This window comes from Microbacterium sp. Z12_35 (genome assembly GCF_058310475.1).
Genome location: NZ_JBZEGJ010000002.1, coordinates 512,753 through 567,509, shown reverse-complemented (window position 1 = coordinate 567,509; position 54,757 = coordinate 512,753). Strand labels below are relative to the sequence as shown.

At 69.0% G+C, this 54,757-nt stretch carries 58 protein-coding genes (2 of these 58 cut by a window edge); 15 read left to right on the top strand and 43 right to left on the bottom strand.

The genetic code is table 11. The annotated features are described in order from the left end of the window. From AC4FS1_RS15585 to AC4FS1_RS15455, 27 genes are all read right to left on the bottom strand, one after another. On the bottom strand, positions 1-796 hold the 5' portion of the coding sequence (locus tag AC4FS1_RS15585) for an NAD(P)-dependent oxidoreductase (RefSeq protein ID WP_491156617.1). Its footprint begins 143 nt before the window's first position; only the first 796 of its 939 coding nucleotides appear in the window; the start codon lies at positions 794-796; its stop codon lies beyond the left edge, outside the window. A 93-nt stretch (positions 797-889) separates the two neighbouring features. Further along, positions 890-1,351 (bottom strand): RidA family protein, encoded by a 462-nt coding sequence (locus tag AC4FS1_RS15580; RefSeq protein ID WP_491156616.1) that lies wholly within the window; start codon positions 1,349-1,351, stop codon positions 890-892. Further along, a complete protein-coding gene (locus tag AC4FS1_RS15575; RefSeq protein WP_491156615.1) occupies positions 1,348-2,958 on the bottom strand; it encodes an amidohydrolase in 1,611 nt (536 codons plus the stop codon). The genes AC4FS1_RS15580 and AC4FS1_RS15575 overlap by 4 nt, the downstream gene beginning before the upstream one ends. Before the next feature lie 10 nt (positions 2,959-2,968). Next, entirely contained in the window at positions 2,969-3,682 is a 714-nt protein-coding gene (locus AC4FS1_RS15570; protein ID WP_491156614.1) for an ABC transporter ATP-binding protein, read from the bottom strand. After that, positions 3,679-4,482, bottom strand: coding sequence for an ABC transporter ATP-binding protein (locus AC4FS1_RS15565; protein ID WP_491156613.1), 804 nt, complete (start codon positions 4,480-4,482; stop codon positions 3,679-3,681). The genes AC4FS1_RS15570 and AC4FS1_RS15565 overlap by 4 nt, the downstream gene beginning before the upstream one ends. Continuing rightward, complete coding sequence (locus AC4FS1_RS15560; protein WP_491156612.1) at positions 4,482-5,783, bottom strand: ABC transporter substrate-binding protein; 1,302 nt, start codon at positions 5,781-5,783, stop codon at positions 4,482-4,484. The genes AC4FS1_RS15565 and AC4FS1_RS15560 overlap by 1 nt, the downstream gene beginning before the upstream one ends. A gap of 17 nt (positions 5,784-5,800) precedes the next feature. After that, entirely contained in the window at positions 5,801-6,865 is a 1,065-nt protein-coding gene (locus AC4FS1_RS15555; RefSeq protein WP_491156611.1) for a branched-chain amino acid ABC transporter permease, read from the bottom strand. Beyond that, positions 6,865-7,731, bottom strand: a complete 867-nt coding sequence (locus tag AC4FS1_RS15550; RefSeq protein WP_491156610.1) for a branched-chain amino acid ABC transporter permease — start codon at positions 7,729-7,731, stop codon at positions 6,865-6,867. Before AC4FS1_RS15550 ends, AC4FS1_RS15555 begins: the two co-directional genes overlap by 1 nt. Positions 7,732-7,878: 147 nt before the next feature. Beyond that, entirely contained in the window at positions 7,879-9,030 is a 1,152-nt protein-coding gene (locus AC4FS1_RS15545; RefSeq protein ID WP_491156609.1) for an MFS transporter, read from the bottom strand. 34 nt (positions 9,031-9,064) lie between these two features. Then, positions 9,065-9,772, bottom strand: a complete 708-nt coding sequence (locus AC4FS1_RS15540; protein ID WP_491156608.1) for an SDR family NAD(P)-dependent oxidoreductase — start codon at positions 9,770-9,772, stop codon at positions 9,065-9,067. Further along, positions 9,769-10,665, bottom strand: a complete 897-nt coding sequence (locus AC4FS1_RS15535) for a cupin domain-containing protein (RefSeq protein ID WP_491156607.1) — start codon at positions 10,663-10,665, stop codon at positions 9,769-9,771. Before AC4FS1_RS15535 ends, AC4FS1_RS15540 begins: the two co-directional genes overlap by 4 nt. A 162-nt stretch (positions 10,666-10,827) precedes the next feature. Continuing rightward, positions 10,828-11,322 (bottom strand): metallophosphoesterase family protein, encoded by a 495-nt coding sequence (locus AC4FS1_RS15530; RefSeq protein ID WP_491156606.1) that lies wholly within the window; start codon positions 11,320-11,322, stop codon positions 10,828-10,830. Positions 11,323-11,342: 20 nt separating this feature from the next. After that, entirely contained in the window at positions 11,343-11,903 is a 561-nt protein-coding gene (locus AC4FS1_RS15525; RefSeq protein WP_491156605.1) for a gluconokinase, read from the bottom strand. Positions 11,904-11,969: 66 nt separating this feature from the next. Then, positions 11,970-13,454 (bottom strand): MFS transporter, encoded by a 1,485-nt coding sequence (locus tag AC4FS1_RS15520; RefSeq protein ID WP_491156604.1) that lies wholly within the window; start codon positions 13,452-13,454, stop codon positions 11,970-11,972. Between the two features lie 195 nt (positions 13,455-13,649). Further along, positions 13,650-14,099, bottom strand: coding sequence for a MarR family winged helix-turn-helix transcriptional regulator (locus AC4FS1_RS15515; RefSeq protein WP_491156603.1), 450 nt, complete (start codon positions 14,097-14,099; stop codon positions 13,650-13,652). Between the two features lie 468 nt (positions 14,100-14,567). Beyond that, positions 14,568-15,338: an enoyl-CoA hydratase/isomerase family protein gene (locus AC4FS1_RS15510; RefSeq protein WP_491156602.1), complete on the bottom strand. Its 771-nt coding sequence runs from the start codon at positions 15,336-15,338 to the stop codon at positions 14,568-14,570. A gap of 7 nt (positions 15,339-15,345) precedes the next feature. Further along, positions 15,346-16,518 carry a 1,2-phenylacetyl-CoA epoxidase subunit PaaE gene (paaE, locus tag AC4FS1_RS15505; protein WP_491156601.1) on the bottom strand — a complete coding sequence of 391 codons (1,173 nt, stop codon included), beginning with the start codon at positions 16,516-16,518 and terminating at the stop codon, positions 15,346-15,348. Further along, entirely contained in the window at positions 16,518-17,045 is a 528-nt protein-coding gene (gene paaD, locus AC4FS1_RS15500; RefSeq protein WP_491156600.1) for a 1,2-phenylacetyl-CoA epoxidase subunit PaaD, read from the bottom strand. Before paaD ends, paaE begins: the two co-directional genes overlap by 1 nt. Then, a complete protein-coding gene (gene paaC, locus AC4FS1_RS15495; RefSeq protein ID WP_491156599.1) occupies positions 17,039-17,875 on the bottom strand; it encodes a 1,2-phenylacetyl-CoA epoxidase subunit PaaC in 837 nt (278 codons plus the stop codon). The genes paaD and paaC overlap by 7 nt, the downstream gene beginning before the upstream one ends. Continuing rightward, positions 17,872-18,177, bottom strand: a complete 306-nt coding sequence (gene paaB, locus AC4FS1_RS15490) for a 1,2-phenylacetyl-CoA epoxidase subunit PaaB (RefSeq protein ID WP_491156781.1) — start codon at positions 18,175-18,177, stop codon at positions 17,872-17,874. Before paaB ends, paaC begins: the two co-directional genes overlap by 4 nt. Continuing rightward, positions 18,177-19,187 carry a 1,2-phenylacetyl-CoA epoxidase subunit PaaA gene (gene paaA, locus AC4FS1_RS15485; RefSeq protein WP_491156598.1) on the bottom strand — a complete coding sequence of 337 codons (1,011 nt, stop codon included), beginning with the start codon at positions 19,185-19,187 and terminating at the stop codon, positions 18,177-18,179. Before paaA ends, paaB begins: the two co-directional genes overlap by 1 nt. Positions 19,188-19,257: 70 nt before the next feature. Next, positions 19,258-20,574 carry a phenylacetate--CoA ligase PaaK gene (gene paaK / locus AC4FS1_RS15480; protein WP_491156597.1) on the bottom strand — a complete coding sequence of 439 codons (1,317 nt, stop codon included), beginning with the start codon at positions 20,572-20,574 and terminating at the stop codon, positions 19,258-19,260. Between the two features lie 26 nt (positions 20,575-20,600). Next, complete coding sequence (paaI, locus tag AC4FS1_RS15475) at positions 20,601-21,002, bottom strand: hydroxyphenylacetyl-CoA thioesterase PaaI (RefSeq protein WP_491156596.1); 402 nt, start codon at positions 21,000-21,002, stop codon at positions 20,601-20,603. Next, positions 20,999-23,104 carry a phenylacetic acid degradation bifunctional protein PaaZ gene (paaZ, locus tag AC4FS1_RS15470; RefSeq protein WP_491156595.1) on the bottom strand — a complete coding sequence of 702 codons (2,106 nt, stop codon included), beginning with the start codon at positions 23,102-23,104 and terminating at the stop codon, positions 20,999-21,001. Before paaZ ends, paaI begins: the two co-directional genes overlap by 4 nt. After that, positions 23,101-23,913, bottom strand: coding sequence for a 3-hydroxyacyl-CoA dehydrogenase family protein (locus AC4FS1_RS15465; protein ID WP_491156780.1), 813 nt, complete (start codon positions 23,911-23,913; stop codon positions 23,101-23,103). The genes paaZ and AC4FS1_RS15465 overlap by 4 nt, the downstream gene beginning before the upstream one ends. Before the next feature lie 44 nt (positions 23,914-23,957). Then, positions 23,958-24,695, bottom strand: coding sequence for an enoyl-CoA hydratase/isomerase family protein (locus AC4FS1_RS15460; RefSeq protein ID WP_491156594.1), 738 nt, complete (start codon positions 24,693-24,695; stop codon positions 23,958-23,960). Next, a complete protein-coding gene (locus tag AC4FS1_RS15455; RefSeq protein ID WP_491156593.1) occupies positions 24,688-25,878 on the bottom strand; it encodes a thiolase family protein in 1,191 nt (396 codons plus the stop codon). Before AC4FS1_RS15455 ends, AC4FS1_RS15460 begins: the two co-directional genes overlap by 8 nt. A 119-nt stretch (positions 25,879-25,997) precedes the next feature. On the opposite strand from AC4FS1_RS15455, the gene AC4FS1_RS15450 reads away from it, so the two are divergent. Beyond that, positions 25,998-26,396: a PaaI family thioesterase gene (locus AC4FS1_RS15450; RefSeq protein WP_491156592.1), complete on the top strand. Its 399-nt coding sequence runs from the start codon at positions 25,998-26,000 to the stop codon at positions 26,394-26,396. Between the two features lie 222 nt (positions 26,397-26,618). Continuing rightward, positions 26,619-27,938, top strand: a complete 1,320-nt coding sequence (locus tag AC4FS1_RS15445; RefSeq protein ID WP_491156591.1) for an MFS transporter — start codon at positions 26,619-26,621, stop codon at positions 27,936-27,938. A gap of 53 nt (positions 27,939-27,991) precedes the next feature. On the opposite strand, the gene AC4FS1_RS15440 is transcribed toward AC4FS1_RS15445, so the two are convergent. Both AC4FS1_RS15440 and AC4FS1_RS15435 read right to left on the bottom strand, forming a co-directional pair. Next, a complete protein-coding gene (locus AC4FS1_RS15440) occupies positions 27,992-28,636 on the bottom strand; it encodes a TetR/AcrR family transcriptional regulator (protein WP_491156590.1) in 645 nt (214 codons plus the stop codon). A gap of 61 nt (positions 28,637-28,697) precedes the next feature. Then, positions 28,698-29,147, bottom strand: coding sequence for a hypothetical protein (locus AC4FS1_RS15435; protein WP_491156589.1), 450 nt, complete (start codon positions 29,145-29,147; stop codon positions 28,698-28,700). Positions 29,148-29,278: 131 nt separating this feature from the next. Here AC4FS1_RS15435 and AC4FS1_RS15430 point away from each other — a divergent pair, with 131 nt between their 5' ends. From AC4FS1_RS15430 to AC4FS1_RS15405, 6 genes are all read left to right on the top strand, one after another. Continuing rightward, positions 29,279-30,058 (top strand): glycosyltransferase family A protein, encoded by a 780-nt coding sequence (locus tag AC4FS1_RS15430; RefSeq protein WP_491156588.1) that lies wholly within the window; start codon positions 29,279-29,281, stop codon positions 30,056-30,058. Then, positions 30,055-30,252, top strand: coding sequence for a hypothetical protein (locus AC4FS1_RS15425; RefSeq protein ID WP_491156587.1), 198 nt, complete (start codon positions 30,055-30,057; stop codon positions 30,250-30,252). The genes AC4FS1_RS15430 and AC4FS1_RS15425 overlap by 4 nt, the downstream gene beginning before the upstream one ends. A gap of 11 nt (positions 30,253-30,263) precedes the next feature. Further along, positions 30,264-30,899, top strand: a complete 636-nt coding sequence (locus tag AC4FS1_RS15420) for a DedA family protein (RefSeq protein ID WP_491156586.1) — start codon at positions 30,264-30,266, stop codon at positions 30,897-30,899. Next, positions 30,892-31,653, top strand: a complete 762-nt coding sequence (locus tag AC4FS1_RS15415; protein WP_491156585.1) for a LuxR C-terminal-related transcriptional regulator — start codon at positions 30,892-30,894, stop codon at positions 31,651-31,653. The genes AC4FS1_RS15420 and AC4FS1_RS15415 overlap by 8 nt, the downstream gene beginning before the upstream one ends. 110 nt (positions 31,654-31,763) lie before the next feature. Beyond that, complete coding sequence (locus AC4FS1_RS15410; protein ID WP_491156584.1) at positions 31,764-32,648, top strand: glycosyltransferase family 2 protein; 885 nt, start codon at positions 31,764-31,766, stop codon at positions 32,646-32,648. 44 nt (positions 32,649-32,692) lie between these two features. Then, positions 32,693-33,805: an AI-2E family transporter gene (locus AC4FS1_RS15405; RefSeq protein WP_491156583.1), complete on the top strand. Its 1,113-nt coding sequence runs from the start codon at positions 32,693-32,695 to the stop codon at positions 33,803-33,805. Between the two features lie 35 nt (positions 33,806-33,840). On the opposite strand, the gene AC4FS1_RS15400 is transcribed toward AC4FS1_RS15405, so the two are convergent. The 4 genes from AC4FS1_RS15400 to AC4FS1_RS15385 are packed head-to-tail and all read right to left on the bottom strand — an operon-like array spanning position 33,841 to position 38,005. After that, positions 33,841-34,839, bottom strand: coding sequence for an alpha/beta hydrolase (locus AC4FS1_RS15400; RefSeq protein ID WP_491156582.1), 999 nt, complete (start codon positions 34,837-34,839; stop codon positions 33,841-33,843). Between the two features lie 2 nt (positions 34,840-34,841). Then, entirely contained in the window at positions 34,842-35,666 is an 825-nt protein-coding gene (locus AC4FS1_RS15395) for a carbohydrate ABC transporter permease (RefSeq protein ID WP_491156581.1), read from the bottom strand. Further along, positions 35,663-36,634, bottom strand: coding sequence for a carbohydrate ABC transporter permease (locus tag AC4FS1_RS15390; RefSeq protein ID WP_491156580.1), 972 nt, complete (start codon positions 36,632-36,634; stop codon positions 35,663-35,665). Before AC4FS1_RS15390 ends, AC4FS1_RS15395 begins: the two co-directional genes overlap by 4 nt. A gap of 3 nt (positions 36,635-36,637) precedes the next feature. Beyond that, complete coding sequence (locus AC4FS1_RS15385) at positions 36,638-38,005, bottom strand: ABC transporter substrate-binding protein (protein ID WP_491156578.1); 1,368 nt, start codon at positions 38,003-38,005, stop codon at positions 36,638-36,640. A 158-nt stretch (positions 38,006-38,163) separates the two neighbouring features. On the opposite strand from AC4FS1_RS15385, the gene AC4FS1_RS15380 reads away from it, so the two are divergent. Then, positions 38,164-39,204 (top strand): LacI family DNA-binding transcriptional regulator, encoded by a 1,041-nt coding sequence (locus tag AC4FS1_RS15380; RefSeq protein ID WP_491156576.1) that lies wholly within the window; start codon positions 38,164-38,166, stop codon positions 39,202-39,204. Between the two features lie 69 nt (positions 39,205-39,273). Here AC4FS1_RS15380 and AC4FS1_RS15375 read toward each other — a convergent pair whose 3' ends face one another. The 5 genes from AC4FS1_RS15375 to AC4FS1_RS15355 all read right to left on the bottom strand — a co-directional run bounded on the left by AC4FS1_RS15375 (position 39,274) and on the right by AC4FS1_RS15355 (position 42,867). Further along, positions 39,274-39,852: a DUF3618 domain-containing protein gene (locus tag AC4FS1_RS15375; RefSeq protein WP_491156575.1), complete on the bottom strand. Its 579-nt coding sequence runs from the start codon at positions 39,850-39,852 to the stop codon at positions 39,274-39,276. After that, complete coding sequence (locus AC4FS1_RS15370) at positions 39,849-40,262, bottom strand: phage holin family protein (protein ID WP_491156573.1); 414 nt, start codon at positions 40,260-40,262, stop codon at positions 39,849-39,851. The genes AC4FS1_RS15375 and AC4FS1_RS15370 overlap by 4 nt, the downstream gene beginning before the upstream one ends. Further along, positions 40,240-40,977 (bottom strand): hypothetical protein, encoded by a 738-nt coding sequence (locus AC4FS1_RS15365; protein ID WP_491156572.1) that lies wholly within the window; start codon positions 40,975-40,977, stop codon positions 40,240-40,242. Before AC4FS1_RS15365 ends, AC4FS1_RS15370 begins: the two co-directional genes overlap by 23 nt. 155 nt (positions 40,978-41,132) lie before the next feature. Then, positions 41,133-41,918: an MBL fold metallo-hydrolase gene (locus AC4FS1_RS15360; protein ID WP_491156569.1), complete on the bottom strand. Its 786-nt coding sequence runs from the start codon at positions 41,916-41,918 to the stop codon at positions 41,133-41,135. Between the two features lie 31 nt (positions 41,919-41,949). Next, complete coding sequence (locus tag AC4FS1_RS15355; protein WP_491156568.1) at positions 41,950-42,867, bottom strand: alpha/beta fold hydrolase; 918 nt, start codon at positions 42,865-42,867, stop codon at positions 41,950-41,952. A 199-nt stretch (positions 42,868-43,066) separates the two neighbouring features. Between AC4FS1_RS15355 and AC4FS1_RS15350 the strand changes: the two genes are divergently transcribed. The 4 genes from AC4FS1_RS15350 to AC4FS1_RS15335 all read left to right on the top strand — a co-directional run bounded on the left by AC4FS1_RS15350 (position 43,067) and on the right by AC4FS1_RS15335 (position 47,147). Beyond that, entirely contained in the window at positions 43,067-44,083 is a 1,017-nt protein-coding gene (locus AC4FS1_RS15350; protein WP_491156567.1) for a redoxin domain-containing protein, read from the top strand. Positions 44,084-44,185: 102 nt separating this feature from the next. Then, the gene (locus AC4FS1_RS15345) at positions 44,186-44,821 is read left to right on the top strand and encodes an MEDS domain-containing protein (RefSeq protein WP_491156566.1); all 636 of its coding nucleotides are present in this window, start codon (positions 44,186-44,188) and stop codon (positions 44,819-44,821) included. A 15-nt stretch (positions 44,822-44,836) separates the two neighbouring features. Further along, positions 44,837-45,790, top strand: coding sequence for a helix-turn-helix transcriptional regulator (locus AC4FS1_RS15340; RefSeq protein ID WP_491156564.1), 954 nt, complete (start codon positions 44,837-44,839; stop codon positions 45,788-45,790). A gap of 136 nt (positions 45,791-45,926) precedes the next feature. Beyond that, on the top strand, positions 45,927-47,147 hold the full coding sequence (locus AC4FS1_RS15335; RefSeq protein WP_491156561.1) for an epoxide hydrolase family protein: 1,221 nt from the start codon (positions 45,927-45,929) through the stop codon (positions 47,145-47,147). A 12-nt stretch (positions 47,148-47,159) separates the two neighbouring features. Here AC4FS1_RS15335 and AC4FS1_RS15330 read toward each other — a convergent pair whose 3' ends face one another. Continuing rightward, a complete protein-coding gene (locus AC4FS1_RS15330) occupies positions 47,160-47,894 on the bottom strand; it encodes a helix-turn-helix domain-containing protein (RefSeq protein WP_491156560.1) in 735 nt (244 codons plus the stop codon). Positions 47,895-48,125: 231 nt separating this feature from the next. Between AC4FS1_RS15330 and AC4FS1_RS15325 the strand changes: the two genes are divergently transcribed. After that, positions 48,126-49,181 (top strand): ketopantoate reductase family protein, encoded by a 1,056-nt coding sequence (locus AC4FS1_RS15325; RefSeq protein ID WP_491156558.1) that lies wholly within the window; start codon positions 48,126-48,128, stop codon positions 49,179-49,181. Between the two features lie 210 nt (positions 49,182-49,391). Here the strand turns inward: AC4FS1_RS15325 and AC4FS1_RS15320 are convergent, their stop codons facing one another. Beyond that, entirely contained in the window at positions 49,392-49,976 is a 585-nt protein-coding gene (locus tag AC4FS1_RS15320; RefSeq protein WP_491156557.1) for a TetR/AcrR family transcriptional regulator, read from the bottom strand. 41 nt (positions 49,977-50,017) lie between these two features. On the opposite strand from AC4FS1_RS15320, the gene zapE reads away from it, so the two are divergent. Then, positions 50,018-51,058, top strand: coding sequence for a cell division protein ZapE (zapE, locus tag AC4FS1_RS15315; protein ID WP_491156555.1), 1,041 nt, complete (start codon positions 50,018-50,020; stop codon positions 51,056-51,058). On the opposite strand, the gene AC4FS1_RS15310 is transcribed toward zapE, so the two are convergent. From AC4FS1_RS15310 to AC4FS1_RS15300, 3 genes are all read right to left on the bottom strand, one after another. Then, a complete protein-coding gene (locus AC4FS1_RS15310; protein ID WP_491156553.1) occupies positions 51,055-52,092 on the bottom strand; it encodes a ketopantoate reductase family protein in 1,038 nt (345 codons plus the stop codon). The two genes, zapE and AC4FS1_RS15310, sit on opposite strands and share 4 nt — an antisense overlap. Continuing rightward, positions 52,085-54,622 (bottom strand): ATP-binding cassette domain-containing protein, encoded by a 2,538-nt coding sequence (locus tag AC4FS1_RS15305; RefSeq protein ID WP_491156551.1) that lies wholly within the window; start codon positions 54,620-54,622, stop codon positions 52,085-52,087. The genes AC4FS1_RS15310 and AC4FS1_RS15305 overlap by 8 nt, the downstream gene beginning before the upstream one ends. A 95-nt stretch (positions 54,623-54,717) precedes the next feature. Continuing rightward, positions 54,718-54,757, bottom strand: partial view of a substrate-binding domain-containing protein gene (locus AC4FS1_RS15300; protein ID WP_491156549.1) — the 3' portion only. Its footprint extends 1,061 nt past the window's final position; only the last 40 of its 1,101 coding nucleotides appear in the window; its start codon lies beyond the right edge, outside the window; it ends in the stop codon at positions 54,718-54,720.

The following is a 54,757-nucleotide window of genomic DNA, read 5'->3' as shown; positions in this document are numbered from 1 at the left end:
GCGTGACGGCCGTCACCGGCATGACGACGCCCAGCTCCCGCGCCGCTGCGAGTCCGAGGTCGAGGTCCTTGAGGAGCAGCACCGGCGTGAACGTGGGCGCGAAGTCGAGGTTGACCAGTGCCGGCGACTTGTACCGGCTGTAGGGCGAGCCCATGACCGAGTCGTTGAGGAACTCGAGGAAGTCGGCCCGCTTCACCCCTGCCTTCTCGGCGAGCAGCGTGATCTCGATCATGTTCTGGATGACGACACCGAGGAAGACGTTGTGCGCGATCTTCACGATGCGGGCAGCCTCCCCCTCGCCGACGTACGTCACCCCGCGACCCCACGTCTCCAGCAGCGGCCGGACGAGGTCGAAGACCTCCCGAGGCCCGGATGCGGCGACGGTGAGCTTGCCCGCGGCGATCACCTTCGGGTTGCCCGACACGGGCGTCGCGAGGAAGCCGACCCCGCGTTCCTCGGCGGCCGCACGGATGTGCGCGCTCATCTCCATGGAGACCGTGGAGGAGTCGCCGATCGCTTTCGGGGCCCGCTCGGGATCGGTCAGGAGACCCCCGTCGCCGAGCATGACCTGTTCGAGGTCCTTGGACGCGGAGACCATCACGAACACCACATCCCGTCCGGCGAGCTCCACCGGGCGGTCGACGATCGTCGCCCCGAGTTCGGCGAGCGGTTCCGCCTTCGCGCGGGTGCGGTTGTACACGGCGACGTCGTAGCCCGCCGTCAGCAGCCGGGTCGCCAACTGCGTGCCCATCCGGCCCGCGCCGATCCACCCCACTGTGGGCTTGCTGTCCGTCATGTCGTCTCCTTCTGAATGTTCCGGCGCTGCCGGAGGCGGGGGATGCCGGCGAACGCCGGCACCGGGGGAATCAAGCTGTGGGTCGGGCGCGCGTCACGCGGGGGCGGCGGCGACGACGTGGAACTCGAAACGCAGTCGCGGGTCTGTCGCCAGCCGGGTCACCTGCACGGTAGAGCTCGTCGGGATGTGGCCGCCGAACCACGCCGCCTGATGCGCGTTCACGACGTCCTGGTCGGAGTCCACGTCGGTGAAGAACCGGATCATGTTGACGACGTCCTGGCGCTGGCATCCCGCCGCCTGGAGGGCGAGGTCGAGATGGTCGAAGGCGTTGCGCACCTGGCCCGCAGCATCCATCGGCATCGCATCGAACACGGCGGGCACGTGCGGGTGGTCGTGGTACACGGGCGCACCCGTCACGCCGCTGATGAAGACGAGCCGCGCGTTGGACACGGTGCGGATGGCGGGCACGAAGGGGCTGACGATCTGATCGTCGTACCCCTCATGGTGGATGATCTCGGCGTTGCCGACGCGTCGGGGTTCGGGGACCGCGGTCATGGCGATTCGTCTCCTTCCGGCCGCTCTGCGTTGAGCGTTCCGGCATCGTGGGTGATGCGACCGGCCAGGACGGTCAGGTCGCTGCGGATATCAGGGAGGGCGTCCTCCGCGCACGTGAACGGGTCGAGAGAGGGGACGCAGACATCTCCGTCGAAGCCCGGGAGGAGCCTGCCGCGGTGGCCCTGCTCTCCGGTGAACCACGCGGCGTCGCGCGTGTAGGCGGCGAGCGCCTCGGCCCGCGAGAGCCGGTGACGCTCGTCGCGCACACCGCGTCCGCTGAGGGTGCCCCCGGTCACGAGCCACCAGATCGACGCCCACGGCGAATACCAGTTGGCACGGGTTGCGTCCGTGCCCGCACCGACGAGGATGCCGAGTTCGCGGAGGTCTCCGAGCGGAGGCGCCGAGGCGGTGGCCTCCTCGCCCCAGGCGTCGACGTAGTCGCCGCCCTTCAGCAGGAGCCGGTTCTGCACGAGCACGCCCGCCCCGAGCCGCGCCAGGCGCTCCAGGTTTCCCCGCGACGCCTCGTCGGCGTGCACGATGGAGAACCCGGCGCCGGCCACTCCCCCGCTCTCCCGTTCGACCTCTTCCCAGGCGTCGAGGATGCGTCCGAGGGTCGCATCGAGCACGGCGTGCACGCTCATCCGCCACCCCCGCTGCACGCACAGGCGCACGATGTCGACGAGCTCGCGGTACGGCGCTTCGGCGATCTCGAGCGCCTCGAAGCCTTCCATGTCGTGGCAGCCGAGGTGCGGGATCTCACCCACACCGCTGACCCGCAGCATCCCGTCACCGCTACCGGGCTGCACGAGGGTCGTGAGGCGGTCGATGTTCTCGACCTCCCCGCCACGCGTCCACGCGGAGATGTACAAGCGGGCGCGCACGTCGAGGTCGCCCCGTCGCCACACGGCGTACAGCGGGTCGTAGTCCCGGGGGGTCACCATGAGCCCGCCGCCATCCACCACCCCGGTCAGCCCGTACGCGGCGAAAGCGGCGAACATCTGCCGCACGCCGTCTTCGGGGTCGCCGACGTCGGCGAGAGCCAGCGCGGTGGGTCCGCCGAACTCCCGGATGCCGTGCAGTTCACCGGTGCCGTCGGGGAGGCCGGCGGCACGCAACCCGGCGGTGTTCAGGATGCCCCGGTCGTAGAGCTCCTGCAGGTACACCGGGTTGTCGGGGGCGGCGTCGTCCAGTTCCGCGCGGGTCGGCGCGCGCCCTTCGGCGAGCTGGCTGGAATGCCAGCCCCCGATGGCGCTGACCCACGCGCCCGGACCGCGCCGGGCCGCCTCGTCGCGCACGCGCTGGAGCGCCTCGCCGACCGAGCGGACGTCCTCCCAGTGCATCGTGCCGGCCCACGAGACGCCGCCGCGAACGGCATGGATGTGCGAATCGTTCAGGCCGGGAAGCGCGCGGCGCCCCCCGAGGTCGATGACGCGTGAAGCGAGTTCGGCGTAGGGAGCCAGCTCGGCGTCGGACCCGACCGCCACGACGCGGCCGCCGGCGATCGCGATCGCCTCGACCTCGGCCGGTCCGGAACCGGGGTCGGCGAAGGTGGCGATGCGCCCGCCGCGGAGGACGAGGTCGACGAGAGGGAGAGCAAGAGCGGGCACGGCAGAGCCTTCAGATGCTCAGGTGACGTTCGAGCAGCTCGTCGTCCGCCCGAAGCTCCGCGGGAAGGCCCGACCAGGCGATGGTGCCGGAGTCGTCGATGACGATCACCTGCTCGGCGATGTCGAGGGCGAGGTCGACGTTCTGCTCGGCGATCAGGATGGACAGTCCGGAGGCGCGCAGGCCCGCGAGGCGGTCCTGGATGACATCGAGGATGCTGGGGGCGAGGCCTTCGCTCGGTTCGTCCATGATCAGCAGCGACGGGTTGGTCATCAGCGCTCGGCCGATGGCGAGCATCTGCTGCTCGCCGCCGGACAGCGACCGGGCCATCGACCCCGACCTCTCCGCCAGCCGCGGGAAGAACTCGAAAACGCGCTCGACACTCCAGGGCTCGAGCTTCGTCTGCCGGCGACGCGGCACGACTTTGAGGTTCTCCAGCGTGGTGAGCGACCCGAACACGCGCCGCCCCTGCGGCACCAGGGCGATGCCCGCGCGGGAGATGAGATGGCTCGGCCGCTTGGTGATGTCCACGCCGTCGTACACGATCGTGCCGCTGGTCACGGCGGGAGGCCGGAGGCCGCAGATCGCGCGCACGAGGGTGGTCTTGCCCATGCCGTTGCGACCGAGGAGCGCGACGCTCTGCCCGTCGCCCACGGTGAATTCCACGCCGTTGAGAACCTGCGCGGTGGCGTATCCGGCGCGCAGACCCGAGACCGAAAGAGTCACTTCTTGTCACGCCTTCCCAGGTAGATCTCCTTGACGACGGGATGCTCGCGGACTTCCTCCGGCGTCCCGGTCACGATGTGACGGCCGTTCTCCATGCACATGACACGGTCGGTGAGACCCAGGGCGAGCGTCATGTCGTGCTCGATGAGGAGGATCGGCAGGGTGCGCGGAAGCTCTTCGATGAGGCGGCGGAGCGTCGTGCGTTCGACCGCCGAGAGGCCCGCAGCCGGTTCATCCAGCAGCAGCAGGCGCGGCTCGGTGACCAGCGCCATGGCGATCTCCAGCTGACGCTGCTCCCCGTGCGAGAGGTCGGCCACGGTGTCGTCGCGGCGGCCGTAGAGCCCGACCGAGTCCAGCATCTCCATGGAGGCGCGGCTCACCTCGTCGCTGATGCCCTGCGTACGCCAGAAGACGCGCGCCTTGGCGGAGCCGCCGCGCGCGGCCACCCGCACGTTGTCGAGCACGCTCATCTCGCGGAAGAGGTTCGACACCTGGAAGGTGCGCCCCACACCGAGACGCGCCCGCCGGGCGGTGCTCAGGCGGGTGACGTCGCGCCCGAACAGCTCGATGGTGCCCGCCGAGGGCGGGACGTCGCCCGCGATCATCTTGAACAGGGTCGTCTTGCCCGCGCCGTTGGGTCCGATGACCCCCATGCGCTCGCCCGGGGCGAGGGTCAGGGAGATGTCGTCGACGGCCTGAACGCCGCCGTATCGCTTTCCCAGCCCGCTCACCACGAGCGCGGGGGCGGGGGCCCCGGACCCGCGCGGGTCCGGGGCCTTCGCCATGGTCGTATCGGTCACTACTCGAGTCCCTGGAAGGTCTGCGAGTAGGTCGGCAGCGCCAGCGCCTCTTCCGGCGTGCGGCCGAGCCACTGGTCGACGTCTTCGACCTCTGCGATCGGCACGTTGTACAGCAGCCCGTCGTCGAGCTTCTCGACCTCGCGGATGTACACCGGACCGATCGTGTTGTTGTACTCGTCCCACGACACGCGGCCGAAGATGCTGTCTTCGAACGTGTACTCCGTGATTGCCGCGACGAGGTCCTCACCCGTGACGTAGCCCTGCTCCTCGAGAACCGAGGCCACCAGCGACGCCGTGACGTAGCCGCCGGCAGCGTAGGCACCCGGAACGTTGCCGCCCGAGAACTCCTTGTAGACGTCGACGAACTCCTTCACGACGTCGCTGTCCCGGCCCTCGGCCCAGTAGCTGACCGACCGGAGACCGATGATCTGGTCGCCCATGGCGCGGAGGGTGCCCTGGTCGGCGGCGCAGCAGTTCATCAGCAGCTTGTCCATCGGCAACCCCAGCCCCAGGTAGGCGTTGAGGAAGTTCGGACCGGGCGCGCCACCGGCGGTGGCGACGTAGACGACGTCGGCGTCGGCCGCCTGGATCTGCGAGGCGTACGTCGAGAAGTCGGTGGTGGAGTTCGGGAACCAGATCTGCTCCACGATCTCTCCGCCGTTGGCCACGAAGCCCTGCGCGAACCCGGCGCACGACTCCCATCCGAACGCGTAGTCGGCGCACAGCGTGACGGCCGTCTTCGCGTCGCCCTCGGTGGCCGCCCACTCGCCCCCGGCGTGGTTCGCCTGGGAACCGCCCATCGACCCGGTGCGGACGGTCAGGTCGTTGGCGTTGCGCTGCGTGAGGTCGTCGGATGCGGCGACCGGGTGGAGGTTGGGGATGCCCACGCCGGCGGCGTACTCCGCCACGGCCAGGGCCGTGTTCGCGATGAGGGGGCCGACGAGAACGTCGACCTGGTCCTGGTCGACGAGCTTGCTCGCCTTCGTCAGGGAGGTCTCCGGGTTTCCGGCATCGTCCTCGACGATCGTCTCGACGGTGACGCCGTTGACCTCGGTGCCGTTCGTCTCCCAGTACAGGTTCCAGCCGTCCACCATCTCCTGACCGGCGACGGCGAAGTTGCCCGTCGTCGGGGAGATGAAGCCGACCTTGAGCGTCCCGGTCGCCGATGCCTCGGAGGGGTCTTCGTTCGGTTCCGCCGCTCCCGGGGGAGCACACGCGGCCAGCGCCAGCGCGGCGACGACACTCAGGCTCGCGACCACCGCCCCGCGGCGGCCGCGCTTCGACATCATCGTTGAGGTCATTGCAGGTCCTTCCTTCTTCACTCGTTGGTTGTTGCGGGTTCGGGCACGGTGTGCCCCGGGGGCGCTCCCCGATCACCGGACTCGGGTGTGGACCGCCGCTGCCTCCATCGGTTGATGAGCTTGCGGACGCTTCCGGCGATGCCTGCTCTCGCGAAGAGGATCACGAGGATGAAGATGAGGCCCAGGAGCGTGGGCCAGCGGTCGACGTAGCTGGACAGCACGTTCTCGACCAGGACGACGATCGCTGCGCCGATCAGGGGTCCGAGAAGCGTTCCGATGCCTCCGAGGATGACCATGACGATCAGGTGCACCGAACGGTCGACGCCGGCGGAGGACGGACTCACGAAGTGGGTGTGCCAGACCGAGAGAAGCCCCGCGAGGCCGGCGACCGTGCCGGAGATCATGAATGCGCCGAGCTTGTAGGACGCCACGCTGTAGCCGAGGCTGCGCATGCGGCTCTCGCTGTCGCGGACCCCGCGCAGACTCGCGCCGAACGGCGAGTTCCCCACGACCCACAGGGCGGCGGTCAGGACGACGAAGATCGCGAGCACCACGTAGTAGAACATCCAGTAGGAGCCCATCCACTCCGGTCGCTGGATCCCGGAGATTCCGTTCTCGCCGCCGGTGACCGTGGACAACCGGAAGGCCAGACCGTAGATGAGCATGCCGACGGCGAGGGTCACCATCAGGAAGTAGATGCCGTTCGTGCGCATGGACAGCAGGCCGTAGATCAGCGACACCACCACGGTGATCCCGAGGGCCAAGACCACCTGCATCCCCGGGTCCATACCCTGCCGCGAAGCCCACCCGGCACCGTAGGCCGACGCGGCGGCGATGCCGGCGTGTCCGAGGGAGACCATGCCCCCTTGGCCGGCGAGGAAGTTGACGCTGGAGGCGAGGGTGGCCGCGATCAGGATGGTCGAGGTCAGCGAGACGGCGAAGCTGGAGGCGCCGAGGTACGGCAGCGCGATGCCGATGAGCAGGACGACCCCGAGCAGGATCAGGTTGATCGTGAAGGCGCGCCTGTTGCGGGGCGCGCCGGCGGTGCGAATGGTGCGGGTCTCGACGATGCGGTTGCTCATCACGCCGCCTTTCCGAAGAGGCCCGTGGGGCGAAGCACGAGCACGAGCGCCATGGGAAGGAAGATCGTGAAGTAGGCGAGCTCGGGGATCCAGGCCTTGGCGAACGCGTCGATGAGTCCGATGAGCACGCTCCCGACGGCGGCACCGGGAATGCTTCCCAACCCGCCGATGATGATCACGACGAGGGCGTACAGCAGCACCTCGTTCTGCACGCCGGGGAGGATGCTCTGCACTCCGGCGCCGATCGTTCCGCCGATGGCGGCCAGGGCCGCTCCGACGACGAACATGCCGGTGAAGACCCACCGGATGTTGACCCCCATGGCGGTGATGATCTCGCGGTCGTCGACCCCCGCGCGGACGATCGCCCCCACCCGCGTCTTGTACTGCACCAGCGCGAGGGCGATGCCGATGACCAGCGCGACAGCGATCACGAAGATCCGGTACCAGGGGTACACGAGCTCCCCGATCATGAGGGCGCCCGGGATCTTCACCGTGTTGGGGAGGTTCTGCGGGTCACCGCCGAAGATCGCCAGGCACACGTCGGCGATGACGAAGGACACGCCGATGGTCAGCAGCACCTCCGGCATCTCCTGCCCACGGACGAAGCGCAGCAGGACCACTTCGACCAGGAAGGCCGTGATCGCGACGGTGAGGATGGCGACGAGCACGGCCAGCAGCAGATTGCCGGTGAGGGTGGCGATCACCACGCCGATGTAGCCGCCGAGCACGTAGAACGCGCCGTGCGCCATGTTCACGATGCGCATGAGGCCGAACACCAGCGTGAGGCCGCTGGCCAGGAGGAACAGGAGAGCTCCGAAGCTCAGCCCGTTCAGCGCTTGCTGCGCAAGGAAGACAGGTTCGAACACCGATGTATCAGACCTTCCACGTCGTCGGGGATGTCAGGCGGGTCTTGGTGGCCTAAGTGAAGCAGCGGAAACCCTCATCTGTCAACTCCCACTGCACGATTGTTCAGGGCAGTGTTCACTCTCGCGGAGAGTCCACCGGAGCGCGTGTCAATCCTCACGAACTCGATATCGCCGACGTGCCACCGCACTTGCCGTCCCGAACAGGGCCGCGCCTCCGATTCCGGCCGCGAACAGCCCGCCGAAGGCGTGCGCGTCGATGGCGAGGGCGCCGAGCGCCGCGCCGAGGGCGCCCCCCAGCATGAGGCTGATGGAGAACAGGGTCATCCCCAGCGCGCGGGAGTCCGACGCCGCATCCGTCATCCACGTCTGCAGCGTCGTGTGCGCGAGCGCCCACGCCACGCCCATGAGCGCGGCGCCGGCCAGGACGTTCCACGCCGACACCTGCGCCGTCAGCACGACGAAGGCTGCGGTGGCGCTGACCCCGCCCGCCACGAGGAAGACCCACGCCTTCACGCGCTGCACGATGAGCTTCATGAGCTGACTCACCAGCACCACGGTGACGCCGAAGGCCGCCGTGACGAGCCCCGCCACGAAGACGTCCTCCCCCGATTGCTGCAGCGCGACCGGGAGGATGTTGAAGATCCCGATGAGGAGCGTTCCTTCCAGCGCCACGAGGGCGCACACCGACAGCGCCCAGGGGTTTCGTGCGAGGCGGGACACCTGCGCCAGGATGCGCTCCGTCCCGCGTCCGGGCGCTTCGGGGAGCAGGGCGAGGAACGGCACCAGCACGGCCGTGATCAGCGCGAAGCCGGCGAAGATCCAGCGCCACGTCGTGAGCGACCCGATCGCGCCTGCCGCCACCGTCCCGACGGCCAGCCCGAGCGCCGTCGCGGAGGCGAGGTTGGACATGGCCGATGGCCGGCGCGCGAGCGGCAGCATGTCGCCGACGTAGGTGAGCACGGCCGCGAAGGTGGCGGCGAAGGCACCGCCCGAGGCCGTCCGCGCGAGGAGGAACGTCCCGATATCGGGCGCCAGGGCGCTGGCGAGATTGGCCAGGGCCGCCAGCGACGTCGAGAGCACGAGCACCCGTACGCGCCCCCACCGCGTCGACAGCGGTCCCCAGATCAACTGGAAACCCGCATACGCCAGTGCGTGGGACGTGATGGCGCCCGCGGCCACGGCCACACTGACCCCGAGATCGCCCGCGATCCCCGGAACGAGAGGGAGGATCAGCGAGCGATCGAGGGTCGACCAGAAGATGATGAGCGGAAGGAGGACTCCCGCCGGAGGACGACGCACGCCGGTTCTCCGTCGTCTCGTGCGCGGGTCGGTGTCAGCTGATGCGCCAGCCGCGGTCGACGTAGAGGCTGTGGGCGCTCATACCGCGGTTGAAGAGCAGGAACTTCGTGGCATCGACGACATCGGACATCGTGGCCAGCTCTCCGCCGGGGGTGCGGCTCTCGTACGCCGACAGCACCCCCTCGGGCTTACCTGCCCAGAACGGGCTGTCGCCGATGATGCCGGGGTGAAGCGAATTCACCCGCACGGGCGCGAGTTCGTGGGCGAGGGTATTCATCAGGCCGTCCACGCCGCCGTTGATGCTCGACACGGTCGTCGACCCCGGGTACGGGGCATCCTTCGCCCGGCCGCCGAAGAGCACGATGCCGGTGTCGACGGAAGGCGCCAGCCGGTCCAGCAGCGTGTGAACCGTCTCTGCGTACCCGACCAGCTTCAGCGTCACCAGGCGCACCGCGCGCGCGATGTCGTAGTCGCGGATGGTGTTCGCATCGCGCTCGATGGCCACCATCGCCAGGCCGTCCAGCGGGCCGACGCCGCGGAGCTGCTCGGCGATGCCCTCCGGCTCCGAGACATCCAGGGCGAGGCCCGACGCTCCCGGACCGATGCCGGCGGCGACCTCGTCGGCCGTCTCCTGGCTGCGGCTGGTGAGGATCACCGAATCGCCCCCGGCCACGAGATCTTTCGCCAGCTCCAGCCCGATACCGGACGATCCACCGGCCACCAGAATCGTGCGTCCAGTCATATGTTCTCTCCCTCGAGTCGTTCTTGCAGGTACTCCCAGTCCCGCGCGAAGCGGTAGGCATGTCGCGGCGGCATCTGCGGGGACTGGGACTCCAGCCACCGCACCTCGGCGCCGGTCGCGGCGAACGAGTGCACGCATCCCACGCCCGCCCAGGCGATGTCGCCGGGCGCCAGCACGAACTCTTCACCGTCGAAGGTCGCGGCCACTTCACCCTCGAGGATGAGGTAGGCCTCCTCCAGCGGGTGGTCGTGGGCGCCGGCCTTACCGTCGGGCTCGTACTGCACCATGAAGAGCGTCCCCAGGGTGGCGCCCAGGTCGGAGTCGACCATCATCTTCAGGGTGATGCCGCTGTACACCAGCAGGGCCGTGCGCATGCTGGCGGAAACCGCCAAGAGCTCCTGCGACTGGCGTCCCGCATCCATGTGCTCGGCGCGGATATTGCCGAAGGAGCGGGTGCGGGGGTCGCGCGTGTCGACGTCGACGGGGGCGGAGACGGGGAGCTCCGGTACGCGGTAGGTGTCGTCGCCGCGCCGGGCCCGGGCGGGTGGAGTGAGGAGGTCGGCCCATGCGGCGGCGGCGTCGCCTGAACTGCGCCACGCATGCGGCACACCGATGGGCAGCACGCCGTAGTCGCCGGCGACCAGCCGGACCGTCGCTTCCGGCGTGGCCAGGATGACCTCGCCCTCCAGCACGTGGAAACTCTCCTCGAACGAGTGGACGTGGGTGGCCGTCCGCCCGCCCGGGGCCAGCCGGGTGATCCCGAAGTCGGTGTGCGCGGCGCCGTCGTCCTCACCGACTGCCCGCCATCGGGTGACGCCGACGGCGCCGGGGGCGAGCGCACCAGGGTGCCGGTACTCCGCATCCTGCGCGCGCCGAACGACGAACCTCGACATGCGGGGCCTCCTCGACATGGTTCTCGCCGGCGCGTCCTCGCGCGGCGCTGTCATCCCCGGCAAACCATTGTCCGCCGGAGTGTTAAGTCTGACTAAACCCCATGTAAACGGTCACGCCCCATCGTTGTCAAGCGGGGCGTTCGCGGAACACGGTCCGTGACGCTACAGCGGGACGAGATTCACTTCCCGCAGCACGCCGTCATCGACGACCGCGGTCATGAGGGTATGGCGCGGCTGGCGCCGCCGGTCGGTCGGCGAGCCCGGGTTCAGCAGGCGGAGCCCGCGCGGGGTGGTGGTGTTCCATGGGATGTGACTGTGCCCGAAGACGAGCACATCGACGTCGGGGTACGCCACCTCCATGCGTGCCTCGCGGCCCTTCGCCGGGCCGGTCTCGTGCACCACGGCGAGAGAGACGCCCTCGACGGTCCGACGGGCGACCTCCGGGAGCCGCTCCCGCAGGTCGGCGCCGTCGTTGTTTCCCCAGACCCCGAGGACCTCGCCGTGTGTCTGGAGGTCGTCCAGGACGGACGCTGTCACCCAGTCCCCCGCGTGGATGATGAGATCCGCGTCATCCGCCGCACGCCGCACCGCGTCGGGAAGGGCGCGCGCCCGCCCGGGGATGTGGGTGTCGGAGATGAGCAGCAGACGTGTCGCCATGCCGAAACGCTACCCGCGCGTCAGCCCCCGACCCGCTTCGGGAGCTGGTTCAGTGCACGCACGGCCCGGGCGGCGACCTCGTCCACCGGCGGTGTCACGTCCACCACGACGCCGCGCTCGTCCGCGGCGAGCGGCTCGAGGATCGCGAGCTGCGACGCCAGCAGGGTGACCGGCATGAAGTGCCCCGTTCGCGCCGCCGCGCGGGCGGCGAGGAGTTCGGCGGGCGCGGTGAGGTGAACGAAGACTGCCTCCGGAGCGTGCCGGCGGAGGCGATCGCGGTAGGCGCGACGAAGGGCGGAGCACGCGACGATGATGCCGCCTGCTGCGGCGCCCTCCGCGAGGACCTTCCCGACCGCATCCAGCCACGGCGCCCGGTCCTGATCGGTCAGCGGCTCGCCGGCGCTCATCTTCTGCACATTGGCGGGCGTGTGCAGGGTGTCGGCGTCCGTCCACGGCGTGCCCAGCTGCTCCGACAGCGCGGCCGCGACGCTCGACTTCCCCGCGGCCGACACCCCCATGACCACGATCGCGGGGCCGGGATCCTCCGCGCCCGTGCGGACGGCGGGCGGTGGGGAGGTCACTGGTCCTTCCTAACACGAGAGTCCACAGGGAGGGCGGTCGGGCGGCGGTGCGCGCGCGGCGATCGACTACGTCCGCGCGCCCTGCCCGTTCCCCGGCGTAACCCCGTCCTTCGCACCCTCGACGAGCGACAGCGGATCGGCGATGTCCTCCAGCGACTTGCCCGCGGCGCTGACTCCGAAGATGCCCGAGACGACACCGCCGATGATCATGATGGCCGAACCGAGCACGTACCCCCAGAACAGCGGGACCCGGTCGGTGCCGTCGCCGATGAGCGCGCCGTAGAGCGCCGGGGCGATCGCCCCGACGAGCTGCCCGACGGAGAACACGTACGAGATGACCTGGCTGCGCAACTCGAGCGGGAAGATCTCGCTCACGGTCAGGTAGGCGGCAGACGCGCCGGCCGAGGCGAAGAAGAACGACGCGCACCAGAAGGCGGTGTGGGTGGCGGCGGTGAGCACCCCCGCGTTGAAGAAGAAGGCACTGGCGAGCAGGATGAGCCCCGCGAGCACGTACGTGCCGAACAGCATCCGGCGGCGTCCCCACGTGTCGAAGAAGTGGCCGAGGATGAGCGCGCCCGCGAGGTTTCCGACGGCGAAGATGATGAAGTACTGACCCGCTGACGCCGGCGGAGTGTCGTAGAAGTTCTCCAGCACCAGCGCGTAGGTGAAGAAGATCGCGTTGTAGAGGAACGACTGTGTAACCATCATGGTCACGCCCACGAGCGTGCGGCGCGGGTACTTCCGGAACAGCACCTTCGCGATGACCAGGAACGGCACCTGGCCGTACTCCTTCACGGTGATCGCCTTGGACTCGTCGACCGGCTCGACCGTCTTGCCCTCCTTGCGGATGCGCTCCTCGATGGCGTCGACATTGCGCTCCGCCTCATCCTCGCGACCATGGGTCATCTGCCACCGCGGGCTCTCCGGGATGTGACGGCGGAGCCAGATGATGAGGATGCCGAGCACGGGGCCGACGAAGAAGCTGAGGCGCCAGCCGATGTCTTGCGGAAGAAGATCGGTGTTGAGGAAGAAGATGTTCGCCACCGCGCCCAGCGCCGCACCACCCCAGTAGGTTCCGTTGATGGCGATGTCGACGCGGCCGCGGTACTTGGAGGGGATGATCTCGTCGATGGCGGAATTGATCGCGGCGTACTCCCCGCCGATTCCGGCACCGGCCACGAAGCGCCAGATGTAGAAGAACCACGGGGCGAACGCGAGGCCCGCGATGGCGCTCCCGGCGAGATAGACGACGAGAGACAGGATGAACAGCCGCTTGCGGCCGAGCCGATCGGCGAGGCGCCCGAACACGAGAGCCCCGGTGACCTGCCCGAGGAGGTAGAAGGTGCCGGCCAGGCCGACCTCGAACGGGCCCATCCCGAGCGTTTCGGCGTACCCGTTCGCCGCGACGATCTGCACCTCGAGGCCGTCCAGGATCCACGAGAACCCGAGGCCGACGACGATCATCCAATGGAATCTCGCCCAGGGCAGGCGATCCATCCGTGCGGGAACGAGCGACGTGACTTCCTTGACCTGCACCCCGGACGACGACATCCGCGCAACCCTTCCTCCGGGAGCATCCGTCGCTCCCGCGACGCTTTTCTACTCTCGCGCGCGCGTCGTCCGCGCCGGATTGACCCCAGGCGCGCGGAGCGGTAAATGCCCGGTTCCTCACCCCGTCGACTCGCCAGAAAACGTGCGGTTTCGCGCGCAAATCGATCGATTCTTGGCGACTCGACGGGGGGCGCGTCAGGACTGGGCGCGCAGCGACCTGTTCAGCGCTTGCAGGGCGCCGAGAGCGCCGTCGAGGGTCTCCTGCTGCTCCGGGGTGAGGCGGTCGAAGGCCGACCCGAGGCCCTCCGCCCAGGCGTCGGTGATCGCGGCGTGTTCCGCGACACCGTCGTCGGTGGCCAAGATGCGCACGATCCGACGGTCGGCCGCATCCGGTTCCTTGGCGACGAACCCGCGCTGCTGCAGGAGCCGCACGGCCGTGCTCACGTTCGGCTGTTGCAGCCCCAGTGCGGCGGCGAGTTCGCCGATCGTCGAGCCGGGCGCGTCGATGACCTGCTTGAGGAGCGCGATCTCGCTCGTGGGCACCGGGCCCACTCCTGCCCGTGCCGGCGCGCGGCGGTGGATGGTCCAGGCCAGCTCCCGCAGCGTGACCTTCAGTTGCGCGCGCGACGAGGGCGTCTCCGGCATGCATCGACAGTAGCCGCTCGGGCCATCGGAACCCCAGCGAGCCGCGCTGCGCGCCCGCCCCGGGCCGTTCGGGAGGAGATGGCGCTTCGGGAGGACCGAATCCGCACCATCCGCCCTCCGCAGTGCACATCTCCTCCCGAACAGCCCGCTACTCCTGCGGGAGCCACCCACCGGCCGGGCCGTTCGGGAGGAGATGGCGCTTCGGGAGGACCGAATCCGCCTCATCCGCCCTCCGCAGTGCACATCTCCTCCCGAAACGCTCGCTACTCCCGCGGGAGCCACCCACCGGCCGGGCCGTTCGGGAGGAGATGGCGCTTCGGGAGGACCGAATCCGCACCATCCGCCCTCCGCAGTGCACTTCTCCTCCCGAACGGCTCGCCGCGGCTCGGGGCGAGCGCCACCCCGCCACCCCGCCGTACCTCCACCCCGCCACCCCCGACTCCCCCGCGCCGCGGGAGACGCGACGGCTCAGGCGCCGCGGAACTCCGGGCGGCGCTTCTCACTGAACGCGGCGAAGCCCTCGCGGTAGTCGGCGGTGTCGCGCAGCGCGGCCTGGGCGGAGTTCTCCGCGGCGACCGCATCCCACAGCCCCATCCGCTCGTCGCGGAGCCCGGCGATGATCCGCTTGCTGGCCACGAAGGCGGCCGTGGGCCCGGATGCGGCGGCCTGCGCCGCGGAGACCGTGACGTCGAGCAGCTCCTCACCCGGAAGGCTGCGGGAGAACAGACCGAGCCGCACCGCCTCCTCGCCGGAGAGGAGGCGCCCGGAGTAAATGAGATCGAACGTGCGATGAGCCCCGAGCCGTTCGTAGAACAGCGCGTGACCTCCGGAGTCGAGGGTCGCCCCCAGCGCAGCGAACGGCGAACCGACCTTCGCCGTGTCGGCGATGTAGACGACATCGGTGGCGATGAGCAGTCCGAGCCCGACCCCCAGGCACGCCCCGGATGCCGCGGCGAACGTCGGCGCGGGGAAGGCGGCGATCCGCGTGAGCAACGGCGTCAGGAGACCCTCGAGGTACCCGCTGACGTCGTCGGTGGCCGGATCGACCCCGGAGATGTCGCGTCCTGCGCAGAAGGCGCGGCCCTCTCCCCGCAGGACCAGCGCACGGACCCCGGCGGCCTCGGCGTCGGCGTACGCGGCATCGAGGTCTCGCAGCGCCTGCTCATCGAGGGCGTTGAGCTTGCTCGGATTGTTCAGCACCACATGAGCGACGCCGTCGTCGATACGCGATTCGATCATGTCCGCCTCAGTTGTCGTAGTCGACCGCGACCCGGTCGGAAGTGGGGTGCGACTGGCAGGTCAGCACGTAGCCCCGCTCGATCTCATCCGGCTCCAGCGCGTAGTTCTCCGTCATCGTGACCGATCCGGTGAGCACCCGCGCGCGGCACGTTCCGCACACTCCGCCCGCGCACGCGAACGGTACGTCGGGTCGCACGCGCAGCGCCGCATCGAGGATCGACTCCCGCGCGCTGACCGGCGAATCCACGCTCGCGGACTGCCCGTCGAGGGTGAATTCGATCGTGTGCACCGGCTCGTCCTCGCGCACGACCACAGGCCGGCGAGGCCCGGCCGGAGCGTCGTCCTCGCCGGTCGTGAACAACTCGAAACGGATGTGCGAGCGGTCGACCCCGATGTCGTCCAGGGTGTCGCGGCACAACTGCACGAGCTCGAACGGTCCGCACAGGAACCACTCGTCGACGGTCGCCGGTGGCACGAGGCCGCCCAGGATGCGGCGGAGCTTCTCCTCGTCGAGACGACCCGACAGCACAGGAGCCGCGCGCTGCTCGCGGGAGAGCACGTGGTGCAGCGCGAGGCGCGTGGGGTAGCGGTCTTTCAGATCGGCGAGTTCCTCGAGGAACATGACATCCAGCGTGGAACGGTTCGTGTAGACCAGCGTGAAGCGCGACGTGTCCGAGCGGGCGAGCACGGTCGCGGCCAGGGCCATCAGCGGGGTGATCCCGGAGCCCGCGGCGATCGCAGCGACGTGAGACCCGGCGAAATCGGCCAGTGTCGTGGTGAAGGTGCCCTGCGGGCTCATGACATCGATCTCGTCGCCGGCCGTGAGCTCGGTCTGCGCCCACGCCGAGAACCAGCCGCCGCTGTTGCGTTTGATCGCGACGCTGACCGAACCCGCCGTGGGCGGGCGGCACAGCGAATAGGAGCGGCGCACCTCCTGCCCGTCGAGGTGCGCGCGCAGGGCGACGTACTGTCCCGGTAGGTACTGGTACTCGGCGACGAGGTTCTCCGGCACGGTGAAGGTGACCTCGATGGAGTCCGCCGTGAGCGGGCGCACCTCCGCCACCTGCAACGGATGGAAACGGGCACGTCGGCGTCCGGATGCGGCCGGCCCGCCCACCGCGCTGGCCAGCAGTGCGTCGGCGAGCGACTCGGCGCGCGTCTGCGTGGTCGCGTCGCTCATCAGTGCACCTTGAAGAAATCGAACGGTTCGAGGCACGCGCGGCACTCGTACAGCGCCTTGCACGAGGTCGAACCGAAGCGTGTGACCTCACGGGTGTTCAGCGACCCGCACCGCGGGCACTTCACCCCGAGCTGGATGCGCACGGGTCCGGCGGCCCCGGCGCGGCCGCTCGGCGGTGCGATCCCATACTCGGTCAGCTTTCGCTTCCCCTCGTCGCTCATCCAGTCGGTGGTCCACGCCGGGGCGAGCACGAGCTTCACGTCGACCTGGGCGTACCCTTCCGCGGAGAAGGCGAGCGTGAGGTCGTCGCGGATCGTGTCCATGGCGGGGCATCCCGAGTAGGTGGGCGTGATGGTCACCACGACCCGCTCCCCCTCTTCACGGACGTCGCGGAGGATGCCGAGGTCTTCGATGGTCAGCACCGGCACCTCGGGGTCGAGAACCCGGGCGGCGATGTCCCATGCGCGACTCTTCCCCGGTTGCTGAACTCGTCCGTCCGGTTGCTGAGCTTGTCGAAGCATCACCATGTCGCCCCCGGATGCTGACGAGCGAGCACCTGCATCTCGGCGAGCAGAAAGCCCAGGGTGGAGAAGTGCCCGCCGCTGCGTCCCCGCGCCATCGCCGGGGAGACCTCGGGGACCTCGAGCTCGGCTTCGGTGAACACCGCATCGATCACGCGGTCGAAGGCGGGACGGAGGCGCGACGGGCGCACGGCGACGCCCTCCAGGCGGTCGATGAGGTCTTCGTCGCGGAAGAGCTCATCGACGTAGGGCCAGATGTCGGTGAGCGCCGTCATCATCCGCCGACGGGACTCGTCCGTGCCGCCGGCCAGGCGCAGCGTCCACTGCACGGCGTGATCCCGGTGGTAGTCGACCTCTTTCACGGCCTTGCCCGCGACGGCGGCCAGCGTCGCATCCGTGGAGGAGGACAGCGCGCCGTAGAGCTCGAACATGTAGGTGGATGCCACCAGCTGGCGCGCGATCGTCCGGGCGAAATCGCCGTTGGGCTGCTCGACCAGCCAGGAACTGCGGAACTCCGACTCGTTCCGCCAGTAGGCCAGATCGTCTTCGGTGCGACCGTCGACGGTGCCGGCGTACCGCAGGAGCGAACGCGCGTGCCCGAGGAGATCGAGGGCGATGTTCGCCAACGCGACGTCCTCCTCCAACTCGGGGGCGCGGGCGACCCATCCGCTGAGCTGCTGGGACAGCACCAGCGCGTCGTCGCCGAGCCACAGGGCGTACTCGGCGACGTCCGCCGAACCGGCGCGGCCGCCTTCGCCGGCGAGCTCTGCGCTCAGCTCGATGTCGTCGACGGTGACGTCACCGTGCACGGGGAAGTCGAGGTCGTGTCCGGTCATAGGTGCGGCACCCCCTCGGATGCGGTGTAGTACGACGCGTGCCGATAGTTCTTGCCCGCGGGGCTTTCGAAGAACGCGCCCTTCGCGTCGGGGTCGCTCGTCGTGATCGCCTCGGCCGGCACGACCCAGATCGACACGCCCTCGTTGCGGCGCGTGTAGAGGTCGCGCGCGTTGCGTACGGCAAGGTCCGCGTCGGGAGCGTGCAGCGAACCGGCGTGGACGTGGCTGAGGCCACGCTTGGCGCGGATGAAGACCTCCCACAGGGGCCACTGCTCGGCCGGGGATGCTCCGGGAGCGGTCATCATGCGGCCCCACGCTTCGTCTCGCTGCGCTCGCTCAGCGACCGGTCGAAGCGCTCCGCCTGTTTGCGGGCGTACTCGGCAGCAGCCTCACGCACCCATGCGCCGTCCTCATGCGCGTCACGACGGTGCTGCAGACGCACCGCGTTCATCGGCCCGCGCCCGGCGAGGATCTCGTGGAACTCGGTCCAGTCGATCTCGCTCGTGTGCCAGCGTGCGTTCTCCTCGTCCCACCGCAGCTCGGGGTCGGGGAGCGTGACGCCCAGGACCTCGGCCTGGGGTACCAGCATCCCGATGAAGCGCTGGCGGAGGTCGTCGTTGGAGAAGCGCTTGATCTTCCACGCCATTGACCGGGCGGAGTTCGGGGACTCGTCATCGGGCGGGCCGAACATCATGAGACTCGGCCAGTACCAGCGGTTCACCGCATCCTGGGCCATGTCCCGCTGCGCATCGGTGCCCTGCATGAGGGTGAGGAGGATCTCGAAACCCTGCCGCTGGTGGAAGGACTCCTCCTTGCAGATGCGCACCATCGCCCGCCCGTACGGTCCGTAGGAGGCCCGGCACAGCGGCACCTGGTTGCAGATCGCGGCACCGTCGACGAGCCAGCCGATCGCTCCCATGTCTGCCCACGTGGGGGTGGGGTAGTTGAAGATCGACGAGTACTTGGCCCTGCCCTCGATGAGTTGCCGCGTCATCTCGTCGCGCGTGGCGCCGAGGGTCTGGGCCGCGGAGTAGAGGTACAGGCCGTGGCCCGCCTCATCCTGCACCTTCGCCAGGAGGATCGCCTTGCGCTTCAGGCTCGGCGCGCGGGTGATCCAGTTGCCCTCCGGCTGCATCCCGATGATCTCGGAGTGCGCGTGCTGGGAGATCTGCCGGATGAGGGTCTTGCGATAGGCCTCCGGCATCCAGTCACGCGGTTCGATCCGAGAGTCGGCGGCGATGATCTCGTCGAACGCCGCCTGCGCTTCGGCCTCTTCGTCGGGCAGGACGGCGGCGTCAGTTGCTGTGGTCATCGTCGACTCCTTTACAGAACGATCGTTCAGTTAGTCTAGCCGCCGGCCGCGGCCCGGGCAACCGGCCGCGTCAGCGGTGATCGTAGACGCGCTTGTACTTGCCCTCGCTGCGTGGCAGGGTGCCGGGTTCTTCCACCTGCACGTCCACGGAGGTGCCGATGTGGACCTTGATGCGCTGCTGGAGCACGGCTGCTGCGGCCTCGCATGTCGCGCGATCGAGGTCGGGATGCCGCTCGATCCGCACGGTCATGCAGTCCATGCGTCCCTGCCTGCTGAGCTCGAGGATGAAGTGCGGCGTGAGCGTCTCGATGCCCATGACGAGTTCTTCGATCTGCGTCGGGAAGAGGTTCACCCCGCGCAAGATGATCATGTCGTCGTTGCGTCCGGTGATCTTCTCGATCCGCCGCATCGCGGGGTATGCGGTGCCGGGGAGGAGACGGGTGAGGTCGCGCGTGCGGTAGCGGATGACCGGGAAGGCCTCCTTGGTGAGCGACGTGAAGACGAGTTCACCCAGCCCGCCGTCGGGCACGGGTTCGCCGGTCTCGCCGTCGATCGTCTCGGGGAGGAAGTGGTCTTCCCACACGTGCGGCCCGTCCTTGGTCAGCACGCTCTCACTCGCGACGCCCGGGCCCATCACCTCACTGAGCCCGTAGATGTCGACGGCATCGATGTGCAGGCGCCGCTCGATCTCCGCCCGCATCTCGTTCGTCCACGGCTCGGCGCCCAGCACCGCGACCCGCAGCGACGTCGTGGTCGGATCGATCCCGGCCTCCTGCATCGCGTCGGCGATCGTCAGCAGGTAGCTGGGCGTGCACAGGATGGCGTCGGGCTCGAAGTCGCGGATCAACTGCACCTGGCGCGCGGTCTGGCCCCCCGACATCGGGATGACGGTGGCGCCGAGCTTCTCGATGCCGCCGTGTGCGCCGAGCCCGCCGGTGAACAGCCCATACCCGTAGGCGTTGTGCACCTTCATCCCCGCCGTGATGCCCGCCGCCCGGAGCGACCGGGCGATCAGCTCCGCCCAGCGGTCGAGGTCGCCGGCGGTGTAGCCCACGACGGTGGGGCGGCCCGTCGTGCCCGAGGAGGCGTGGATGCGGCGCACCTCGGCCATGGGCACGGCGAACATGCCGAACGGGTAGGTCTCGCGGAGGTCGGCCTTCGTCGTGAACGGCAGCAGGCGGATGTCGGCGAGGGAGCGGATGTCGTCGGGGGTGACGCCCGCCTCGGCGAACTTCCGACGGTACAGCGGCACGTTCTCGTAGGCGTGGCGAACGGTCCACTGCAGGCGCTCCAGCTGCAGCGCTTCCAGCTCGGGACGTGTCAGCGCGTCGACGGCTTTTTCTCGGACCGGCGCGGCGGTTCGGGTGGCGGTTGTCATCTTCGACATGGGGGGCTCCCTGGGAAGGATGGGGATCAGGCGGGGCGATTGGTGGTGAGCGAGCGGCCGCGGAACGCCGCTACCGGTTCTCCGGTCTCATCGGTGACCGATACGTCGTAGATGCCCGTGCGGCCGCTCACGACGCGCCGCACGGCGGTGGCCGTGAGCGTCTGGCCGACGACCGTGGACTTCAAGAAGGTGATGTCGGCGCCCGCGGCCACGGTGACCCGCTCGTCTTCGTTGCAGGCGATCGCGAAGGCCGTGTCGGCGAGCGCGAAGACCAACCCACCGTGCGTGATGGCGAAGCCGTTGAGCATGTCGTCGCGGACCAGCATCGACACCACGGCGTAACCGGGTTCGTCGCGATGAACGACCAACCCGAGCGCTGCCGAAGCACGGTCGTTCTGCATCATGGGGCGCTGCGTGGTGTCGGTCATGCCACCGTCACCGCCTCCGGCGCAGCGCCGACCGCCGCCGCGCGATCGTCCTTGGCGACGAGGGTCAGGACGTCGTACGACGCGACGAGCTCGTCGCGCTGGTTCCGGATGACCGCGTCCCAGCGCACCTCGCCGTACTCATCGGTTTCGCGCGGGGTGATCTGCTTGGCGGTGAGGATGACGCGGATCTCGTCTCCCGGTGAGACCGGAGTCACGAACCGGAGGTTCTCCAGCCCGTAGTTCGCCAGCACGGGGCCCGGTTCCGGGTCGACGAACAGGCCGGCCGCCCATGACACGAGCAGGTACCCGTGCGCCACGCGGCCCGGAAAGAACGGGTTTGCCGCGGCAGACACCTCGTCCATGTGCGCGTAGAAGGTGTCGCCGGTGAACTGCGCGAAGGTCTCGATGTCATCCAGCGTCACGACCCGGGATGCGGAGGCGATCTGGTCTCCGATGCGCAGCTCGGCCAGGGATTTGCGGAAGGGGTGCCGACCCCCGGAGACCGCCGCCGCGCCCTCGTGCCAGACGCCGGTGAGCGCGGTGAGGATCTCCGGCGAGCCCTGCACGGCAGTGCGCTGCATGTGGTGCAGCACCGCACGGATGCCGCCGAGCTCCTCGCCACCGCCCGCGCGGCCGGGGCCGCCGTGGACGAGGTGCGGAACCGGTGACCCGTGCCCGGTCGAGGTGCGCACGTTCTCGCGGCTGAGGAACAGCACGCGGCCGTTGTACGCGCCGATCCGGGTGAGCAGTTCCAGGGCGACGTCGTCATCGGAGGTCGCCACGCTCGTCACGAGCGAGCCGCCACCGAGGGCGACGAGGTCGGCCGCCTCGGCCACCGTGCGGTAGGCCAGCACCGAGGCGACGGGCCCGAACGCCTCGATGTCGTGCGCAGCGGGGGTCGTCGCATCCGCGAAGCCCAGCACCATCGGGGAGAGGAACGCACCGTCTTCGGCTGCGCCGACGCTCCCGTCGGCGCGCACGACCTGCGGCGCCTGGGTGGACCCGAGGAGGAGCTCGCCACCCGCGTTCCGCAGGAGCTCCACCTGCCGCAGCACCTCGTCGCGCTGCGCGCGGGAGACGACGGGGCCCATCGTCACGTTCTCGGCGTGCGGGTCGCCGATCACGACGCGCTCCTCGATCTTCGCCTGGAGCGCCGCCACCACGTCGGTCACCGCATCCGCCGGCACGATGGCGCGGCGGATGGCGGTGCACTTCTGCCCGGCCTTCGTGGTCAGTTCGACGAGGAGCTGCTTGACGTACGCGTCGAACTCCGCAGTTCCGACCGTCGCGTCCGGCCCGAGCACCGAGGCGTTGATCGAGTCGGTCTCCCGGGTGAACCGCACGCGGCCCGACTGGATGCTCTCGTGCCCGCGGAGGCGATCCGCCGTCGAGGCGCTGCCGGTGAAACCGACGAGATCGCCGAGGGAAAGGGAGTCCAAGAGGTCGGGCACACTGCCGCTGATCAGCTGCAGCGACCCGTCGGGCAACAAGCCCGAATCGACGAGGATGCGCACCCACGCCTCGGCGACGTACGCCGTCGGCGTCGCGGGCTTGATGAAGGACGGCACGCCCGCGAGGAAGGCGGGGGCGAACTTCTCCAGCGCACCCCACGTGGGGAAGTTGAAGGCGTTGATCTGCACGGCCACGCCGGGCAGTCGCGTGTACACGTGCCGCCCGAGGAAGGAGCCGTCCTTCGACAGGGACTCCACCGGTCCGTCGAGGTACACCTTCGCGTTGGGAAGCTCGCGGCGAGCCTTCGACGAGTAGGTGAAGAGCACGCCGATGCCACCGTCGATGTCGCTGAGCGAGTCGCGCACGGTGGAGCCGCTGCGCTTGGAGAGCTCGTACAGCTCCTGCTTGCGCTCGGTGAGCGCCAGGGCGAACTGCTTCAGCAGCATCGCGCGCTGGTGGAACGTGAGAGCACCGAGGCTGCGCTGCCCCACGCTGCGCGCGTAGTCCAGCGCACCGCCGAGGTCGGCCCCGGCCGTACTCACCCGCGCGACCTCCTCCCCCGTCGACGCGTCGTGAACGGCCGTCGCACGGCGGGGATCTTCCGGCGTCCACCACGCATCGCGCAGGTAGCTGGGCAGGATGTCGGTCATTCCTCACTCCATTCGTAGAAACCACGGCCGGACTTCCGGCCCAGATGTCCGTCGGCGACCATGTCGCGCAGCAACTGCGGCGGCGCGAACCGGTCGCCGAGCGTGCCGGCGAGCTCTTCGGCGATCCCCAGGCGCACGTCGAGGCCCACGAGGTCGGTCGTCCGCAAGGGGCCGACGGGATGCCGGTAGCCCAGCTCCATCGCGGCGTCGATGTCTTCGGCCGAGGCGACGCCCTGCTCCAGCATCCGGATCGCCTCCAACGCGATCGCGACGCCGAGGCGGCTCGATGCGAAGCCCGGCGAATCCCGCACGACCACGGCGCGTTTCCCGAGGGCGTCGACCCACGCCCGCGCAGCGGCGCCGACCGCCGGATCGGTGGCGGATCCGAGGACGACCTCCACCAGCGTCGAGGCGGGCACCGGGTTGAAGAAGTGCAGGCCGAGGAACCGGGCAGGGCGGTCGAGGGACGCGGCGAGGTCGTCGATGGAGATCGACGACGTGTTGGACGCCAGCACCGCTTCGCCGGGCAGGACGCTTTCGGCCCGGCGCAGCGCGTCGAGCTTGAGTCCGCGGTCCTCGGGGACCGCTTCGACCACGAGGCCGGCCTCGGCGAAGACGGCGATGTCGGTCCCGGTCGAGACCGCTGCCTCCAATTCGGGGAGTGCCCGCGTCGTGGCTTCGCGCTTCACCGAACGGGCGAGGGTTTCGCGGATGCGCTGCGACGCCGCATCCGCCGCCTCCTCGTCCCGCTCCACGACGCACACCCGTGAGCCGGCGAGCGCGAACGCGTGCGCGATCCCCGCGCCCATGCGGCCGCCGCCGAGCACGCCGACGCGTGCGGGGATCGACTCCCTCACTTCTTCCTCCGTTCGAGGAACGCCGTCATGCGCTCGTGCTTTTCGGGCCGCTCGAAGAGTTCCGCCTGCAGGTCGAGCTCGATGGCGGGATGCGCCTCGGGGGGCGCCGCGAGCGCCCGCTTCGTGTACCGGGTGGCGAGGGCATCCCTGGCGGCGATGCGATTGGCCACCGCGTGCGCAGCATCCAACAGGGACGCGACCGGATGGACCGCGTTGAGCAGTCCCCACGCGAGGGCCTCGCCGGCGTCGAGGATGCGTCCGGTCAGGAGCAGCTCGGCGGCGCGCGCCTCCCCCACGATCTGCGGCAGCCGCCAGGTCGCGCCGGCGGCGGCGATGATGCCGAGTCCGGTCTCGGGATTGCCGATCTTCACCGACGGCGTCCCCAGACGGATGTCGGCGGCGTAGGCGAGCTCGGCGCCGCCGCCGAGGGCGTACCCGTCGATCGCGGCGATCACCGGCATCGGCAGCTCGCGGATGCGGCGGAACGCGGTCGTATTGATGCCCGCGCGGGCGTCGGCGGCGCGGCGCTCGCGCAGCTGGAGGATGTCGGCGCCGGAGGCGAACACTCCGTCGGCGCCGGCGAGGATGAGCACCCGTGGCGCGACCTCGAGCTCGGCGCACAGCACGTGCAGCTCGTCGATCATGCCCTGATCGATGGCGTTGCGGACCTCGGGGCGGTTGAGCGTGGCGACGACGCGATCATCCCGACGGTCGATGCGGAGGGATTCAGCCATCGACGCGCTCCACGATCATCGCGGCACCCTGGCCGACCCCGACGCACATCGTCGCGAGCCCGCGGCGTCCCCCCTCGCGTTCGAGGCGACCAAGCAGGGTCACGACCAGCCGGCAGCCGCTGGAGCCGAGCGGGTGGCCGAGCGCGATGGCGCCGCCGTCGGCGTTGACGAGCTCGGCATCGAGCCCGAGGCGGCGGATGGACGCGAGCGATTGCGACGCGAAGGCTTCGTTGAGCTCCACCGCGTCGAGGTCGGAGATGCGGAGACCCGCCTTCGCGAGCGCCTTCTCGGTGGCGGGAACGGGGCCGAGACCCATGATCTCCGGTGCGAGGGCCGCGGATGCCGCGGACACGATGCGCGCACGTGGGGTCAGTCCGTACCGCTCCACGGCGTCGGCACTCGCCACCACGATCGCCGACGCGCCGTCGTTGAGCGAGCTGGCGTTGCCCGCGGTGACCACGGTGCCCCCGTCGACAACGGGACGAAGAGCCGCGAGCACCTCGAGGGAGGTGTCGCGTCGGGGTCCCTCGTCGGTGTCGACGGACCCGCGACGGGTGGGAACTGGCACGATCTCGGGAGCGAAACGCCCGGCATCGATCGCAACGATCGCACGTTCGTGGCTGCGCAGGGCGAAGGCGTCGGCATCCTCCCGGCTGATCCCGTCGAGGCGGGCGACCTCCTCGGCCGTCTCCGGCATGGAGTACGTCGCCTTGTCGCGCGCCAGGAGCGCCGGGTTCGGGAAGCGCCAGCCGATCGACGTGTCGTACGCCTCCCCCGGCTTCCCCCACGCGCGGTCGGGTTTCGCCTGCACCCACGGGGCGCGGGTCATCGACTCCACGCCCCCGGCGACGATCACGTCGGCGTCGCCGGCACGGATCGCCTGGGCGGCCAGGGCGATCGCCGACATCCCCGATGCGCACAGGCGATTGACTGTGAGCCCCGGGATGGAGTCGGGGAGCCCTGCGAGGAGCACCGCCATGCGGGCGACGTTGCGGTTGTCTTCCCCGGCCTGGTTCGCGGCGCCGAAGTACACCTCGTCGATGCTGTCGCCCGGCACGCCCGTGCGAGCCACCACCTCTTTCACGACGAGCGCGGCGAGGTCGTCGGGCCGCACCGACGCGAGAACGCCGCCGTAACGGCCGACGGGGGTGCGCACACCGCCGACGAGGTAGGCCTCGGACATCGTCATCCTCTCGTGCATCAGTGCAGGGCTCGCGTTCGTCTTTGCAGACCGATCGTTCAGTAATAGTGTCAGAGGAGGCTCGCATCGGCAAGACGGCCGAGGCGCCAGGAAGGACGTCGATGAGCGACGCAGTGTGGCAGATCACCCCCGGCGACCTGGACGTCAAGCTCGGCATCGAGGTGCTCGAGCAGTCCCCCGACCGGGTGGTCGCGACGATGCCGGTGGCCGGCAACACCCAGTCGCTCGGACGGCTGCACGGCGGGGCGAGCGCGGCCCTGGCCGAGGCGATCGGCTCGTGGGCGGCGATGATCCACGCGAGCACGCTCGGCCGCGTGTGCGTCGGCGTCGACCTCAACATCACCCACCACCGCGGCGCCCGCGCCGGCACGATCACCGGCACCGCGACGGCACTGCACCGCGGCCGGCGCATGGCGACCTACGACATCCGCATCGAAGACGACCGCGGCGCCCTCCTCGCGACCGCGCGCATCACCAACCTCCTCGTCGACCCCGACTGACCCCCCTCCCCCTCCCTCCTCCCCCTCCCTCCTCCCCCTCCCTCGAGTGCACGGGTTCGTGCCGACCGCACGGGATGATCGCGCAGTAAGGGCGTGCGCTCGACAAGAAGCCGTGCACTCGTTGTAGCGCCGGGGCACTCCACTGTGGTTTCCTTTACTCAACGATCGGTCAGGAAACCCGAGACCGATCACCTCGCCCCCGAACGGACAATGGAGTTCACCATGGCGTCATCGACCCAGGAGCGCATGCCTCACGCTGCGGTCACCCGCGAAGAACGCAAGGTTCTCGCCGGGACCCTCGTCGGCACCTCCATCGAGTGGTACGACTTCTTCATCTACGCCCAGGCCGCCGGCCTGGTGCTCGCCCCGCTGTTCCTCGCCCCGCTCGCCGCATCCAACCCGGGCCTGGCGCAGGTGCTCTCGTTTGCCACGATCGGCATCTCCTTCCTCTTCCGGCCGCTGGGCGCGGTCGTCGCCGGTTACCTCGGCGACCGGCTCGGCCGCAAGAAGATGCTCGTGCTGACCCTCATCCTCATGGGTGCTTCGACGTCGCTCATCGGCGTGCTCCCCACGTACGCCGTGGCCGGATTCGCCGCGCCGATGCTCCTCATCCTGCTGCGCATCCTGCAGGGCTTCTCCGCCGGCGGGGAGTGGGGCGGTGCCGCGCTGATGTCGGTCGAGCACGCACCGGCCGGCCGCCGTGGCTACTTCGGCGCCTTCCCGCAGATCGGCGTTCCCATCGGCATGATCCTCGCGACGGCAACGTTGTGGATCCTGACCTCGACGATGTCGACCGAAGCATTCCTCGAGTGGGGCTGGCGCATCCCGTTCCTGTTCTCGATCGTGCTGATCCTCATCGGTTACGTCATCCGCCGCGCGGTCGAGGAGAGCCCCGTCTTCGAAGACCTCGTGCGTCGGCGCAAGGAGTCGTCAGCGCCCGTCCGCGAGCTCTTCCGCAAGAACTGGCGCCAGGTGGCCCTCACCGCCGTCGTGTTCATCGGCAACAACGCGGCCGGCTACCTGCTCATCGCGTTCTTCGCGACCTACGCGGTGAACGTGCTGGAGATGGATCGCCCCACGGTGCTGCTGGCGACGACACTGGCCTCCTTCGGATGGCTCGCCTTCACGCTGTGGGGCGGACGCGTGTCCGACCGCCTCGGACGCGTACGCACGTTCCAGATCGGCTACCTGATCCTCGCGTTGTGGGCGGTGCCGATGTGGTTCCTCATCGATACGGCCAACATCTTCTGGTACTTCGTCGCCCTGTTCGTGATGACCATCGGCCTGGGCCTGTCCTACGGCCCGCAGGCCGCGCTGTACTCGGAGATGTTCCCCGCGAACGTCCGCTACTCGGGCGTTTCCATCGGCTACGCGCTGGGCGCGATCCTGGGCGGGGCCTTCGCTCCGATGATCGCCGAGGCGCTCTTCGGTGCGACGGGGATGTCGTGGACCATCGGCGTGTACATCGCCGTCGCCGCGGTGATCTCGCTCGTCGGGGTTTCGCTCATCAAGGAGCCCAAGGGCGTCGACCTCCACGCCTGACCGTCCGCCGACTCCGGCGCGGTGCCGCTCCGGCGGTGCCGCGCCGGAGTGGTTCAGCCTCGGCGCGGGGCCGGCCCGTCGGTGTTCAGGCCATCCAGTGCCACGGTGAGGATGTCGTGGCCGAGGCGGTCGCCGTCGACAGGTCCTCCCGGCTTGTACCACTCCACGACGGAGTTGATCATGCCGAAGATGAGGCGCGCGACCACCGCAGCATCCACGTCGGCGCGCACGTCGCCCTCGCGCTGAGCCTCGGCCACGAGGCGGGTGACGCGCTGGTCGAACAGGCGCCGCCGCTCGAGCGCGCTCTGCTCGACGGGGCTGTTGCCGCGCACCCGCAACAGCAGCGTCACCGACGGCAGCTGCGCGACGAGCACGTCCGCCGCGCTGCGGATGACATGGCGGAGGCGATCGATGGCCGCTCCCTCCTGCGCACGAGGGTCATCGAGCACGGCCTCCAGGCCGCCCAGCGCCTGGTCCAGCGCAACGGAGAGAAGCTCTTCCTTGGAAGTGAAGTGGTGGTAGAGCGCCGACTTCGTCAGCCCGAGCCGCTGCGCGAGATCGGCGACGGATGTGGCGTCATAGCCCTGCTCGTTGAACAGCTGCACCGCGATCTCAAGGACGCGGTCACGGTCGTAGCCGGGACGCCCCCGCCGCGCCGGCGCAGCCGGTGTCGCGACGGCGTCGGTCGGGGTGGTCATCGCACCAGTCTGGCATCCCGGCAGGGGAGGCTTCGCGTCGACGGCCCGTGGACGAGCACCGTCACACCATCGAGAGGGCCGGCGAGCGCATCCCGCGCACGGCGGCGCCGATCCGCTCCACCCACGTGGCCGGAAGGAGCGATCCGGCGAACGCGAAGGCCCGCACGTTACCGGCCGCCAGTCGCGCCGCGAGCCTGCGGAGGGCCCCCGAGGTCAGGGCCGGAGAGCGGACGTACCGGATCGTCGTGCGCGTCTCGGCCTGCTCGAGCCGGGTGACGGCGCCGAAGTGGCGTCCGTCCGGCGAGGAGTCGATGACGACGATCTCGTGCGGCGACACCGTCTGATTGAGCACCGCGGGGAGGCGCACCTCGAGATCGACGTCGCATTCACCCGCCGGAACGATGACGGATACCGCGGCGGTCTCGGTGGCGTCGAGGTCTCGCCACGTCACCCAGTCGGTCGGGGCGGAGCGTGCAGGAGAGGGGGTGCGGATGTCGGATGTGTCGGCCATGTGATGACTGTCGCAGGCGCGGCCGTCGCGCGAATCCTCCTGGAGAAGACAATCGCGTGGTACTCGGGTAGGGGGTCAGTCGCTACGCCCGGGCGACGCGCGAGCGGACCGCGGGTTCCTAACCTGCCGACATGCACAGATCGATATCCGTCGTCATCCCCGTCCGCAACGATGCCCGGATGCTCGAGCGTTGCCTGGCTTCGCTGGCCGAGCAGTCCCGCCCGGCCGACGAGGTGCTCGTCGTGGACAACGGATCCACCGACGACAGCCGCGCCATCGCCGAACGCTTCGGCGCCACCGTCGTCACCGAACCGCGCCCCGGCATCACCGCCGCCTCCGCGCGCGGGTTCGACGCCGCATCCGGCGACATCATCGCGCGCTGCGACGCCGACTCCGTGCTCCCGCCGACCTGGCTCGCGCGGATCGAGGAGACTCTGGCGGCGGACGCCGGCGCAGTCGCGGTGACCGGGCCCGCGACCTTCTACAACCTGGGCGGTGCACGAGGCGCTCTCGCGCGCTTCTTCTACGTCTCCGGCTATTTCGTCTTCATGCGGCTGATGCTCGGGCACACCGTGCTCTTCGGATCCAACTGCGCGGTGCGCGCGGAGGTGTGGCGCTCGATCAGCGCCTCGGTTCCCCGCGACGACACCGAACTGCACGATGACATGGACCTCAGCTACCGCCTGCCCGCCTCGGCGCGCGTCCGGTTCGACCGGCGCCTCGTCGTCGGCATCTCGGCCCGTCCGCTCGGCAGCTGGGCGTCTTACGGACGTCGCCTCGCGCGAGCCGCACACACCTTCTCCGAACACTTCCCCGAGCAGCTCCCGCATCGGCGCTGGATGGCTCGTCGGCGCTCGTCCCCGTCCCTCGCGGGGCCATCATCCACCACCCTCAGAGAGGCACGATCATGACCGCCATCACCTCCTTCTTCGGTACAGTTTTCTCCCTCCTCGGCATCCTCGCCTTCGCCCTGCTCGCCGGCCTCTTCGTACTCATGTACGTCCTCATCGCTGCGGTGGCCGTGACGGTCCGCTGGTGCGTCGATGTGGCGCGGCGCGCCGGCACTCGCCGCCCGCACCCCCGACTGCCCGCCCCGGTGCGCTGAGCGGCAGCGTCGTGCAATCGCTGCTCGATCTCTTCGCGACGGTGGACGCATTCCTCGTCGCGGCCGCCGCCTCGCCGTGGGTTCTGCCTGTCCTGCTGGCCGTGTGCGTCATCGACGGGTTCTTCCCGCCGGTTCCGAGCGAAGTCGTGCTCATCACCGCCGCCGCGGTGACGTGGACCACGAACCCGCAGTTCATCGTCGCCGTGGTCGCCGCGGCCACTGCCGGCGCGTGGATCGGTGACAACATCGCCTACGCCATCGGACGCCGGGTCGGGCTGACGCCCCTTCCCTGGATGAGGCGCGGACGATCCGGCGCCGCCGCAGACGGCGTGCGGAGGGAATTCCACCGCCGGCCGGAGAGCATCCTCCTCACCGGACGCTTCGTCCCCGTCGCCCGCATCCTCATCAACATGGCGGCGGGCGCGGCGCGCCTCCCCTACCGGCGATTCCTCGTGCTGAGCCTGGCAAGCGCCGCGGCCTGGGCGTGTGTGTCCGTGGTCATCGCGGTCCTCGTGGGCTCGTTCGTGACCCCCGATCCCCTCCTGGCCACGACCATCGCGGTGACGATCGCACTCGTCGCGGGCGTCGCGGTGGATCGGGGCCTAGCCTGGAGGCGCAGATCCGCGCTGCAAAGGGAGAATGCATGAGCAGGCCGGCCGCCGCGCCCGCAGCGAAGCGATTCCTCCGCGTCGTGGAGCGCCGCACGCCCCCCTGGTCGCCATCCTCGTGGTCCTCGGCGTCCGCGAGGACTGGATCGTCTCCGTCTCGGCGTGGTGGCTCAGTTTCCTCGCCATGACCGTGGTCGTCGCGCTGAACGTGACCGATGTGACCCCGACGTCCGAGTGGGGCACCGATGTCCTGATCAGTGTGTCCGTGACCTTGCTCGCGCTGGGCGCGTCGATCGCGGTCGGCCAGCGCACACGCGTCCGCGAGATGCTCGCGTCGGCACAGCGCGACGTCGAGCTCGACCAGGCGCGTCGCGCGACGGTGGAAGAGCGCGCCCGCATCGCGCGGGACGCCCTCCGCGCCGGAGCCAGCGGCTTCCTCCTGAAGGACTCCGACTCGGAAACCCTGGTGGCCGCGGTCCGCACGGTGCACGAGGGGGACGCGCTGCTTGCACCCGGTGTGACGCGCCGCCTGATCGAGCACTTCGTCGACAGCGCCCCGGCGCGCCTGACCTCGCAAACCGTCTTCAACGACCTCACCGACCGCGAGCGCGAGGTGTTCGAACAGATGGCCCGCGGACGGTCCAACGTCGAGATCGCAGCGGCACTGTTCATCGCCGAGCAGACCGCGAAGACCCATGTCAGCCGCGTCATGAGCAAGCTGGGCCTCCGAGACCGCGTGCATGCGGTGGTCCTGGCATACGAGACGGGTATCGTCCGCGCCGGCGAGAAGTAGCGCCGGAACGGTACGGCGGTACGGGCCAGAACGCTACAGCGGGGAGACGCCCGGATCTGCAAGCGGCTTCTAACCTCACGGCATCAACACCCGCCGAAAGGAACGCCCGCATGTCCTCCGTCCTCGAAACCCGCCGACCCGCCCCGCCGCCCACGCGCGATCCCGCCACCCCGCTCCCGCCTGTCCGGCCGTCGGTCTCGCTCATCATCCCCGCCTACAACGAGGAGGCAACGATCGAGCGGTGCCTCCTCGCCGCGGTATCGCAGATCGTGCCCGCCGCGGAGATCATCGTCGTCGACAACCGCTCCACCGACCGCACCGCCCTCCTGGCAGAGCGCGTCGCCCAGCGGTATCCCGGCGCGGCGATCCGGGTCGTGCAGCAGTCGAAGGTCCAGGGACTCATCCCCACGCGCAACGCCGGGTTCGCTCAGGCCACCGGTCAGATCCTGGGCCGCATCGACGCCGACACCATCCTCCAGCCGAACTGGGTCGCGCGCGTCGCCGCGGCGATGTCCGATCCGTCGGTAGCGGCCGTCACCGGCCCGGTCCGGTACTACGACCTGCCCTTCCGCGGAGCCGGTGAGTTCTCCGACGACATGGTGCGGCGTGCGCTGCGCAGCGTGAGCGGGAAGTACCCCTTCCTCTACGGCAGCAACATGGCGATACGGGCGGATGCCTGGCGCGCGATCGAGCACGATGCCTGCCTGGATCAGGACGACCTCCTGCACGAAGACATCGACCTTTCCGTACACCTGCGCAACGCGGACTTCCGTGTCGCGTACGCGTCCGACATGCAGGCGAGCGTCTCGGCGCGACGCCTGCAGACCTCGCCCGCATCCTTCCGCGACTACACCGACCGGTTCGAGCGCACCTACGCTCGCCATCAGATCCACCATTGGTACCTCAAGGCGCCGGCGGTGCTACTGCGCGCGGTCTACTGGTGGACGCGGTCGATGAGGGCGGTCACTCCGGCGCGAGCGGCGGTGACCGCATGATCGGCCGCGGGGGCCACCCCGCGATCGGCCGAGGGGGCCACCCCGTGACCGCCTCCTCGTTCGGCGCCATGATGCGCCGCCCCTACGTCGCCGGCCTCGTCCTCACCGGCGGCGCCCTCACCGCCTTCACCGCATGGACGCTCATCGGCCCGCTCGCTCCCGTGGTGTGGTGCATCGCCCTGGCGGCGTTCTTCGCCATCGGGCTCTCGCCACTCGTACGGACACTTCAGCGCTGGGGGATGCCCCGTCCGCTGGCCATCACCGCGGTGTCATCGGCCGTCGCCCTCGCGCTGGCCGGGGTCGTGCTGATGATCGTTCCGCCCGTGGTCGACCAGACGACCCAACTCTTCGCGCGCGCCGACGAATTCGTCGCATCCGGCACCTTGGATTCCGTCGCCGCACAATTGCAGCAGTTCGTACCGGTCGCGGTCTTCGATGTCAGGGCGATGCTCGACGGGATGCTCGACGCAGTCGCGGGCGCGACGGTGCAGACCGTTTCCAGCGGAGTCGTCGGCGCCGGGCTGGCGCTGGGGAACGGGTTCTTCCTGACGACGATCGTCATCGTGCTCACCGTGTACTTCCTCGCGTCCGGACGCTGGTTCCGCGGACAGTTCGTGGCCCTCCTCCCCCGCCGCCATCGCTACACGGGTGTGCGCGTGGTGAGCCGGGTGAGTTCGGCGGTGGGCCGCTACTTCCTCGGGCAGATGCTCCTGGCTCTCATCAGCGGTGTCACCAGCCTCATCCTCCTCGTCGCGACCGGCTCGGCGCTTCCGCTCCTCTTCGCCGCCGTCGCGCTGATCACGGCCTTGATCCCCCTCATCGGCATCCCGCTGGGGGCGCTGATCATCGTGGGCTCGCAGGCGCTGATCGCGCCCGCCGACCCCGTCCCGTGGCTCGTCCTCGCCGGCTGGTACATCTTCTACATGGCCTTCGAGGCGTATGTGCTCGCGCCGCGGGTGGTCGGCCGTTCCGTCGCGATCCCCGCGGTCATGGTGCTGCTGGTCACGCTCATCGGCGGGACGCTCTACGGCATCATCGGCGCGCTTCTCGCCGTCCCCGCCGCGGTCGCCGTGAACGTTGCCGTACGTGAACTGCGCCACGCGAGGGCGCGCGCCTCACGCGACACCGCGCGCATGCCGGCCGCCGTCGCTCCCTAGCCCCGAACGCGGCAAGGGCGACCCTCGCGCAGCTCTCAGGACACGACCCGCGCCGCGGAAGCCGACGACTCCCGCGGCGCGGGCGTCGTCGCGCCCAGGCGCCGCCGCAGCCACCCCACACGCGCGGCGCGGGCCGCGCGGCTCAGGGCCGCGTCGGGTGCGAGGGTGTCGAACCCGTGCGCACCCCCCGGCCAGACGTGCAGTTCGGCCTCCCCCCCGCACTCCCACACCCGGGCGGCATAGGCGACGACCTCATCGCGGAAGGTCTCGGCCGATCCGACGTCCAGGAACATCGGCGGAAGCCCGGACAGGTCCGCCACTCGGCCCGGCGACGCGTACGCCGGAACGTCTCCTCGCTCGGCACCGAGGTAGGCGGTCCAGCCCGTCTCATTCGCCGTACGGTCCCACGCCCCGATACCCGCCATCTGGTGCGCCGATGGCGTGTCGTTCCGGTCATCGAGCATCGGGCACGCCAGCAGCTGCCCGCGAACGACCGGGCCGCCCCGGTCACGCGCGAGGAGTGCCGCCGCGGCGGCCAGACCGCCGCCCGCGCTCACCCCGCTGAGGATGACCCGCCGGGGGTCGATCCCGTGGCTCGTCGCCTCGGCGACGAGCCACGTCAGCCCCGAGAAGACGTCCTCCAGCGGGACGGGATACGGATGCTCCGGCGCGAGCCGGTAGTCGATCGAGGCGACGGCGCATCCCACCTCCCTCGCGAGAGCCGCGAGAGACGGAAGATCCTCGTACGGCGTCCCCACCACGAGCCCGCCACCGTGGACGTGGTACAGAACGGGGAGGGGGGCCTCGGCGTCGCGGGGGCGCAGCAGGACGATCGGCACTGCTGCCCCGTCGAACGACGGCACCACATGCTCCGAGAGGTCGAACGCCCCGCCGAGAGTGATCTCCGCGTCGGTCGGGCGCGTGATTCCCGCCCGGAGGCCGGCGATCCCGTCCGGATTGAGAGTGGTGACGACATCGGTTCGGGCGCGGAGGGCAGCGGCGATCTCGGGGTCGAACGGCGGCGGGGTCCTCATCGTCAGCCCTTCAGCGAGCCCTGGAGAAGGGCGGCCACGAACTGACGCTGGAAGATGAGGAACACGATCAGAGTGGGCGTGAGGATCAGCAGCGACCCTGCGCACAGCAGCGGGATGTCGGTACCCCACTGCCCCTGGAAGGCTCCGAGCGCACCGGCCATCGTCCGCTGGGCAGGGTCGTCCACCAGCACCACGGCGAGGAGGAACTGGTTCCACGTCCACAGGAACAGCAGGATCGCGAGCGAGGACAACGCAGGGACGGAAAGCGGGACATGGATGCGCCAGAAGAGCTGCCAGGTGGTCGCGCCGTCCACGCGCGCCGCCTCCGAGACGTCCTGGGGCATGTTGATGAAGTGCGCGCGCATCCACGTGACTGCGAAAGGCATGAAGAGGCCGATGAGGGGCAGGATGATCGCCCACCGGGTGTTCAGGAGCCCGAACTCGCGCAGCTGGTAGTACAGCGGCACGATGATGCCCTCGAACGGGAGTGTCAGCCCGAGCAGGAAGGCGATGAACACCCCGCGCCCACCGGCGGGCTTGAGGTGGCCGAGCGCGAAGCCCGCGAGGGTCGCGATGAGGATCGCGATCGGCACGACCCCCAGCTCGATGAGCACGCTCGACCACAGCAGCTGCAGCATGTCGGCCGTCTGGAAGGCCAGCACGAAGTTCTCCCAGTGCGGTTCCTCCGGCCAGCTGAGTCCGCCGGGGTACGTGCCGGGTTCGTGCAGGGCCGTGACGAAGAGGCTCAGGAAGGGCATCACCGTGATCAGCATGAGCAGCACCAGGAGGGCGCGGCCGAGCCACACCTCACGCGACGAAACGATCACGCGTCCCGTCCTCTCAGCACGCGCTGCAGCGGCAGCACGACCAGGAGCACCAGCACCATGAGCACGACGGCAAGCGCCGAGGCGGTGCCGATATCCCGCTCGAAGAACGCGAGGTAGTAGATCTGCAGGCCGGGCACGAGGGTGCTGTTGGCAGGACCACCCTGCGTCGAGATGTAGATGATGTCGAAACTCGCCAGCGCCGAGATCACGGTGATGGTGACGCACACCGCGATCTCCTGGCGCAGGCTCGGCAGGGTGATGGAGAAGAACTCACGGGCCGGCCCGGCGCCATCGATCCGGGCCGCCTCATACAGCGAGGGGTCGATCTTGGTCATGCCGGCCAGGAGAAGCAACAGGCATAGGCCGAACTGCACCCACGCGCCGATGACACCGACCGCGGGCAGTGCCGTCTGGGTATCCCCCAGCCAGGCGCGCGCGATGCCACCGAGTCCGACGACCTCCAGCAGCTGGTTGATGAGCCCGTTGGTCGACAGCTGCCACGTCCACATGATGCCGGCTGCCACCAGCGGGATCACCTGAGGGAGGAACAACACCGTGCGCGCGACGACGGCGAGCCGGCTCGCCGCGATTCCCCGGATGATGTTCGCCGCGAGGAGTCCCAGGATGACCGGGATGATGCTGAAGTAGATGATCAGCTCGAAGGAATTGAGGATCGCGCCCACCAACGTGGGGTTCGCGAAGACCTCCACGTAGTTGTCCCACCCCGCCCACGTGGCGAGGTTGATGCCGTCCCAGTCGTACAGCGAGTACTGGGCGGTGCGGATGATGGGCGCCACGACGAACGCGATGTAGAACAGCGCCGCGGGCACGACGAGCAGGTACGCCCGCGCCGCCCAGGCCAGGCGCCGCCGACGCGCGCCGGGGCGCGATGCCGGCGGCGGCCCTGAGGAAGGGGCTGCGGCGCCGGTTCGGGACACCGGCGCCGCAGCCTGACGAGGGGAAGACATCCGTCAGTCGGCGAGTTCGTTCTCGTAGTCCGACTGGACGGAGCTCAGCAGGCCCGCCGCATCCTGCTCGCCGGCGACCAGGCGCTGGATGTTGGGGGTCCAGCTCTGGGCGTAGATGGCGCCCGTAGCGTTCGCGATGAAGTCCATCGCGCCGTTCTTCTCGTTGATGACGGTGCCTGCGGCGAGGGTCGCCTCGGTCACCGACCCGGCGGCCACCTCCGGCATGAACGCATCCGCGGGGCCCATCGGGTGCGACCCGCCCACCTCCACGGTGATCGTGCGTGCCGTCTCATCGGTCGCGACCCAGTCGAGGAAGAAGGCCGCGCAGTCCGGGTTCTCGGCGAACGCGGAGATGCCGTAGGTCAGCGGGGCGGACATGGCACCCTGTGCTCCCCCCTCGTCGACCGGCGGCACGAGGAAGAACCCGGCGTTGCCCGCCATCTGGGTGTCGAGGTTGCCCGACTCCCAGTCTCCGCTGAAGATGAACACGCTTTCCCCGCCGATGAACCGGCTCATCATCTGGGAGTAATCCAGCGAGTTCACGTCAGGAGCGAAGTAGCCGGCTTCCACCCAGCCCTGCAGGTGTTCGGTCGCGGCGAGATTGTCGGGAGTGTCGATGCTCGCGTCGGGCGTCTGGAAGATCCAGTCGTTGACGGGCGCGGTCTCCCCATAGGAGGCCATGAGACCCTGCAGCGGGAAGAGCAGACCACCGGTGGCGCCGCCGTTGAACTGCGCGATCGGTGTGAGTCCGGCGTCCTTGGCGGCCTGCAGGTAGCCGTCGAACTCCTCGAGGGTCTGCGGCGCCTCCGTCATCCCGATCTGAGCGGCGAGCTCCTTGTTGTAGAAGACGCCCGTCATGGAGAAGTTGAGCCCCATGGCGTACAAGGGCCCCTCTCCACGGCGGCCTTCGTCATCCACCCGCAACTGCTCGAGCTGCGACTCGGGCCAGTCGGTCCATCCGAACACCTCGGCGTAGGGGTCGAGGTCGAGGAGGAGATCGCCCTCGGCGAGCTCCGACATCTGCGGCAGGCGCATGAGATCGGGCGGCGAGTCGCGCAGGACGCGAGGCGCGTTCTGGGTGAGAACGGCGAACTGGTCTTCCCGAACATCGAACGTGACGTTCGGATACTGACGGGTGAACTCGTCGGCCAGTTCCCCCGGCAGCGCGAACCCCGTCTCGGCATACATGTCCAGGACGACATCGTCCTCGCCGCAGGTGGGGTCGCCTCCGCCGAAGACCGGGCCGGAGGAGCTGGTCGGGGCGGCGGTGCCACCCCCGGGCGGGGCACACGCCGTGAGGGCGAGTACCGCAAGGACCAGCACGCTCCCCTGAGCGAGTGCGCGCGTGTGTGGACGTTCTGAATGAGACACCGGTGTCTCCCTTCCATCCGGACCAGGATGCATGAACACTGTGCTAAATCGCGTTAGCACGGTCATCATCTCCTCTCGACCCGCTCGCTGTCAACGGTCGCGCCCCGCGGTTCGTTCACACCGACCCGGCTAGGATCTTCGCAGAGCGGAGGGGCCCAGTGAGTCAGAGACGAGTCACGCTCGCCGACGTGGCGCGTGCAGCGGGCGTCTCGCGGACGACCGCGTCACTGGTGCTGAGTGAGCGCGGGGATGAGCTGCGAATTTCGAGCTCGTCCCAGGAACGCGTCCGCCGGGTCGCATCCGAACTCGGTTACCGGCCGAACATCGTGTCGGCGGGGCTGCGGAGCGGGTCGAGTCGCACCATCGGATTCATCTCCGACACCGTGGCCACCTCGCAGCTGGCCGGAGACATGATCAAGGGTGCGCTGAGCCACGCGCATCGCAACGGCTACATGCTGCTCATCGGCGAAACGGAGGGTGACCTGCACGAGGAGGATCGCCTCGTGGATGCCATGCTCGACCGCCAGGTCGACGGATTTGTCATCGCGTCGATGTTCACGCGGGAGCGATCGCTACCGGCCGCCCTGCGGAATCGACCCGCCGTCCTCCTGAACGCCCTTCCGGATCCGCTCGAATCGGCCCCCGCCGTGGTCCCCGATGAATACGCTGCGGGCCGGGCGGCCGCCACGACGTTGCTGGAGTCCGGTCACGACCGCATCCATCTCATCGGAGCGGGACCTTCCCTGGAAGATGTTCCCCGGCAGAGCGTCGCCGGACGGGAACGGCTCGCCGGAATCCTCGCGGCGCTCTCCGAGGCGGGCGTCTCACCGGCGAGTGCACTGCTGTGCACGGTGTGGCTGCCAGAGGACGGATGGCGGGCCACATCGCGGTTGCTCTCGGCGGGCGAACGCCGGGGGGCTCTCATCACGTTCAACGATCGCCTGGCGTTCGGCGCATATCAGGCCATCGCGGAGGCGGGTTTGAGTATCCCCGGCGACTTCTCCGTGGTCTCCTTCGACGACCATCAGCTCGCCGGGTGGGTGCGCCCAGGCCTCACGACGTTCGCCATCCCTCACCACGACCTCGGGCACCGCGCCATCGAGATGCTGCTCGAGGAGCCGTTCCCGCTGGCCCCGCACGTGGACCGGCTGACGATGCCCCTGCGCCTGCGTGGGTCGGTGTCAGCGGAGCCGTCCTGACCGTCGTCGGGAAAGGAAAACGGGTGCTGCGCGGCTCTCAGCCGTGCAGCACCCGTTGATCAGACAGGATCAGGCGTTGTCGCTCACCGCGCCGCGGGCGTCGCGCGCCCGGTCGGTGACCGTCCCGGCCGCATCCGTTGCTTCGCCCTGCACGTTGGACACCGCGTCGGTCGCGGTCTCCTTGACGGCGGCCATCGCCTCCTGAGCGGGCTCCCGAAGGTGCTCCCCGGCCTCCTTGGCGACATTCGTCGCCTCATCGACGAGAGGCTGCGCCTGCTCCTTGACGGCTCCGGCGACCTGCTTCTCCTTCTCCGAGGCGGGGATGAGGGAGGCTACGACGAGGCCGACGCCGAAGGCGATCAGACCGACGGCGAGCGGGTTTCCCTCCGCCTTCGACGCCAGCCGCTGACCGGCGTCGGAGACGCCCGAAGCGGCGGACGAGCCGGCACCCTGCACCGACGAGGATGCGTCGTCGGCGGCGCCCATGATGCGCTCACGGACGGACCCGAAGGCGCCCTTGACCTTGTCGGTCTGGCGCTGGGCGATCTTGGACGGCGTCACCTTGTCGGCGAGCGCGTCGACATCGAGGCCGAGTTCCTGGCGGGTGCGGTCGATGTTGGCACGGATGGCTTCCGGTGAATCGCTCATCGGTTTTCCTCATTTCTCTTCACGGCGTCGGGGATCTGCTTGAGCGTGTCCACGGTCTGCGGCGCCCCCTTGGTCTCGTTCAATTGCTTGCGGCCGGATAGGTACAGCACCAGCGCGATCACACCCCAGATGACGGCGACGATCACGGCCGACCAGCCGAGACCGACCAGCCATCCGAGCGCCCACCACAGGGCCACGGACAGGAAGAAGATCGCCATGAGAGCCGCGTATGCGGCGCCGCCCAGCATGCCCGCGCCTTTTCCGGCCCGTTTGGCGGACTCTCGCAGCTCCACCTTGGCGAGCTCGAGCTCCTGCCGCATGAGCGTGGAAAGGTCGCCCGTCACCTCACTGAGCAGTTCGCCCAGCGAGTTCGTCGCTGCCTTCTGTTCAGAGGGTGTCTGATCGGACATCTGTGCTCCCCTCACCGGACCCGGCGCCGCGGATCTGGTCGTAGACCGGTGTCCCGACGGCCGGCGAACCGACCGGCGCGGAACTGAACTCACCGGGAACCGGCGGCACGGGCCGGACGCCGGTCGCACCGACGGTGCCCGAGGTCGACCCCGTCGTCACGGTTCCGGACGGGACCGACGATGCGTCCTTGTCGTCCGCCGCCTGCTCGGCGAGGGCCCGCGTCAGCCGGCCCGCCGCGAGTCCTGCGATGGTGGCAGCCGCGATGAAGACGCCGGGCTTGCGGCGCGCGTACGACTTCACTTCGTTCAGCAACGAGCCCGGGTCGCGGTCGCCGATCCACGTGGCTGCCCCGCTCAGACGGGAGGACACCTGCGACACGAGGTCTGCAGCAACCCCGTGCGTCTCCGACTTCTCCGCCATCGAGCCCAGCTCATCCCCGAGGGAGCGGAGGCCTTCGGCCACCCGCTGCTGCTGCACGGCGGCCTGTTCCTTCAGCTCGCTCTGGGTCTGCGAGTAGAGGTCCTTGACCTGGGTCTTCGCCTCGCGGGCCACGGAAGCAGCCTCGGTCTTGGCCGTCTCTACGACGTGGCCGGCCTGCTCCTTGGCGGTACCGGCGACCTCGCCTGCTTCGTTCTTCGCGGTCTCGACCGTGCCCGACTGAGGCTCTGAAGCCCCCGATGCACCCGCCGACCCGCTTCCATACATTTCTGACATGTCTTCCTCTCGCTGCCGATCGGGGGGACCGGACTCGGTACCGGTCTATGCGACCGCGGGCCGTTCGTGCGCCTGGGTTGACGCGAGCGGCTGGACGTGTAATGCGCGCGGGCGGGCGCAGCGCCGATCGAGAGTGAGATACGCCGCCACGCCGCCTACAGCGCCAGCTCGGCGCGGACGCCGACCGGAAGAACCAGGACCCGATCCTGGATGCGGGCGGCGGTCACGGCTGTCGCGACATCCGCCGCCCCCTCGGTGAAGTGCGCCCACCCGTCCATATGCGCGGGGATGATCACCGCCTCCGGCAGGAGGCCGGCGAGGGCCGCGACCTGCGCACTGGTGAGCGAGAGGTACGCGTCGATGCGCGCCGTGCGGGCGGCGCCGGCGAAGACGATCGCGACGTCGATGGGTCCGAGGTGATGCTCGATGTCTTCGACCACCCGCGTGGAGGCGTTGTCGCCGCTGACATACACGGTCGGAATGTCCTCGGCAGTGAGGATGAAGCCGATCACGGGACCCGACGAGTCCTCGGTGCCGTCGGGTCCGTGGTGGGCCGGGACCGCTGTGACGATGACGGGGGGAAGTCCCTCTCGGGCGAGCTCGGTGTGGTGCCACGGCGTCAGGGCGTCCATGTGGACTCCGGACAGTCGCTCGGACGCGGCATGTGTCGACACGACGACCGGGATGCCGGGGAGGAGCGCGCGTCCGGCCTCATCGAGGTTGTCGGCGTGCTGGTCGTGCGAGAGGAGCACTGCGTCGATGGGACCGAGGCTGTCGGCGGGGAACGCGGGACCGGCGAGTTTCGTGAGGGTCCGGGTGCCGGACGGCTGGGGTCCGGGCGGGCTGAAAGTGGGGTCGGTCAACAGGCGCAGACCACCCACTTCGATCAGCACGGTCGGACCACCGACGACGGTCACCGCGACGGGGTGGTTCCTGCGCATGTGCCGATCCTGGCCCTCCGCAGCGGTCCTGTCACGTGCGTCGCGCACGCGATCGGGACGCGACCTCCAGGATGGCGTCGGCGAACGGGCCGGGTGCCTCCTGCGGGACGTTGTGGCCGATCCCGGGAAGCGCGCGGTGCGTGTACGACCCGGTGAACCGGTCCGCGTACGCCCGCCCGTCGGCGGCGGGGCCGTCGAAATCACTGCTGATCGTGATCGTCGGCACGTCGATCGTCGGGCGCTGCGCGAGCCGCTGCTCGAGATCGTCGTATTGCGGCTCCCCGCCCGCGAGGCTGAGACGCCAGCGGTAATTGTGGATGACGATCTCCACGTGGTCGGGATTATCGAAAGAGGGCGCCGAACGCTCGAACGTCGCGTCGTCGAAACGCCACAGCGGAGACGCCTGCTGCCAGATCAGTCTGTTGAACGCGCGCCTGTTCTGGTCGTAACCGCGCCGACCGCGCTCGGTGGCGAAGTAGTACTGGTACCACCATCCCAGCTCCGCCGCCGGTGGAAGAGGCAGGCGGTTGGCCTCCAGATTCACGACGATGTAGCCGCTCACCGCGACGAGCCCGGCGCACCGTTCCGGCCAGAGCGCCGCAAGGATGACGGCCGTGCGAGCCCCCCAGTCGAACCCGCCGACCACGGCCCGTTCGATCCCGAGCGCATCCAGCAGGCTCACCGCGTCCAACGCCACCGCCGACTGCTGGCCGTTGCGTACGGTCTCGTCACTCAGGAAGGACGTGCCCCCGAAGCCGCGCAGAGAAGGAATGATCACGCGATGACCGGCTGCCACGAGACGGGGCGCGACCTCCTCGAAGCTGTGGATGTCATACGGCCATCCGTGCAGCAGGAGCACCGCAGGGCCGGCCTTCGGCCCGAGGTCGATGTACTCGGTTCGGAGCGGGCCTGCATCGACCGAACGTAACGGTCCGAATTCGACGGACATGTCGACTCCCCTGGTGAGCGGGCCCGAACCCGATCGGGCACCGAGAAGGCCACTGTGCCGTGCGCCGTACCGCGCCGGCGTCGGTGGAATCGCCCATCGTGGGCGGGTTCGGCTCGCCGGTTGAGGAGAACCCCTCAACCCGCGCCCGAGCGTTGACACGGCCCGGGCGAGAGCGGACATTCGATCAGGGAGGTTCACCATGTCCGTGCGCTCGCTCGTCCACCGGCTCTCCGGAAACGACCCGGAGTTGCCCGACGAGGGCCGTCTCGGGCGGTTCGACCGCGGTACCGGATGGCTCAATTCCGCCCCGCTGACACCCGAGGATCTGCGCGGACGCGTCGTCGTCGTGGACTTCTGGACGTACACCTGCGTGAACTGGCTGAGGACCCTCCCCTATCTCCGCGCCTGGGACGACACCTACCGGGATGCGGGACTCACGATCGTGGGCGTGCACACACCCGAGTTCGGCTTCGAGCGAGATCCCCGCAACGTGGCCGAGGCTTGCCGACAGCTCGGCGTCGAGTACCCGGTTCTTCTGGATGCGCACTATGGCGTGTGGGAGGAGTTCGCGAACCACTACTGGCCCGCCGTCTACATCGCCGACGGACGTGGCCGCGTCCGCTACCACCACTTCGGTGAGGGCGAGTACGCCGCCACCGAGATGGTGATCCAGCGACTGCTCGCCGACCAGGGTGCGGAGGTGGGCATGGACCTGGTGAGCGTCGAGCCTGAAGGACTCGAACTCGGGGCTGACTGGCGAACCCTGAGGTCTCCTGAGACCTATCTCGGATACGACCGGAGTGCGGAGTTCTTTCCCGACAGACTGGGCGCCATCGACCAGCGCTCCGCCTACCGGATCGACGACGACATGCCCCTGAACAGCTGGGGGCTGGACGGGGAATGGACCGTCTCATCCGACTCCGTCCGGCTCGAGGGCACGACCGGCCGCATCGCCCTCCGCTTCCATGCCCGCGACGTCAACCTCGTCATGCGGAACACCGGCGCGACGGCGATCCCCTTCCGTGTCTTGATCGACGGCGAGCCGGTGGGTGCGGCGGCCGGCTCCGATGTCGACGCCGACGCCGACGGTCGAGGCGAGTTGGCACGCCCGGGGACCTATCAGCTGGTGCGACAGCCCGGCCCGATCACCGACCGCACCGTCGAGATAGAGTTCGCCGCCGCCGGCGCGGAGGGGTACTGCTTCACGTTCGGATGACCCGCCGAGGCGAACGCATCGACAGAACCATTGTGGCGGGGCAGGAGGTGCATTACTGTCCGGTCACGTGGGGCTTCCCGACCCCGTGGATCGAGCGGATCGATGACAACAACCGACAGCTCCGACGGCGCCAGCCGCGTGACCTTCGCCGGGGGCGTGCTCGACACCTACCGCCACGTCTGTGCGTTCATCAACTCCCAGGACGAGGAGACCGTCGTCCTGGATCCGTTCGTGCGGCAGGGGATCGCGGCGGGTGATCGACTGCTCTTCCTCGTCGACACTGCCCGGTCCGCTGCACCGGTAAATCGCCTCCGGCACCTCGGGTTCGACACCGCGGCGCTGCTCGAACGGCACCAGTGCGAGGTGCGCACCTGGGACGACACCTACCTCCGTGGCGGGACGTTCGACCAGCAGTCGATGCTGACCCTCCTCGACCGGCTTCTCGGCCGGGCGACGCCGTCCCTCGTCCGCATGTGGGCGGACATGGGGTGGGCGGTCGGCCGTCCGGACATCGCGGACAGCCTCATCGAGTTCGAGGCGAGAGCGAACTTCATCCATGCCCGTCACCGCAACGTCGTGATCTGCACCTACGACACCGCCAAGTTCGACGGCGCCTTCATCATCGACATCCTTCGTACCCACCCGATGGTTCTGTTGGGTGGTCTCCTGCAGGAAAACCCCTACTTCGTGCCGCCGTCGGAGTTCCTGGAGGAGCGAGGCGTATCCGCTGGCCACTGAGGAGGATCCGCTGCGATGAGCACCGCGCCGAGTCCAGGACGTTCCTCCGCGCCTGATGCGGAGGCGGGCGGCGTGGATTCGCGACGGTGGCTGCGCGACATGGGGGCGCTTCTCGCTCTTCCGGCGATGTGGGTGGACCAGCGTCCGAGCGAGATCGCGACCGGACTCCTGAGCGTTCTCACCGGGATGCTGCAGCTCCGCGCCGCGTACGTGCGCTTCGGCGGGACGTCCGCGAGCCGGCCGATCGAAACGTGGCTGCCTGCCGGCCCCGACCTGGCGCCCGAGCTCGTCATCGCTCGCGACGCGGGGATGCTCGCAGAACCGGGGATCGTGACGACGGATGTCGACGTGCCCGGGGGCGGGCTGCGGGTGACCTGCATCCCCCTCACCCTGCCCTGGGAGACAGCGGTCGTTCTCGCCGCTGCGGACCGGCGGGACTTTCCGACACCTCTGGAGACCTACCTGCTGCGAGTCGCCGTGGGGCAGGCGGTGATCGCCTTTCACACCGCCCACCGCCTGGCCGCCGAACAGCAGGCCCGCATCGCCGCCGAGACGGCCCTCGCCCGGCGCGAGGCCCTCATCCGCTCACTCGTGGATGACATGGAACCGTCGCTCACCTCTGTCGCGCGTCGGCTGCGGGAGTCGGTGCACGCCCTCTCCGCCGCGGAAGCAGACGTGCGGCCGCCTGTTCTGCGCCCCACCGCGCGGACCACTCCCGACCCACCCCATGTTTCCGATGGCTCCTCCCCCGCGACGGCCGGTCTGAGCCGACGGGAGGCCGAAGTGCTGGGTCTGCTCGCACAGGGGCTCAGCAACAAAGAGATCGCGGGCGTGCTGTGGCTGAGCGACCGCACCGTGGAACGGCACATCACCAGCCTGTACCGCAAGATCGGCGTCGCGCGCCGCAGCGAGGCGACCGCCTTCGCGCTGGGTCACGCGCCCGGCCGGTCGCCTGACGTCCGCTCGTGAGTTGAGGGGTTCTCCCCAACGCCGCCCGACGGCGCCGGCAAGTTGCGGACTCCCTCGGACGCCCCATCCGCCCACGAGCGGGAGCGTGGGTACCGGTGTCGTCCACGACATCGAAGCATCCCCGAGAGGAACCATCATGACCACCACCCAGCCCGAGCGCCTCACCACCTCCGCCGACGGCGACTCGGCCATCCGCCCCTTCCGCGTCGACATCCCCCGGCGTGAGCTGCACGACCTGCACCGCCGCGTGCGCGACACGCGGTGGCCCGAGCGCGAGAACGTGGGCGACGCCTCCCAGGGGGTTCAGCTCCACGTCATGAAGGCCCTCGCGGAGTACTGGGCGGACGAGCACGATTGGCGAGCCGTGGAAACGCGCCTCAACGCCCTCCCCCAGTTCGTGACCACGATCGACGGACTGGACATCCACTTCATCCACGTGACGTCGCGTCATCCCGACGCATTGCCGTTGATCGTCACTCACGGGTGGCCGGGCTCCATCATCGAGCAGCTGAAGATCATCGGCCCGCTGACCGACCCGGTCGCCTTCGGCGGGGATGCCGCGGATGCCTTCGATGTCGTCATCCCCTCGCTTCCGGGGCACGGGTTCTCCGGTAAGCCGGCTGAGACAGGATGGGACCCCATCCGGATCGCACATGCATGGGTCGAACTGATGGGTCGGCTCGGATACGACCGGTACGTCGCGCAGGGCGGCGATTGGGGAAACGCGGTGACCGAGCAGATGGCGCTGCTGGAGCCGGCGGGTCTGATCGGCATCCACACCAACATGCCCGCGACGGTCCCCTCCGACATCGCGGCAGCGCTGGGGAACGGCGCCGAACCGCCCGCGAACCTCTCAGAGGAAGAACGCGGTGCGTGGGATCAGCTCGCATTCTTCTACGCGCACGGTCTCGGCTACGCGCAGGAGATGGCCAACCGTCCCCAGACGCTGTATGCCCTCGCCGACTCGCCCGTCGGACTGGCCGCGTGGATGCTGGATCACGATGCGCGCAGCTACAGCCTGATCGCGCGCGCGTTCGCCGACGCGACCACGGGGCTCACCCGGGACGACATCCTCGACAACATCTCGCTGTACTGGCTGACCAACACCGCCGTCTCCTCGGCTCGGCTGTACTGGGAGAGCAAGCTGGCCTTCTTCGCACCGAAGGGCGTGACGATCCCGGTGGCCGTCAGCGTGTTCCCCGACGAGATCTACGCGGCACCGCGCAGCTGGACCGAGGCCGCGTACCCGAACCTCATCCACTTCCGTCGCCTTGATGAGGGCGGCCACTTCGCCGCGTGGGAGCAGCCCGCCGTGTTCGCACAAGAGATGCGGGATTCGTTCCGATCGCTCCGGTGAACGCGGGGCATGTCAGGCGGTGGCCCCGGGACGCAGTCTCTTCACAGCCTGCTGGAGGTCCGCGACGATGCTCGACGGGGGCGTCATGGGTCCGCGCCCGCCCCACGAGTCAGGCATCGCCCGCTCCCCGACCTCACGGCGGCCGATGACGAACCAGATGCCTCTCGCGGGGCTGTCGGACCGGTTGACGTAGGCGTGCGGGCGAGCGGAGTCGAAGCAGAAGGAGTCACCCGGCTTGAGGTCGTACGACTCGAAGTCGACCCGGAGCGTCAGCCGGCCTTCGAGGAGGATCCCGTACTCCACTCCCCCGTGACGCATCATCTTGCCTTCGACGGAAGACGAGGCGCGCTCCGGGTAGGTGACCAGGAGAGGATCCGCCAGCGTGCTGCCGCCCGCCGCCAGACGCTCCCAGGTCACACCGTTCTCCATCTCGAGCGCCGGGTTGTCTTCCCGCCGCTGCACGACCCCGTCCGTGAGTCGATCTGCGGAATCCTGGGTCGTCGTCGACGTCCACGAGGACGTGAAGGGAGGGTGCGCATCATGCTCGGGATCGCGGAGAAGGCCATCCAGGGAGAGCCCCAGGTAGTTCACCAGTGCGTACAGGGTGCTGACGGAGGGGAGGGTCTTGCCCGTCTCCACCTGCGAAAGCAGGCTTGGCGACACACCCACCGACGTTGCGACGTCGCGAAGACTGAGGCGGCGCGACTCCCGTGCCCGCCGCAACTCCCCGCCCAGATTCAGCAGCATGTCAATACCCTTCCTCGCGCGCGCATTCAGTGCAGGTGAACACCGCACTTACGCTCATGATAGGGTCCCGCGGCGATGGTTGGCCTGCCTCGGCCACTTATCCCGGTAAGTCCGGCCCCTACCCCGGTGGGGGCCGGCTACCCGGCACGTACAGTGACGCTGTAACGTCGACGTCAGCGAACGTGAGTTCCACCAGCGAACGTTCCGTCGACCCGAGGAGGGGTTCCGCGCATGAGTTCACCACGAATCGCCGTCGTCGGCACGGGGGCCAACGGTGCCTCCATCGGAGCCGATCTCGTCCGCGCCGGACATGACGTGACCTTCATCGAACAGTGGCCGGCCCACGTCGAGGCGATGCGCAGCGCAGGACTGACCGTCCACCTGCCGGGGCGGATCCAGACGACACAGGTGGAGGTCTTCCACTTCTGCCAGGTGGCCGAACTGCGTCAGCCGTTCGACATCGTGTTCATCTCCGTCAAGACGTACGACACCCGGTGGGTCACCGAACTCATCAAGCCCCTGCTGCACGAGCGCACCATGGTCGTGGGCCTGCAGAACGGCATGACGATCGACGATGTCGCCTCTCTCGTCGGAGAGGAGCGCACCGTCGGAGCGGTGCTGGGCATCGCCGCCAACATGTTCGAACCGGGGGTCGTCGAGCGCCAGATACCGCCCGAGGGCACCTGGTTCACCGTCGGCACGATGTCCGGCGCAATGACGGACGAGGTGCAGCTCGTCGCCGAGGTGCTACGCAGCTCCGGCACCGTGGAGCTGAGCGACGACATCCGCTCATCCAAGTGGATGAAGCTCATCGCCAACATCCCCGAGATGCTCCCATCGGCCATCCTGAATCTGCCGCTGCTCGCTGCAGTCGAGATCGACGGTGTCCGAGCGGTCATGGATGCCGCGTCCCGGGAGGCCTATGCGTTGGCCGTCGACCAGGGAATCGCGATGCGTCCGATCTTCGGAAAGCGCGAATCCGATGTTCCCGCATCTGATCAGTACGCCCTCGACCTCCTGGACGCCGTGCTGGAGTCGTACTCCCTGCCGGACACACGAGTCGCGGTGCTCCAGGACTGGCAGAAGGGCCGGCGCGCGGAGCTCGACGCCTTCAGCGGGTACATCGTCGACCAGCGGAGGCGGGTCGGTGGTGACGCACCCATCAATGCCGGCATCCTGGAGATCGCCGAACGCATCCAGCGCGGGGATCTCGAGCCGCACCCGCGCAACGCCGCGCTCCTGACCGCCCTCCTGACGGAGTCGCACTTCGCCGGCCAGCGGCACTGACCAGAGACCGCCCCTAGTGTGCGGTGATGGCTGTCGTGGTGCAGCCGGCGCGGATACCGAGCCGGATTTTCGCTCACCGAACGTCGCATCATCGCTCTGCGGTTCACTCGCCAGTGGGGTCCTATCGGCGCGCCCATTTCGAGGCGGTCGACGGTGATCGAGGCGAGCCTGCGTCGGCCTCTGGCGTAAGCGGAACGTTCGCGTGTGTCCTCAGCTACCCGCAGCGTCGACGTTGACCACGAGAAACCGCTGCAATGCGTCTGCTATCCGCGTCCCGCCGGCATCCTCCGTTCGGCGTTGCCCGAAAAGCAACCCGAAGAGAATGCCGGTGAGGAAGTCGATGAGATCTAATGCGGCTCCGTCGGCGTCGCTTCCGCCCAGCGCGACGAGCAGCTCTGCGGCCAGCTCTCGGGAGAAGAGGCAACCCGCCAACTGCGCGCGCAACTCGGGATCGCCTTCGACCTCCGGCAGCAGCGAGAACACCGCGAGGGCGTCATCGCGGCGAGGGCCTGCGAGCAAGAGAAGTTGGTCCGCCATGAGAGTCGCAGCCGTCCGCGGAGTGATCGTCACGGATACAGGTGACTCGTCGAACGCAGCGCGCGAGTGCTCCCTTATGCGACCGATCGTCGCAACGACGAGGTCGTGACGGGTGCGGAAGTAGTACGACGTGGACCCCATCGCGAGGCCGGCCGCCCTGTCGACGGCGTGGTGGGAGAGTGCGCGCGCACCCCCCTTGGCGAGCACAGCGATCGCATGATCGGTGATCAACGGACGTCGGTCCCCGGGTCTGGCCATCTGACTCCTCCTCATTACTCTATGGCTATAGAGTAATGAGTATGAGATTGGGGATTCACCGGCACACCCCGAACGAACCAAACAAGATCGCAAGCGCGAGCAGTGGCCCCTTTCGTGCGGCTCTTGGGGACTCAGCGATCACGTTCGATAACGCGCAGATCGCCGCCATCGACGCGCTCAGCACGCCGGCGCGCCACGGCTACTACCTGTGGGGTGACGTGGGTCGGGGCAAGAGCCTGATCAGCGAGACCTACTTCGCCGCCATCCCCACAGACCGTAAGCGCCGCTTTCACTTCCACGACTTCTTCCGTGACCTCCAGGCCCAGATCACCCGCGAGCGTGAGCCTCTCGAGAGATCGTTGCGGCAACTCCTGGGGAACGCCCGTGCAGTGTTCTTCGACGAGTTCCACGTTCACGACGTCGCAGACGGCGTCTACCTGTCTGCCACTCTCAAGAGTGTGCTCGATGACGGCATACTCGTCCTCGCGACATCGAACTACGCGCCCGAGGATCTCATGCCTAACCCGCTCTACCACGAGCGATTCCGGCCCGCGATCAACATCATTCGCACCGAGCTCGACGTCGTACACCTCGGCGAAGGCCAGGACTATCGCCTGAAACACGCGGCGGCGACTCAAGGCTTCGGCACGGGAACGTGGCGCACACGAACGCCTGCTGCGAAGGACACCCCTGCCATCGAGCTCAACGCTGCCGGCCACATCATCAGAGCTCGCGGCGTTGAGGACGACACCGCCGTCTTCACCTTCAGCGACCTCTGCGCGCAACCCCTCGGAGTCGCCCAATACCTCTGGCTGGCACAGCAATTTCGCGCAATCACGCTGATATCCGTACCCGATCTGGCAAGTGTCGACAGGGACCCACTCGCCCGATTCGCCAACCTCATCGACGTCCTCTACGACCGAGACATCCCACTGCACGTCTCCGCGGCTGGCGAACGGAGCCGCATTTTGGAAGCGTCCGAACCGCCCCGAGACGCGAAACGAATCGCCAGCAGACTCTCCACCCTCACACCCGCTGAGGCGTGTCCTCTCGTTCGTAACGTCTCGGGGAATTACACCTAGGGCGCCAGCAGATCCTGCAGGTTGCCCGGGCTCGCCGCGCGGGTGCCATTCTCGATCTCGTGGGCGAGCTGCACCACCCGCGCATTGCACGGCGCCTGGCTCCCGCGTCGGGCGAGCTCCGACACGACGAGGCCGTTGATCTGTTCGACCTCGCTGCGACGTCCCTTCATCCAGTCCTGGAGAACCGTCGTCCGAGTCGTGGGGAGGGTGTACTCCTCCAGCACCGTATCGAGAAGGCGAACCGCGTAGTCGTACGGGTCGTCGATGTCCGCACCGGTCAATCCGAAGATCGGCACGATCTGGCTGCCGGCGGCGAGACACGCGTCGACTGCCTCCTGGCCCGCGCGGATCATGAAGTCCCGCATCCCGGGCAACCCGACCGCCTCGCCCAGCGGAAGCCCGAGGATGGCAGAGGGAACGAGCTCCGCCGCGTTTGCGACGAGCTTCATCCACTTGGAGGAGCGGATGTCCCGGGAGATCTCCACGGTTCCCGCCGCGCGCAGCACGGATGCCACCTCCTGCTCACGCGCGCCGGCCACGGGAGTGAGCGCTCCCAGCGCGAACCACGACCTCTCCGGAGGGCTCTGCCGTTCGACGACCCCGGGGGCGAACATGTTGGATGACACCTCGATGACCGCACCCATCGTGCGATCCGCCCCCACGATGTCCGCCATGTCGTCGACGCTCATGCCGTTCTGAAGCCCGACCACGATGCCGTCGGCCGCGACGAGGGGCGCGATCAATTCGCACGCCCATCGCGTGTCGTAGGCCTTGACGAGGACGAAGACGACATCGAACTGTTCGCGCCGCTCGGCCACCTCGCAGAGGTGGATCGCGTCGACTCGCGTGACCTCCGCCCGCCCGGGCATCTCCACCCGGACGCCGAGTTGCCGCATGGCTTCGACGTGGGCGGGCCACTGCTCGATGAAAGTGACATCGTGTCCCGCCCGCACGAGGTCTGCTCCGATCCCCGCACCGTTGGCGCCGGCACCCAGAACCGCGATCCGGAGGCCGCCCACGGCGGCCTCAGGCACGGGCGGCCGTACGCCGACGCCGCTGCGAGCGGGCGACGGCATACAGGATCGCAGCGGCGAGGATGAGCACGCCCTGCAGGATGTACTGCCACATCTGGTCGAGCCGGAGGAAGACGGTCGCGTTCAGGACCTGCACGAGCAGAATCGACCCGAGCAGCGTCCCCACGAAGCTTCCGCGTCCTCCCAGCAGACTCGTTCCTCCGAGGACCACGGCCGTCACGCTGGACAGCGTGTACGCCACGCCCTGCGCGGGATCGCCGATGCCGATCTGCGTCATGAGCATCACGGCCCCGAGGAACGTGAGGCCGGACGTGGCGACGTAGGCGAGGACGACGGTGCGGTTGACCTCGACTCCGACGCGACGGGCGGATTCTTCGTCCGACCCCACCGCGCGCAGCCGCCACCCCCAGCGTGTCCGCTTGAGTGCGTACTCCAACGCGATGACCACCAGCACGAGGACGAGGAACGCCACCGGGATCGGGCCGATCTTCGTCGTGATGATCTGCGAGACGTCGGCGTTGATGTATCCCCCCGCGGTGGGGCGCAACACGAAGCTCATCCCCTGCAGCGCGATGTACATCGTCAGCGTTGCGGCGATCGCCGTGAACTTGAGGTAGCGAATCAGCGTCCCGTTGATCAGCCCGATGAGCAGCGACGTCCCCAGCATGGCGGCGAACCCGAGAAGGATGGCCGCGGTCGAGGACTCTTCCAGGATGAAGAACGATCCGATCACCACGAGGAAGCCGACCAGCGGGCCGACGGAGAGGTCGATCCCCCCCGTGAGCAAGGCGATGGTCTGGCCGAGAGCGATGAACCCCGCTGCGGCGACCAGCAGCAGCATGGAGGAGATGTTGAACTCGCCGAGGTAACGATCGTTCTGGGCGAAGATGAAGGCACCCAGGGCAATGATCACCAGGGCGAGGAGGAGCGGCGGGGAGTAGTCGCCCTGAAGGAAGCGTCGCAGCCGTCCGCTGAGGGCGGCCTTGCGCTCGTCCCGCTGAACGTGCGACTCCGGATCAGCATTGACCGTCCGCGTCGTCGAGGTGACGGCCGCATGAATCATGCGCTCTTCCGCTACCTCGCCGCCCGTCAGTGTCTCGACGATGTGTCCCCGCGACATGACGACGACCCGGTCGCACAGACCCTCGAGCTCTTTCGCGTCGGAGGAGACGACGATCACCGGGATGCCGCGCGCTGAGACATCTCGCAAGATCTGGTAGATCTCCGCGCGAGCGCCGACATCCACCCCCTGCGTGGGTTCATCAGCGAGGACGAGCGTGGGTTCCGAAAGGAGTGCCCTCGCCACCATCACCTTCTGCTGGTTGCCGCCCGAGAGTGCCGAGACGGGAGCTTCGAGGGAGGGCGCCTTCACCGCGAGTGACGTGAGCGTTTCACTCACCATCCCCAACTCACGCTTGCGGTTGAGGAGCCGTCCCGTGCGGAACCGGGTGAGAGCGGCCACTGCAGCGTTCTCCCGGACGCTGAACCGCATCATGAGTCCCTCGGAAAGCCGGTCGGCGGGGAGGTACGCGGCGTCGCGTACGAGATCCTTGGACGTCAACTGCGTGCCGTTGATCGTGACGGACCCGTCGAAAGGGGTCAAGCCCGCGAGGGAACGCACGAAGTCGCTCTGACCGTTCCCCACGACTCCGGCGATCCCGATGATCTCGCCGCGCTGCGCGGAGATGGAGACGTCGCTGAAGCCGGGACCGCTCAGCCCGCTGATGACGAGGTTCGGCGCTTCCCCGGCGGTCGATGGGTGCTTCGGGGGGAACGTGGACTCGAGTTCGCGCCCGACGATGAGCGAGAGAAGCTCCTGGTCCGAGATGTCCTTCACGTCCGCCGCGCCACGAAGGCGACCGTCTCGAAGCACGGTCACCCGGTCGGCGATCTCGCGGACCTCCGCGAGACGGTGGGTGATGTAGACGACCGAGGTACCCCCGGCGACATACTCCCGCACGAGGGCGAACAGCATGTCGACCGCCTGCTGGCCGAGGGGAGCCGTCGGCTCGTCGAGGACGAGCAGAGCAGGCTTCACGGCCAGCGCCTTCGCGATCTCCAGGAGGTGCTTCTGCGCCACCGAGAGGCCCTCGACCCTGTCCGAGAGGTGCACGCGCAGGTCCACCTTCGCCAGCAAGGCCCGCGCCGTGTCCTCCTTGGACGCTCCGGCCTCGAAGACCGAGGTGGGCAGAGCCACCAGGAGGTTCTCGTACACCGTCATGTCCGGAAGCACTGCCGGGTGCTGGTGCACGAAGCTGATGCCCAGGCGTGACGCATCCCGCGGGTCGATGCCGTCGATCGACTCACCGCGGAAGACCATCGACCCCGCGTCCGGTTTGAGGGTGCCGGTCGCGACGTTCATCAGCGTCGACTTCCCCGCACCGTTCTCTCCCAGAAGAGCGTGCACCTCGCCGGGACGCACCTCGAGGGAGACGTCGGTCAACGCGTTGACGTTGCCGAACCTCTTGGTGATGCCCGACATGACCAGCGTCGCGACGGTCGACGGCGCCTGGGTGGTCTCTATGTTCACGTGAGGGACCTCATTCTGGGATCGAATTCGTAACTGGTCCGGTCTCCCGGACCCGCGAGGCGAGCCGGGAGACCGGACAAGGGAGTACCGACGCTCTACTCGAGCAGCGCGGCCTGCTCCTCGGGGTCCATCTCC

Excerpts from the sequence above, each read along its gene's own strand:
- AC4FS1_RS15360 (WP_491156569.1), bottom strand. The coding sequence starts at position 41,918 with ATGCGCAGGAACCACCCCGTCGCGGTGACCGTCGTCGGTGGTCCGACC.
- zapE (WP_491156555.1), top strand. The coding sequence starts at position 50,018 with ATGAGATTGGGGATTCACCGGCACACCCCGAACGAACCAAACAAGATC.
- AC4FS1_RS15345 (WP_491156566.1), top strand. The coding sequence starts at position 44,186 with ATGACAACAACCGACAGCTCCGACGGCGCCAGCCGCGTGACCTTCGCC.
- AC4FS1_RS15390 (WP_491156580.1), bottom strand. The coding sequence starts at position 36,634 with ATGTCTTCCCCTCGTCAGGCTGCGGCGCCGGTGTCCCGAACCGGCGCC.
- AC4FS1_RS15560 (WP_491156612.1), bottom strand. The coding sequence starts at position 5,783 with ATGACCTCAACGATGATGTCGAAGCGCGGCCGCCGCGGGGCGGTGGTC.
- AC4FS1_RS15415 (WP_491156585.1), top strand. The coding sequence starts at position 30,892 with ATGCATGAGCAGGCCGGCCGCCGCGCCCGCAGCGAAGCGATTCCTCCG.
- AC4FS1_RS15540 (WP_491156608.1), bottom strand. The coding sequence starts at position 9,772 with ATGACTGGACGCACGATTCTGGTGGCCGGTGGATCGTCCGGTATCGGG.
- AC4FS1_RS15455 (WP_491156593.1), bottom strand. The coding sequence starts at position 25,878 with ATGTCCGAGGCCTACCTCGTCGGCGGTGTGCGCACCCCCGTCGGCCGT.
- AC4FS1_RS15435 (WP_491156589.1), bottom strand. The coding sequence starts at position 29,147 with ATGGCCGACACATCCGACATCCGCACCCCCTCTCCTGCACGCTCCGCC.
- AC4FS1_RS15460 (WP_491156594.1), bottom strand. The coding sequence starts at position 24,695 with ATGGCTGAATCCCTCCGCATCGACCGTCGGGATGATCGCGTCGTCGCC.
- paaK (WP_491156597.1), bottom strand. The coding sequence starts at position 20,574 with ATGTCGAAGATGACAACCGCCACCCGAACCGCCGCGCCGGTCCGAGAA.
- paaD (WP_491156600.1), bottom strand. The coding sequence starts at position 17,045 with ATGGTGATGCTTCGACAAGCTCAGCAACCGGACGGACGAGTTCAGCAA.
- AC4FS1_RS15450 (WP_491156592.1), top strand. The coding sequence starts at position 25,998 with ATGAGCGACGCAGTGTGGCAGATCACCCCCGGCGACCTGGACGTCAAG.
- AC4FS1_RS15325 (WP_491156558.1), top strand. The coding sequence starts at position 48,126 with ATGAGTTCACCACGAATCGCCGTCGTCGGCACGGGGGCCAACGGTGCC.
- AC4FS1_RS15365 (WP_491156572.1), bottom strand. The coding sequence starts at position 40,977 with ATGTCAGAAATGTATGGAAGCGGGTCGGCGGGTGCATCGGGGGCTTCA.
- AC4FS1_RS15580 (WP_491156616.1), bottom strand. The coding sequence starts at position 1,351 with ATGACCGCGGTCCCCGAACCCCGACGCGTCGGCAACGCCGAGATCATC.
- AC4FS1_RS15515 (WP_491156603.1), bottom strand. The coding sequence starts at position 14,099 with ATGCCGGAGACGCCCTCGTCGCGCGCGCAACTGAAGGTCACGCTGCGG.
- AC4FS1_RS15410 (WP_491156584.1), top strand. The coding sequence starts at position 31,764 with ATGTCCTCCGTCCTCGAAACCCGCCGACCCGCCCCGCCGCCCACGCGC.
- AC4FS1_RS15530 (WP_491156606.1), bottom strand. The coding sequence starts at position 11,322 with ATGGCGACACGTCTGCTGCTCATCTCCGACACCCACATCCCCGGGCGG.
- AC4FS1_RS15555 (WP_491156611.1), bottom strand. The coding sequence starts at position 6,865 with ATGAGCAACCGCATCGTCGAGACCCGCACCATTCGCACCGCCGGCGCG.
- AC4FS1_RS15445 (WP_491156591.1), top strand. The coding sequence starts at position 26,619 with ATGGCGTCATCGACCCAGGAGCGCATGCCTCACGCTGCGGTCACCCGC.
- AC4FS1_RS15465 (WP_491156780.1), bottom strand. The coding sequence starts at position 23,913 with ATGGGCGCGGGGATCGCGCACGCGTTCGCGCTCGCCGGCTCACGGGTG.
- AC4FS1_RS15535 (WP_491156607.1), bottom strand. The coding sequence starts at position 10,665 with ATGTCGAGGTTCGTCGTTCGGCGCGCGCAGGATGCGGAGTACCGGCAC.
- AC4FS1_RS15320 (WP_491156557.1), bottom strand. The coding sequence starts at position 49,976 with ATGGCCAGACCCGGGGACCGACGTCCGTTGATCACCGATCATGCGATC.
- paaI (WP_491156596.1), bottom strand. The coding sequence starts at position 21,002 with ATGACCGACACCACGCAGCGCCCCATGATGCAGAACGACCGTGCTTCG.
- paaA (WP_491156598.1), bottom strand. The coding sequence starts at position 19,187 with ATGACCACAGCAACTGACGCCGCCGTCCTGCCCGACGAAGAGGCCGAA.
- AC4FS1_RS15350 (WP_491156567.1), top strand. The coding sequence starts at position 43,067 with ATGTCCGTGCGCTCGCTCGTCCACCGGCTCTCCGGAAACGACCCGGAG.
- AC4FS1_RS15510 (WP_491156602.1), bottom strand. The coding sequence starts at position 15,338 with ATGATCGAATCGCGTATCGACGACGGCGTCGCTCATGTGGTGCTGAAC.
- AC4FS1_RS15370 (WP_491156573.1), bottom strand. The coding sequence starts at position 40,262 with ATGTCCGATCAGACACCCTCTGAACAGAAGGCAGCGACGAACTCGCTG.
- paaB (WP_491156781.1), bottom strand. The coding sequence starts at position 18,177 with ATGACCGCTCCCGGAGCATCCCCGGCCGAGCAGTGGCCCCTGTGGGAG.
- AC4FS1_RS15440 (WP_491156590.1), bottom strand. The coding sequence starts at position 28,636 with ATGACCACCCCGACCGACGCCGTCGCGACACCGGCTGCGCCGGCGCGG.
- AC4FS1_RS15430 (WP_491156588.1), top strand. The coding sequence starts at position 29,279 with ATGCACAGATCGATATCCGTCGTCATCCCCGTCCGCAACGATGCCCGG.
- AC4FS1_RS15335 (WP_491156561.1), top strand. The coding sequence starts at position 45,927 with ATGACCACCACCCAGCCCGAGCGCCTCACCACCTCCGCCGACGGCGAC.
- AC4FS1_RS15330 (WP_491156560.1), bottom strand. The coding sequence starts at position 47,894 with ATGCTGCTGAATCTGGGCGGGGAGTTGCGGCGGGCACGGGAGTCGCGC.
- AC4FS1_RS15375 (WP_491156575.1), bottom strand. The coding sequence starts at position 39,852 with ATGAGCGATTCACCGGAAGCCATCCGTGCCAACATCGACCGCACCCGC.
- paaE (WP_491156601.1), bottom strand. The coding sequence starts at position 16,518 with ATGAGCGACGCGACCACGCAGACGCGCGCCGAGTCGCTCGCCGACGCA.
- paaC (WP_491156599.1), bottom strand. The coding sequence starts at position 17,875 with ATGACCGGACACGACCTCGACTTCCCCGTGCACGGTGACGTCACCGTC.
- AC4FS1_RS15425 (WP_491156587.1), top strand. The coding sequence starts at position 30,055 with ATGACCGCCATCACCTCCTTCTTCGGTACAGTTTTCTCCCTCCTCGGC.
- AC4FS1_RS15355 (WP_491156568.1), bottom strand. The coding sequence starts at position 42,867 with ATGTCCGTCGAATTCGGACCGTTACGTTCGGTCGATGCAGGCCCGCTC.
- AC4FS1_RS15340 (WP_491156564.1), top strand. The coding sequence starts at position 44,837 with ATGAGCACCGCGCCGAGTCCAGGACGTTCCTCCGCGCCTGATGCGGAG.
- paaZ (WP_491156595.1), bottom strand. The coding sequence starts at position 23,104 with ATGACCGACATCCTGCCCAGCTACCTGCGCGATGCGTGGTGGACGCCG.
- AC4FS1_RS15520 (WP_491156604.1), bottom strand. The coding sequence starts at position 13,454 with ATGTCGTCGTCCGGGGTGCAGGTCAAGGAAGTCACGTCGCTCGTTCCC.
- AC4FS1_RS15400 (WP_491156582.1), bottom strand. The coding sequence starts at position 34,839 with ATGAGGACCCCGCCGCCGTTCGACCCCGAGATCGCCGCTGCCCTCCGC.